At 63.1% G+C, this 57,671-nt stretch carries 42 protein-coding genes and 1 pseudogene (2 of these 43 running past the window's edge); 20 read left to right on the top strand and 23 right to left on the bottom strand.

Going from position 1 to position 57,671, the window contains the following annotated elements; genetic code table 11:
* The 3 genes in view from BACI348_RS06260 to BACI348_RS06250 are tightly spaced (at most 48 nt apart) and all read left to right on the top strand, a layout consistent with a single transcriptional unit that may run on beyond the window.
* Nucleotides 1-554, top strand: partial view of an iron-sulfur cluster assembly protein gene (locus BACI348_RS06260; protein ID WP_201298387.1) — the 3' portion only. 268 nt of this gene lie to the left of the window's left edge; 554 of the gene's 822 nt are visible here — the last part of the coding sequence; its start codon lies off the left edge, out of view; it ends in the stop codon at nt 552-554.
* Complete coding sequence (locus BACI348_RS06255; protein ID WP_201298386.1) at nt 551-1,585, top strand: NAD(P)-dependent alcohol dehydrogenase; 1,035 nt, start codon at nt 551-553, stop codon at nt 1,583-1,585. Before BACI348_RS06260 ends, BACI348_RS06255 begins: the two co-directional genes overlap by 4 nt.
* A gap of 48 nt (nt 1,586-1,633) precedes the next feature.
* Nucleotides 1,634-1,954: a putative quinol monooxygenase gene (locus BACI348_RS06250; RefSeq protein ID WP_159824432.1), complete on the top strand. Its 321-nt coding sequence runs from the start codon at nt 1,634-1,636 to the stop codon at nt 1,952-1,954.
* Nucleotides 1,955-2,048: 94 nt separating this feature from the next.
* On the opposite strand, the gene BACI348_RS06245 is transcribed toward BACI348_RS06250, so the two are convergent.
* The 4 genes from BACI348_RS06245 to BACI348_RS06230 all read right to left on the bottom strand — a co-directional run bounded on the left by BACI348_RS06245 (nt 2,049) and on the right by BACI348_RS06230 (nt 6,654).
* Entirely contained in the window at nt 2,049-3,014 is a 966-nt protein-coding gene (locus tag BACI348_RS06245; RefSeq protein ID WP_159824431.1) for a helix-turn-helix transcriptional regulator, read from the bottom strand.
* Nucleotides 3,015-3,140: 126 nt separating this feature from the next.
* Entirely contained in the window at nt 3,141-3,887 is a 747-nt protein-coding gene (locus tag BACI348_RS06240) for an SDR family NAD(P)-dependent oxidoreductase (RefSeq protein ID WP_159824430.1), read from the bottom strand.
* 49 nt (nt 3,888-3,936) lie between these two features.
* Nucleotides 3,937-5,586, bottom strand: coding sequence for an FAD-dependent oxidoreductase (locus BACI348_RS06235; protein ID WP_159824429.1), 1,650 nt, complete (start codon nt 5,584-5,586; stop codon nt 3,937-3,939).
* 252 nt (nt 5,587-5,838) lie between these two features.
* Nucleotides 5,839-6,654 (bottom strand): IclR family transcriptional regulator domain-containing protein, encoded by an 816-nt coding sequence (locus BACI348_RS06230; protein ID WP_159824428.1) that lies wholly within the window; start codon nt 6,652-6,654, stop codon nt 5,839-5,841.
* Between the two features lie 140 nt (nt 6,655-6,794).
* Between BACI348_RS06230 and BACI348_RS06225 the strand changes: the two genes are divergently transcribed.
* The 6 genes from BACI348_RS06225 (at nt 6,795) to BACI348_RS06200 (ending at nt 12,226) form a co-directional block, all read left to right on the top strand.
* Nucleotides 6,795-8,012 carry a CaiB/BaiF CoA transferase family protein gene (locus BACI348_RS06225; protein WP_201298385.1) on the top strand — a complete coding sequence of 406 codons (1,218 nt, stop codon included), beginning with the start codon at nt 6,795-6,797 and terminating at the stop codon, nt 8,010-8,012.
* The gene (locus BACI348_RS06220; protein ID WP_159824427.1) at nt 8,009-8,827 is read left to right on the top strand and encodes a citryl-CoA lyase; all 819 of its coding nucleotides are present in this window, start codon (nt 8,009-8,011) and stop codon (nt 8,825-8,827) included. Before BACI348_RS06225 ends, BACI348_RS06220 begins: the two co-directional genes overlap by 4 nt.
* Nucleotides 8,828-8,852: 25 nt before the next feature.
* Complete coding sequence (locus tag BACI348_RS06215; RefSeq protein ID WP_159824426.1) at nt 8,853-9,797, top strand: DODA-type extradiol aromatic ring-opening family dioxygenase; 945 nt, start codon at nt 8,853-8,855, stop codon at nt 9,795-9,797.
* The gene (locus BACI348_RS06210) at nt 9,794-10,159 is read left to right on the top strand and encodes a hypothetical protein (protein ID WP_159824425.1); all 366 of its coding nucleotides are present in this window, start codon (nt 9,794-9,796) and stop codon (nt 10,157-10,159) included. The genes BACI348_RS06215 and BACI348_RS06210 overlap by 4 nt, the downstream gene beginning before the upstream one ends.
* A gap of 30 nt (nt 10,160-10,189) precedes the next feature.
* Nucleotides 10,190-10,711 (top strand): DoxX family protein, encoded by a 522-nt coding sequence (locus tag BACI348_RS06205; protein ID WP_159824424.1) that lies wholly within the window; start codon nt 10,190-10,192, stop codon nt 10,709-10,711.
* Nucleotides 10,712-10,774: 63 nt separating this feature from the next.
* Complete coding sequence (locus BACI348_RS06200; protein WP_159824423.1) at nt 10,775-12,226, top strand: amidohydrolase family protein; 1,452 nt, start codon at nt 10,775-10,777, stop codon at nt 12,224-12,226.
* A 172-nt stretch (nt 12,227-12,398) separates the two neighbouring features.
* Here BACI348_RS06200 and BACI348_RS06195 read toward each other — a convergent pair whose 3' ends face one another.
* The 4 genes from BACI348_RS06195 to BACI348_RS06180 form a co-directional block, all read right to left on the bottom strand.
* On the bottom strand, nt 12,399-12,899 hold the full coding sequence (locus BACI348_RS06195) for an SRPBCC family protein (RefSeq protein WP_159824422.1): 501 nt from the start codon (nt 12,897-12,899) through the stop codon (nt 12,399-12,401).
* Between the two features lie 21 nt (nt 12,900-12,920).
* A complete protein-coding gene (locus BACI348_RS06190) occupies nt 12,921-13,658 on the bottom strand; it encodes a mycothiol-dependent nitroreductase Rv2466c family protein (RefSeq protein WP_159824421.1) in 738 nt (245 codons plus the stop codon).
* A 140-nt stretch (nt 13,659-13,798) separates the two neighbouring features.
* Nucleotides 13,799-14,854, bottom strand: a complete 1,056-nt coding sequence (locus BACI348_RS06185; RefSeq protein WP_159824420.1) for a 2,3-butanediol dehydrogenase — start codon at nt 14,852-14,854, stop codon at nt 13,799-13,801.
* Nucleotides 14,855-14,866: 12 nt separating this feature from the next.
* Entirely contained in the window at nt 14,867-16,666 is a 1,800-nt protein-coding gene (locus BACI348_RS06180) for an NAD(P)/FAD-dependent oxidoreductase (protein WP_159824419.1), read from the bottom strand.
* Between the two features lie 171 nt (nt 16,667-16,837).
* On the opposite strand from BACI348_RS06180, the gene BACI348_RS06175 reads away from it, so the two are divergent.
* The gene (locus tag BACI348_RS06175) at nt 16,838-18,121 is read left to right on the top strand and encodes a GAF domain-containing protein (RefSeq protein ID WP_159829846.1); all 1,284 of its coding nucleotides are present in this window, start codon (nt 16,838-16,840) and stop codon (nt 18,119-18,121) included.
* Nucleotide 18,122: 1 nt separating this feature from the next.
* On the opposite strand, the gene BACI348_RS06170 is transcribed toward BACI348_RS06175, so the two are convergent.
* Complete coding sequence (locus BACI348_RS06170) at nt 18,123-18,710, bottom strand: hypothetical protein (RefSeq protein WP_159824418.1); 588 nt, start codon at nt 18,708-18,710, stop codon at nt 18,123-18,125.
* Nucleotides 18,711-18,746: 36 nt separating this feature from the next.
* The gene (locus tag BACI348_RS06165; RefSeq protein ID WP_159824417.1) at nt 18,747-18,923 is read right to left on the bottom strand and encodes a hypothetical protein; all 177 of its coding nucleotides are present in this window, start codon (nt 18,921-18,923) and stop codon (nt 18,747-18,749) included.
* Here BACI348_RS06165 and BACI348_RS06160 point away from each other — a divergent pair.
* The 6 genes from BACI348_RS06160 (at nt 18,922) to BACI348_RS06135 (ending at nt 23,335) form a co-directional block, all read left to right on the top strand.
* Nucleotides 18,922-19,725, top strand: coding sequence for an alpha/beta fold hydrolase (locus tag BACI348_RS06160; RefSeq protein WP_159824416.1), 804 nt, complete (start codon nt 18,922-18,924; stop codon nt 19,723-19,725). The genes BACI348_RS06165 and BACI348_RS06160 overlap by 2 nt on opposite strands.
* A gap of 152 nt (nt 19,726-19,877) precedes the next feature.
* Nucleotides 19,878-20,603 carry a hemerythrin domain-containing protein gene (locus tag BACI348_RS06155; protein ID WP_159824415.1) on the top strand — a complete coding sequence of 242 codons (726 nt, stop codon included), beginning with the start codon at nt 19,878-19,880 and terminating at the stop codon, nt 20,601-20,603.
* Between the two features lie 33 nt (nt 20,604-20,636).
* Nucleotides 20,637-21,377, top strand: coding sequence for a DUF4386 domain-containing protein (locus BACI348_RS06150; protein WP_159824414.1), 741 nt, complete (start codon nt 20,637-20,639; stop codon nt 21,375-21,377).
* A gap of 37 nt (nt 21,378-21,414) precedes the next feature.
* A complete protein-coding gene (locus tag BACI348_RS06145; protein ID WP_159824413.1) occupies nt 21,415-22,182 on the top strand; it encodes a VldE C-terminal domain-containing protein in 768 nt (255 codons plus the stop codon).
* Nucleotides 22,183-22,310: 128 nt separating this feature from the next.
* On the top strand, nt 22,311-23,093 hold the full coding sequence (locus tag BACI348_RS06140) for a GntR family transcriptional regulator (RefSeq protein WP_159824412.1): 783 nt from the start codon (nt 22,311-22,313) through the stop codon (nt 23,091-23,093).
* Between the two features lie 59 nt (nt 23,094-23,152).
* Nucleotides 23,153-23,335, top strand: coding sequence for a hypothetical protein (locus BACI348_RS06135; protein ID WP_159824411.1), 183 nt, complete (start codon nt 23,153-23,155; stop codon nt 23,333-23,335).
* 32 nt (nt 23,336-23,367) lie between these two features.
* Here BACI348_RS06135 and BACI348_RS06130 read toward each other — a convergent pair whose 3' ends face one another.
* Nucleotides 23,368-24,363 carry a nucleoside hydrolase gene (locus tag BACI348_RS06130; protein ID WP_159824410.1) on the bottom strand — a complete coding sequence of 332 codons (996 nt, stop codon included), beginning with the start codon at nt 24,361-24,363 and terminating at the stop codon, nt 23,368-23,370.
* A gap of 29 nt (nt 24,364-24,392) precedes the next feature.
* Nucleotides 24,393-25,837 (bottom strand): annotated as a pseudogene (locus BACI348_RS06125) (MFS transporter).
* A 148-nt stretch (nt 25,838-25,985) separates the two neighbouring features.
* Between BACI348_RS06125 and BACI348_RS06120 the strand changes: the two are divergent.
* Together BACI348_RS06120 and BACI348_RS06115 are read left to right on the top strand one after the other, a co-directional pair.
* Nucleotides 25,986-26,855 carry a ribokinase gene (locus BACI348_RS06120; RefSeq protein ID WP_159824409.1) on the top strand — a complete coding sequence of 290 codons (870 nt, stop codon included), beginning with the start codon at nt 25,986-25,988 and terminating at the stop codon, nt 26,853-26,855.
* Nucleotides 26,852-27,409, top strand: a complete 558-nt coding sequence (locus tag BACI348_RS06115) for a GNAT family N-acetyltransferase (protein WP_236557472.1) — start codon at nt 26,852-26,854, stop codon at nt 27,407-27,409. Before BACI348_RS06120 ends, BACI348_RS06115 begins: the two co-directional genes overlap by 4 nt.
* 128 nt (nt 27,410-27,537) lie before the next feature.
* Here BACI348_RS06115 and BACI348_RS06110 read toward each other — a convergent pair whose 3' ends face one another.
* From BACI348_RS06110 to BACI348_RS06095, 4 genes are all read right to left on the bottom strand, one after another.
* The gene (locus tag BACI348_RS06110; RefSeq protein WP_159824408.1) at nt 27,538-28,170 is read right to left on the bottom strand and encodes a hypothetical protein; all 633 of its coding nucleotides are present in this window, start codon (nt 28,168-28,170) and stop codon (nt 27,538-27,540) included.
* 191 nt (nt 28,171-28,361) lie between these two features.
* Complete coding sequence (locus tag BACI348_RS06105; RefSeq protein ID WP_201298384.1) at nt 28,362-30,215, bottom strand: hypothetical protein; 1,854 nt, start codon at nt 30,213-30,215, stop codon at nt 28,362-28,364.
* Nucleotides 30,216-30,353: 138 nt separating this feature from the next.
* The gene (locus tag BACI348_RS06100; protein WP_159824407.1) at nt 30,354-35,810 is read right to left on the bottom strand and encodes a PDDEXK-like endonuclease domain-containing protein; all 5,457 of its coding nucleotides are present in this window, start codon (nt 35,808-35,810) and stop codon (nt 30,354-30,356) included.
* A 185-nt stretch (nt 35,811-35,995) separates the two neighbouring features.
* On the bottom strand, nt 35,996-38,386 hold the full coding sequence (locus BACI348_RS06095) for a HelD family protein (protein ID WP_159824406.1): 2,391 nt from the start codon (nt 38,384-38,386) through the stop codon (nt 35,996-35,998).
* A 261-nt stretch (nt 38,387-38,647) separates the two neighbouring features.
* Between BACI348_RS06095 and BACI348_RS06090 the strand changes: the two genes are divergently transcribed.
* Entirely contained in the window at nt 38,648-41,395 is a 2,748-nt protein-coding gene (locus BACI348_RS06090) for an ATP-dependent helicase (protein WP_159824405.1), read from the top strand.
* On the opposite strand, the gene BACI348_RS06085 is transcribed toward BACI348_RS06090, so the two are convergent.
* The 7 genes from BACI348_RS06085 to BACI348_RS06055 all read right to left on the bottom strand — a co-directional run bounded on the left by BACI348_RS06085 (nt 41,388) and on the right by BACI348_RS06055 (nt 56,953).
* On the bottom strand, nt 41,388-42,689 hold the full coding sequence (locus tag BACI348_RS06085) for an AAA family ATPase (RefSeq protein WP_159824404.1): 1,302 nt from the start codon (nt 42,687-42,689) through the stop codon (nt 41,388-41,390). The genes BACI348_RS06090 and BACI348_RS06085 overlap by 8 nt on opposite strands.
* A 5-nt stretch (nt 42,690-42,694) precedes the next feature.
* A complete protein-coding gene (locus BACI348_RS06080; protein ID WP_159824403.1) occupies nt 42,695-44,047 on the bottom strand; it encodes a hypothetical protein in 1,353 nt (450 codons plus the stop codon).
* A gap of 206 nt (nt 44,048-44,253) precedes the next feature.
* Nucleotides 44,254-45,414, bottom strand: coding sequence for a hypothetical protein (locus BACI348_RS06075; RefSeq protein ID WP_159824402.1), 1,161 nt, complete (start codon nt 45,412-45,414; stop codon nt 44,254-44,256).
* 124 nt (nt 45,415-45,538) lie between these two features.
* On the bottom strand, nt 45,539-46,759 hold the full coding sequence (locus BACI348_RS06070; protein WP_159824401.1) for an exonuclease domain-containing protein: 1,221 nt from the start codon (nt 46,757-46,759) through the stop codon (nt 45,539-45,541).
* A 379-nt stretch (nt 46,760-47,138) separates the two neighbouring features.
* A complete protein-coding gene (locus BACI348_RS06065; RefSeq protein WP_159824400.1) occupies nt 47,139-48,836 on the bottom strand; it encodes a DUF262 domain-containing protein in 1,698 nt (565 codons plus the stop codon).
* 5 nt (nt 48,837-48,841) lie between these two features.
* Entirely contained in the window at nt 48,842-53,593 is a 4,752-nt protein-coding gene (locus BACI348_RS06060; RefSeq protein ID WP_159824399.1) for a DEAD/DEAH box helicase, read from the bottom strand.
* 240 nt (nt 53,594-53,833) lie between these two features.
* A complete protein-coding gene (locus BACI348_RS06055; RefSeq protein WP_268892380.1) occupies nt 53,834-56,953 on the bottom strand; it encodes a DEAD/DEAH box helicase in 3,120 nt (1,039 codons plus the stop codon).
* 460 nt (nt 56,954-57,413) lie between these two features.
* On the opposite strand from BACI348_RS06055, the gene BACI348_RS06050 reads away from it, so the two are divergent.
* Nucleotides 57,414-57,671, top strand: partial view of a hypothetical protein gene (locus BACI348_RS06050; protein ID WP_159824398.1) — the start only. Its footprint extends 291 nt past the window's final position; the window shows 258 of its 549 coding nt (coding positions 1-258); its start codon is at nt 57,414-57,416; the stop codon falls past the right edge of the window.

The following is a 57,671-nucleotide window of genomic DNA, read 5'->3' as shown; positions in this document are numbered from 1 at the left end:
GGGTGGCGGCGGTAGTGGTTGAGCTCGATGACCACCACGACTCCGCCCTGATCAACGCCGGCCTCGCGGCCGACGCCGGATACCGCGGCACCTTCGGCCAGGAAGCCGAGCACAGCCTGGAGGAGCTGCGGTGGACGTTCCGCCGCAAAGCGCACACCGCCGCGATGGAGCGCTGCCTTACCGAACTGCTGCGCGCCGATGCCACGCTGGCAGAAGAAAGCGTCGGGACAGTGCGGCTGGGTGACCTTCCCGCCGGCCGGAGCAAGGACGCTTTAGTACGACGGCGGACGGCGCTTGGGCTGCCGACGGAACCGGCCGCCGTCGTCCTCGTTGACCACGACGGCATTTCCTACCCACCGGACAACGTGCCGATGGCGTTGCGCCGGGCCCGTTCCACGCGCATTTCCATTGACGGCAATGCCCACTTCTGCCGCGGCCTGCTGCGCACACGCTACGCCGGCTCCGGCGCCGACCAGACAGACCGGCCCGAGGGAGCCGAGGCTGCCGACCATCACCACCTGCTTCCGTTCACAGTCAAGGAGATCCACCCATGAACACCATGCGAGCCATCCAGGTGGTTGGCTACCACGAAGGCCTGAAGATGACCGAGGCACCCATACCGGAAGTGGCCGGGGCCTGGGACGTCGTGGTCCGGATCGGCGGCGCCGGCGTGTGCCGGACAGACCTGCACATCCTCGAGGGCCAGTGGGCCGAAAAGTCCCAGGTGCAGCTGCCCTACACCATCGGGCACGAGAACGCGGGGTGGGTGCACGCCGTCGGAAGCGCGGTCACCAACGTCAAGGAGGGCGACAAGGTGATCCTGCACCCGCTGATCACCTGCGGCCTGTGCCGCGCCTGCCGCTCCGGCGACGACGTGCACTGCGAGAGCAGCAAGTTCCCGGGTATCGACACGCACGGCGGGTACGCCGAGTACCTCCTCACCTCCGCCCGGTCGGTGGTGAAAATCGACGACTCGTTGGAACCTGCGGACGTGGCGGCCCTGGCGGATGCGGGCCTGACGGCCTATCACGCCGCGGCGAAAGCGGCCAAGCGGCTGACGCCGCGGGACAACTGCGTGGTGATCGGCGCCGGCGGGCTGGGCCACATCGGGATCCAGGTGCTGAAGGCCCTCACGCCGAGCCGGATCATCGTGGTGGACCGCAACCCGGCCGCCCTGGAGCTGGCGAAGTCCATCGGTGCCGATGTGGGGGTCCTTGCGGACGGCTCGCAGGTGGAACAGGTGCGCGCCCTCACCGGCGGCAACGGCGCCGAGGTGCTGATCGACTTCGTGGGCGAGGGCGGTGCGACGTCCGAGGGCATTGCGATGCTGCGGGAGGCGGGCGACTACTTCGTGGTGGGCTACGGCGAGGACATCACCGTGCCCACCATCGACATCATCTCCTCCGAGATCAACATCATCGGCAACCTCGTGGGGTCCTACAACGACCTGCAGGACCTCATGTCGCTCGCTGCCCGCGGCGCCGTCACGCTGCACACCCAGAAGTACAAGCTGGACGATTTCCAGCAGGCGATCAGCGACCTGGACGCCGGCAAGGTCCGCGGCCGCGCCATCCTGGTGCCCTGATACCCGTTTCGCCCCAGCCCGCACGAAGCTTTATTTAGAGGAAAACTGATGATTTTTATTACCGCCAAATTCCCGGTGAAGCCGGAGCACGCCGACGCGTGGCCGGAGATTTCCCGGGACTTCACTGAGAACACAAACGCCGAGGAGGGCTGCCTGTTCTTCGAGTGGGCCCGTTCCCTGGCCGACCCCAACACCTACGTCCTGATCGAGGCGTTCCGCGATGACGAGGCCGGGGGCGCGCACGTGCAGTCGGAGCATTTCAAGCGGGCGACGGCCGAGCTGCCGGCGTACCTGGCCCGGACTCCGGACATCGTCAACGTCAAGGTGGACGGGTGGTCAAAGCTCGGCGAGCTCGCGGTCGAGGGGTAGCCCTGCGCCCCGCCGGCAGCGCAGGATGCCGGCGGGGCACCCCTCCCCGGTGAACCTGTGCCAGGGGGGGGCTTGCCGGGCGGGGCGATTCGCGTCAGGACAGCGTTCGGACCGCCCGGCGGACGTGGGAGGGTTTCACTCCGTATTTGCGTTGGTACTCGGCCGCGAACCGGCCTAGGTGGTGGAAGCCCGAGTCCGTGGCGATCTGGGTGATCGACGCAGACCCGTATGTAGGGTCCATCAGCCGGCGATGGGCGAGGCGGAGACGAGCATCCCGAAGGTAGATCATGGGTGAGAGCCCTTTCTGTCGTTGGAAGCCTGCCTGCAAAGACCGGGCGCTCACCCCGGCTTCCGCGGCCAGGCGGGCGAGAGTCCAGTCCGCCTCGGGTGCGGCCTCGATCAATTCGATCGCCCGGGCGACCGTCCTGGGCGCCGAGGCGGGCGCCTCGGCGAAAAGCTGCGACGTCCAAGTGTTGGGCTGGGTGAGGACCAGGGCGGTCAGGAACATGTCCAGCAGCCGCGAGCACAATTGCTCCGGTAAAGCTTCGGCGTGGTGCTTGTCGACGATTCCCGCCATGGTGTGTAGCGCGCCGGCCCAGTCAGGTGAGTAGCTTGACTGATGGGTGAACTCCAGGCGGCGGTCCACGGGCCGGCCGGTGAGCATCCCGACGTGGAGGAGGACCGCGCTTCTCGGTATCCGTAAGGCGAGTTGGCACATGTCGGCCGACCAGCGCATCGTTGGCTGGTCCTCCGGGTTGAAAACCACGCCGTGGCGGGGACCGGTGGCGATCTGTTCCCGGGCGAACTGAACCGCTCCGCGGCCGATCACCGGCAGGTGGACGGCGTAATAGCCCAACACTTCGGTGGTAGCCACCGACGACTCACCGCGGTACTGCATGCAGATCAACGAGGCGTCACCCATAGGCGCGGCACTGAGCCGAGCGTTGCGTCCGTGGTACTGCAGGCGGTGGGGAGAGAACAGCTCTGCCCCAACCTGGGTCAGTTCCTCGACGTCTCCGGACGAGAGAACTGTCTGGCGCTTCAATGGGCTGGACAGCATCAGCCGGAATCACCTCCAAAGTGCTTGAGACCTGGAATATTGTTAGTGGAAGTTAGCAGACCCGTGTCTGCGCGTGAATGTCTGCTGGCCTTTCTCGGATGGAGCCAGCAGACATTCAGGGCGTCCCTAGCTGGCGAGCCAGCCTCCGTCGACCGAGAGAACGGATCCGTTCACGTAGGAGGCCTCCTCCGAGCACAACCAAGTAGCAGCACGCGCCACCTCTTCGGGTTGGCCGTAGCGGTTCGAGGAGGTTCGTCCGATGATCTTTGCCATCACCTCCTCCGGGACACCGGCCGTCATCGGCGTCTCGATCGGTCCCGGGGCGATGGCGTTGATCCGGACACCACTTCCGCCGTGATCGAGGGCGGCGTTCTTCGTCAGCCCGACGACTCCATGCTTGGTGGCGACGTACGCTGTCTGTCCGCCTGAAGCGGCGTAGCTCCACACCGAGGCGGTGTTGACGATCGCCCCTGAACCGGCCTCGAGCATGTGCTGCAGCTGGAATTTGAGGCAGTAGAAGACACCGGAGAGGTTGACGTTGACCACCCGCTGCCAGTCCTCAACCTCGAGCTCGGCCAGAGGCGCCGCCTGAAAGATCCCGGCGTTATTCAGGGCGTAGTCGAGGCGCCCGAACGTCGAGACTGTGTGTTCGACCGCAGCCTTGACCGAATCGGGGTCGGACACGTCTGTCAGGACAAAGTCTGCTTTGCCGCCTGCCGCTTTCAGGGCTTCCACGGTGGCCCGGGCGTCATCAGCCAGCACATCGCAGATGACCACGCTCGCGCCGCGCTGGACAAAGGATTGGGCGGCCGCCGCCCCGATGCCTCGCGCTGCCCCGGTAAGCATGGCGACTTTGCCGTTCATGTCAGTCATTTCGTAAGTACTCCTTGGTGCGAATAGAAGAGTTTGCTGGTGGCCGGCGTCAGGAGACCGCGATGGGGTTGCCGCCGATTGCCACGGGACTCGCGAGGAACCACTGGTTGAGGTACTCGGCGATCAGGGGAGCATCGTTAAGCACGCAGCTCACCCCCACGTACAGGTCGGGCCTGATGAGGATAAGCCGGCTCTCGGTACCAATCTCGTAGCGGTCGGTGATCTCGCCGGTTTCATCGGGGCTACGGTGGTCGAAGTCGAACCCGGTCTCGTCGCCACCGTCGGTGATCAGGTGGCAACGTACCTTCCCGGGATGACGTTGCTCGAGGTGGCTGCGTACCTCCGCGGCCACGGAAGCAGTCTGGCCGGCGTCCTGCCCCGCCCCGGTAACAGCGACAAGGGTGAAGCCCGGGTGCCGGCAGAGATCGTAAAGCCGCTTCGCCGGCTCCACCAGAAGCCTCGCGTCAGGGGCGCGGTCTCCGGCCTTGGGGCCGGACACCGGCGTCAGCCCGTCGGGCACCTTGACGGCCTCGCGGTAGTTGTGGGACAGGCCCGAAACCAGGCGGATGGTGTCGTGCTCCCAACCGGGCTCCTGAGTGAGGTGGTAGCGGTCTTCGGGGTCGATGCCGAAGCCCATGACGATCTCGTGCGTGGCCATGGCACCGGCCGTGACCTGTTCCCCGATTGGGCGTCGCTCCGCTTCATAGGAGTCGAGGATCGATTCCTCGGCGTCGCCGTTCACGACCGCAGCGAGCTTCCACCCAAGGTTGAAGGCGTCCTGCATACAGCCGTTCATGCCCTGGCCCCCGGAAGGAGAGTGGATGTGGGACGCGTCGCCGCAGATGATGAGACGGCCATTCCGGTACTTGCTGGCGATGTGGTTGAGGATAGGCCAGGCAGTGGCCCATTCCGGTTCGCCCAGCTGGATCCCGATCCCCAGCTTGTCGGCGACCTCCTGGAACGACGCCTTCTTATCCTGCATGTGCACATAGTTCCCGGTCGGCTCGCTCATGTAGATGCGCCAGTTCTTGCCCGGGAGTTTGGTGCAGTTCATGAACAGTTCCTTGTTGAAGAAGTAGTTCATCCAGCGGTCGTCGAAGGTGACGTTGCTCAGCGGCACGTCCATCATCGCCATGGCCGCGACCTCCTCGCCCTCGAAGGCGATACGGGCACGGTCACGGACGATGCTGCGCTTGCCGTCGCAGCCCACAACCCAGGCCGCCCGCACCGTCTCGGACCCGCCGTCCGGCAGCACCAGATCGACCCGGACTCCCTCGCCTTCAGGCACGATGTCCACGACTTCGGTTCGGTACTCGGGCACCACCGAATAGACGGCGAGCAGGTGCTCACGCAGGACCTGCTCGAAATCATTCTGGTTGATCTTGTAGTAGAAGGGGTATCGGGTAGGGAGGCTGCGGTAGTCCGTACGCGGCTGATCATCCTCCTCGCGACCGGGGAAGTGGTAGATGTTCCCAGGGCACTCCGAACAGACTTCCTCCAGCCGGTGGGCTGCTCCGATGTGGTCGAACATTTCCATTGACCGTGCGTGGACCGTCATGGCGCGCGTCGTGTGGGACGGGCCCCGCCGCTTCTCCACCAGGCGGATAGATACGCCCCGCCGCAGTAGCTCGTGGGCCAAGATGAGTCCGGTGGGGCCGGCTCCAACGATGACAACGCTGGGATCGCTTGAGTGGGGCATACTCTCTCCTTACTGTGCTGCAGGCCGTCCGGCCTGTGATCCCTGTCATAGTCACGGAGTCTCGATCCCGCCGCTATCCCTTATGCGCTCCCTAGTCAAAAGGCGAAGTTCCAATTCCCGCCCGGCCGCGCACCAAGCCAAGCGTGTCGAGGAAGGGCGTCCGAACCGGGGTGATCACCACGCCTCGGGCCTGCTGAAGTATCTTCTGGGTTTCCGGGGCTAGTGGCTCGAGTACCCGCGCCGTCGCCGTCGTCAGGGCCGGGGAGCGGTATTGAGCGTCTTGACCGGGCGGGACTGCCAGCGGGCCCAGTCCGCGCCGGTCTCCCGGGCGGCGTTCTGGAGCAGAGGCAGGTATTCGTTGACGAGCTTTTCGATGCTGGTCTGCTGGGCATGGACGGTCACGTTCATGGATGCGCGCACCACGCCTTCCCCGTCGGTCACTCCGACCGAGATGGAACGGACCCCGGGGGCCAGCTCCTCGTCGGCCAGGGCCCAGCCCTGTTCCCTCACGGCGGCAAGGATTTCCAGCACGCGGCTGTCGGGCATTCTCCCGATTTCGGGCAGACCGGACCGCGATGGTTCGGCAAGGACCTTCAGCGCAGCCTCAGGCGGCAGCGCGGCCAGCAGCACCTTGCCCTGGGACGTGACCATGGCTGGGAACCGTGTGCCGATATCGACGCGCAGGGCGATGAGCTTCGGTACCGCGACGCGTGCAACGTACACGATGTCCGAACCGTCCAGCTGCGCCATGGAGGAGGACTCCCCCGTCTGCTCGACCAGGCGCTCCATGTGCGGCCGTGCCATATCCCAGAGGCCGAGGGACCCGACGTAGGCCATGCCGAGCTCCAGGACTCTGGGCGTCAGCATGTGCGCTCCGCCACTGGCCCGCACATAACCCAACTCTTCGAGGGTGAGCAGTACCCGGCGCGCGGTCGGGCGCGCCAAACCCGCGGCCTGCGCCACCTGGCTCAGGCTCAGTTGAGGCTGTTCCGGCGAGAAACAGCGCAGCACGTCAAGGCCGCGCGCCAGCGCCTCAATGAAATCGGGTCCCTGCCCGCGCTGCGGCATGGCGCTCCTTCGGTTTGGTTTTTGTGACGCTTGACACTTTCCCCTCCGGGCGCCATTCTATAAACATTCCCGATCCGCGGACAACCGTCCGCCTAGCGGACAGCGGCTCCCGCCCGTCCGACAGCCCGAAAGGACCCATCGTGATCAGCCCACCAGGACCCGCCGCGGACGCCTCGCCCCGCCCGCGTCCGCTCGACGGAATCATCGTCGCCGACTTCTCCCGTATCCTGGCCGGCCCGTACGCGACGATGCTGCTGGCAGACCTCGGCGCGGAGGTGATCAAGGTCGAAAGCCCGGCCGGAGACGACACACGCTCATGGAAGCCCCCTGTCCGGGAAGACGGCGTCTCGACCTACTACGCGGCGATCAACCGGAATAAGAAATCCGTGGTGCTGGACTTCAAAGACGACGACGACCTGGCCTGCGCCCAGGCACTGGCCGCCAGGGCCGACGTCGTCATCGAAAACTTCAAGCCCGGCGGACTGAAGCGGTTCGGGCTCGATTACGAATCGGTGAAGGAGCGGAACGAGTCCGTGGTCTATTGTTCGATCAGCGGCTTCGGCACCGCGGAGGGAGCTTCGCTCCCCGGTTACGACCTGATCGTGCAGGCGATGTCCGGACTGATGAGTCTGACAGGCGATCCGGACGGACCGGCCTACCGGGCGGGCATCAGCGTCTTTGACGTGATGGCCGGGCTGCATTCCGCCATCGGAATCCTCGCCGCGCTGCGGCACCGGGACCACACGGGCGAAGGCCAGAGCATTGAGACCTCGCTCATGGCCTCGGCCATGAGCGGACTGGTCAACCAGACCTCGGCCTACGTGGCGGGAGGGGTCGTACCGGCCCGGATGGGCAACGCCCACCCCAGCCTCTTCCCATATGAGCCTTTGCCCACCGCCGACGATGACTTGATCATTACGGCAGGCAACAACGCGCAGTTCCGCAAGCTCTGCTCCGTTCTGGGCGTACCTGAACTGGCTGATGACCCCCGGTTCGCGGAGAACGCCGACCGCACCGCCTGCCGGGAGGACCTGCGACCTCTGCTGGTCGAGCGCCTCACAACGCGGCCGGCGGCCTACTGGTTCGAAAAACTGAATGAAGTCGGCGTGCCCAATGGACCGATCAACACGATCGGGCAGGGTGTCGAATACGCCCGCAAACTCGGCTTGAACCCGGTGGTGCAGGTTGGAGCGGGTGCCGCAGCCGTTCCCGGGGTACGCAACCCCATCACGTTCTCTGCAACGCCCCCGCGCTACGACCTTGCCCCGCCGGCCCTGGGCGAACACAGCGAGCAGATCCGCTCCTGGCTGGCCACCACCACAAACGCGGGAACTCCGATGACGAAGGAAGAGGCATGACCAGCGCTGAAAACAAGGACAAGCTGCGGTTCCCCACCTCACTGGGAACCTCGACTGCCACTGAAATCAGCCTCCTGGGCCAGGACCTGCCATTGGACCTGATGGGCAAGGTCAGCTTCGGGGAGCTCGCATTCTGGCTGGTTGCCATGCGCCGCCCGGAGCCGGGTGAACTCCGGGTCTTCGAGTCCGTGCTCGTCGCCCTCGCCGACCATGGATTCACACCCACGGCCATTGCCGCCAGGCTCACCTATCTCAGCGCACCGGACTCGCTGCAGGGTGCCCTGGCCGCGGGTCTGCTCGGCGGAGGCTCCCGCTTCCTGGGAGTTACGGAGGACTGCGGCCAGTTCCTCGCCAAGACGCTCAAAGCGCACGACGGCGATCTGCCGGACACCGACGCCGGCTGGGACCAGATGGCGCTGGAGGCCATCCGGGCCCAGCGGGCCGCCGGAAAGTTCGTACCCGGCCTGGGCCATCCCAACCATAAGGACGGAGACCCCCGCACCCCGGTACTCCTCGGCATCGCCGAGGAAGAAGGACTGCGCGGCCCGCACCTGCGGCTGTTCGAGGCTATCGGGCGGATGAGTGAAGCCGCCCTGGGGCGCCGGCTGCCGCTCAACGGCGCGGGCGTGTGCGGCGCGGCCCTCGCCGACCTGGGCCTGCCCACCGAGCTCCTGCGCGGATTCGCCCTCCTGGCCCGGGCAGCCGGACTCCTCGGACAAATCGCCGAAGAGCGCCGCAACCCCATCGCCAACGACATCTACATGACCGTGGACCGCAATGCCGTCTACGTCACCCCCGACAACCAGACCGTCTGAGCAACCGGAGCAAGGAGAGACATCCATGGCTGACCTGACGGCCGTGCTGGCCAGTACCCACCACCCCTTTTACCTCAAGGCAACAAGCGACCACTCCCCGGAGCGGATGCCGCAGGCCGACGAATGGCAGCGCAAGGTCGAGGCCTACCGCCAAACGCTTACAGCAGCGGAACCGGACGTGCTGGTTATGGTCGGCGCTGACCACTTCCACCAGTTTTTCCTGGACAACTATCCGACTTTCCTGATCGGCAAGCAGGAAAAATATGATGCGACGTTCTACAACGAGGAACGCGAGTTCGGCATCCCCACGTACCTGCTCGACGGGGACCTGGACCTGTCCAACTTCCTGCACCAGGGGCTGCTGGATGCCGGCTTCGACTTTTCCTTCAGCCACGAACTGAAGATCGACCACTCCATCGTGTGCCCCATCATCACGGTCCGGCCGGACGCGGACCTGCCCATTGTGCCGATCTACACCAACATCTTCGCCCCGCCGCTGCCGTCCCCGAAAAGGTTCTGGGACCTGGGCCGGGCCATCCGCAAGATCATCGACGCATATCCGTCGGACAAGAAGATCGCGGCGATCGGCACGGGGCACCTGTCCCTCGAACTGGGCGGACCCCGCATGTTCGGCGAACACGGGCCCGATCCGGACTTCGACGCCAAGGCCATCGAGTGGCTCTCCACCGGCAACATCGAGGCGATCCTCGAAAATGTCACCCATGAATCCATGGCGGGAGCCGGAAATGCCACGCACGGGTTCATGGACCTGATCCTCATGATGGGAATCGCCGGACCCGAGGAAGCCGACTACGTCGATCAGCTGGACCTCTTCCACACCCGGGAAATGTACATGACCTGGTACCCGCAGAAGAGCGAGAAGCTTGCCGGGGCTGCAGCCACGGCGGCCGCGTCCTCCGGCGCCGCCCTCGGGCCGGTTTACGCCGAGAAGGATGGAGTGCCGGCATGAGCAAGTACTACGTCAACAAATTCCTGTACACGATCGACCGGGACCCGGAATGGGTGGCCAAGTACAAGACCGACCCCGCCGGCACCATCGAAGCATGGGAAAAGGAGGTGGGCACCTGGCTCAACAGCGCCGAAAAAACTTCGTGGCTCTCGTTCACCGCCGAGGAGCGCCGCGCGCTGGAGACGTACGACTACGAATGGCTGTTCGCCTACGGCGCCCATTTCTTCCTCTACCTGACACTTTTCATCGGCCTCTTCGACGAAGACTGGGCCGCTGAAAAAGGGCCCCTGGCCTACCAGCGCGAATGGGCGCGACGGCTCCAACCCTGGACCGGCCAGGACTACCCCTCCGTAGCCCTCTAACCGGGCCAACGACCAGGAAGGACAGGAGCCATGGTGGACACGGCCGTACTCATATTTCGTCTCCTGCTCGGCGCCATATTGTTCGCTCACGCGGCGCAGAAGCTGTTCGGCTGGTTCGGCGGCAACGGACTGCAGAAACAGGCAACGATCTTCGAATCCCTCGGGCTTAAACCGGGAGTGCCGATGGTGGTGATGGCCGGCACCATGGAACTGCTGGCCGCAACGCTGCTCGTGCTGGGTCTGGGGACCCCGCTGGCCGCGCTCATCGGCAGCGGGACCATGCTCGTCGCCGGACTCACCATGCACATGAACTCGGGGCGGTTCTGGAACTCGGCCGGAGGAGGCGAATACCCCTACGTCCTCGCCGCCGCCATGGCCGTGGTGGGCATCGGCGGCGCAGGCCGATACGCCCTCGACAGGTTCCTCGCCACCGAATGGCCCCCGCTGACGGCCTGGCTGGAGCCTTCCTGGATTCACGCCTTGGCCATCCCCGTACTGGCGCTGGTCTCGGCCCTGCCCTTCGCGCTGCTGCTGCGCCGCGGACGGCACTAACAAACCCACCCTTCCTGCCGGCGTACACCGCTCCGGCAGGACTACGACACGAAGGAGTGATCGATGAACAACCCCGCCCACGTCCCCGCCCCGGGGCAGCCAATCGTTTTCCGCAACGGCACCGTCCTCACGATGGACGCCGCCAGGAAGGTTCTCACGGACACAGATGTGCTCGTCACCGGCGAGGACATCGCCGCGATCGGCCCCTCATTGGAGGTGCCCGCCGGAACCTTCGAGATCGACGCCGCCGGAGGCATCATCATGCCCGGCATGGTCGACACCCACCGGCACATGTGGCAGACCGCCATGCGCGGCTACGGTGCGGACTGGACCCTGACCCAATACTTTGTCTGGTACTACCTTGAACACGGCCGCTCCTTCCGGCCCGAGGACATCGCCACGGGCAACCTCCTCTCAGCCTGGGATGCGCTGGACGCAGGGGTGACCACGAGCGTGGACTGGTCTCACGGCCTTAGCACGCTGGACCACGCGGAGGCCGCCCTGGACGCCCTCGAAGGCACGGGCGGGCGCTTCGTGTTCGCCCCCGGGAACATCTTCGCCGGACCGTGGGACTGGTCCACCACGGCCGACTTCAGGGCGTTCGTTGCGCGGCGCAACCGGCGGTCCGACATGCTGAAGTTCCAACTGGCTTTCGATGTCACCGGCGATCCTGCCTTCCCGGAGAAGGCGGCCTTCGAAGCGGCCCGGGAACTCGACCTCTCCGTCACCACGCATGCCGGCGTCTGGGGCGCCACCAATGACGACAGCATCCGGCTCATGTACGACCACGGCTTCATGACACCCGGAACCGTCTACGTGCACGCCGCCACCCTGAGCCAGGACTCATACCAGCGCATCGCCGCAACCGGCGGGTCCGTCTCGCTCTCGACCGAAAGCGAGCAAAGCTGCGGACAGGGTTATCCGCCCTCCTGGGCGCTGCGCCAGCACAACATCCCGGTCTCGCTGTCGGTTGACACCAGCGTGTGGTTCAGCAGCGACCTCTTCACCGCCATGCGCACCACGCTGGGCGCTGACCGCTCTTACGAACACATGCGTGCCCACGAGGCCGGCGACACCGTCACGCACTCTGCGCTGCGGGCCGAACACGTCGTGGACTGGGCAACCCGGGGCGGCGCCGCCGCCCTCGGACTTGACCACGCGGTCGGCAGCATCGAAACCGGCAAGAAAGCCGACATTGTCCTGCTGAAGAACGACTTCTCGCCGACGGCGTTCCCCCTCATCAACCCGTACGGCCACGTGGCCCTGCAGGCTGGCCGCGGTGACGTGCAGACAGTCCTGGTGAACGGGCGGACGGTCAAACACAACCACCGCCTCGTCGGGGTGGACCTGGATGCACTCCGCAACAAAGTCAGCGCCACCGTGGAGCATCTGCAGTCCACGCTCGGCAAGGACACCTGGGCCCAGGGCATGAATCCGGACATCCCCGAAACGAAGATCCTCGACAACCCCTACATGTACACCGAGTACAGCAGCGCCGCCACGCACGGCCACTAGCTTCAGGCCACGGCCGGTAACGCGAAGGTGGCGGCAGTTCCAGGGAACTGCCGCCACCAGTAGGACATAGGCTTCGGGACGCGTGAAAGTCAGCCCGTGGAAGCTCCACCGCGTATCACCGGGCCGCCAACACCCATCACCCGGGTGTCACCAACCTCATGGTGCAGTACACCTAGGACCCGGCTTCCTGATGTGCAGGGATGGACTCCGCGATCCGCTTGATTGCCGCGAGCGTTTCCGGAATGCCGTCCAGCGCCTGCCCGGCGCGGTCGGCGATCTGGGCGTCAGCGTCATCACCGAACTTTTCCTTGAACATGGCGATTCCCTCCGGCAGGAATTCCCAGGACTCGGTCAGGATGGTTCCGTCCCCCGCCGGGGTGAGGGTGAAGCCCCAGCGGACGAACTTGCCGCCCACCAGCCAGGCGAACTCACGGCCGGGCTCGGCGGCAACCACCTGCGACCGGGTCTCCCAGGTCCGGTGGGGCAGTTCGTTGCGCCCCGTGAACCAGGCGCCGGGCTGGCCGGCGCTGTCCTCGTCGTCCCACCAGCACGAGGTGCAGACCGGGCTCCACTCGCCGGTGCGGGTGACGTCGGAGACCAGGTCGTAGAGCGTCCCGGCTGATGCCTGGACCGTGACCGACTCCTGGTATTGGCGATTGTTGTCCTGATTCATGCGTCCCATCCTTCCAGTCAGTTACTTCTTCTGCCGCCGGCTGCCGCCGTGCCAGTCCTCCTGCTGGCCCACTGCACCGGCGGTCACCCCGAGGGCTGGAAGCTGCGGCCGCTCGCGCAGGCTGCGCTTGAGCTCCGCGAACCCGGGGAACCGCGCCAGGCCCACTACGTGGTCCCACAGCTCTGCGGCCGACTCTTCGTCCGGCAGACGGCTGATCACAGGCCCGAAGAAGGCCACACCGGCGGGAGGTTCAAAGTGGATGATGGGCGTGCCCACATCCTTGCCCGCCAGCGCCAGCGCCTCATCCGTTTCCTGCCGGATCTCCCGGTCCCAGGACTCGTCGTCGAGGGCTTCTGCGAGCGCCAGCGGCAGGCCCGCCTGGGCAAGGATCGGCTCCACGAACTCACGCGTCCCCCGCCGCTCACGCACGTCGCCCTCACTGGTCTGGCCGGCTGTGTCCGGGGCAGCTTCGAAGATGTGGGTCCCGAACGTCTCGTACAGCCGGCCGACCGCCTCGCGGCCATGCTCCGCCCGGGCCCGGGCCGCCACCCGCAGCAGCCGGAGCCCGGCGGTGTGTCCGGCCTCGTACTCAGGCGGAAAATGCGCGTCGTAGTCCACCGCCGCGTTGACCTGGCGCAGCGAAATGAACCGCCAGTCCACGGTGTACGCGCGCTGAGTCTGGACCTGCCGCAGCCATTTGCTCGTCATCCAGGCGAAGGGGCAGACGGGGTCGAAATAGAAGTTGATGTCGGCATTCACGCGTCCACCCTTGCACCTGCACGTGACCTGCGTCTAATCAACAGGCCCGGACAGGCGGACGCCCGTGTCCGCGCAGAAAGGGAGGACGACGGCGGCACTCGCCTCCCGCCGTCGTCCTTCCTGGCGTGCCGCCCCCGGACCTACGGGTGCACCAGCACCTTCACCGCGGTGTCCTTGTGGTTGATGAGGGTGTCGAAGCCCTGCTCCACCAGGTCCTCCAGCGCTATCCGGCCGGTGATGAACGGCTTGAGGTCCACCTTGCCCTCCTGCACCATCTTGATCACGGCGGGGTGGTCGCGGACGTAGGCGATGGTGCCGCGCAGGTCGATCTCCTTGAGGACCAGCTTCTGCATGTCCACGGTGGCGGGCGCGCCCCAGATGGACACGTTGACCACCACCGCGCCGGGACGGACGGCGTCGAGCATGGTGTCCAGCACCGCGTTCACGCCGGCGCATTCGAACGCGACGTCCGCCCCGGTGCCGCCGGTCAGTTCGCGCACCCGCGCCGGGACGTCCTCCTTGCTCGGATCCAGCACATGGTCCGCCACCCCGCTGGACGTGGCTTTCTCCTTGCGCGCCTGGGTGAGTTCGCTGATGATCGTGGTCACGCCCATGCCCTTCAGCACGGCGGCGGTGAGCAGCCCGATGGGCCCGGAACCGCCCACCAGCGCGGTATCGCCCGCCTTCACGCCGCTGCGCGCCACGGCATGGTGGGCAACGGACAACGGCTCGATCAGGGCCGCCTCGTCCAGCGGGATGTCCCCGACGGGATGCACCCAGCGGGCGTCCACCACGATCTTCTCGCTCAGCCCGCCCCCGCCGCCGGACAGCCCGATGAAGCCCATTTGCCGGCACAGGTGGTAGCTGCCGGCCTGGCACATGTCGCAGTCGCCGTCCACAAAGTAGGGTTCGACGACGACGTTGTCCCCCTTCGCCAGGCCCGTCACCCCTTCGCCGATTTCCGAGACAGTTCCGGAGAATTCGTGCCCCAGGGTTACCGGGGATTCCTCGTGCGAGAGCGGGTGCGGATGGCCTGGCGCCGGGACGAAGATGGGACCCTCCAGGTACTCGTGCAGGTCCGTGCCGCAGATGCCGCACCACGCGACGTCGATCTTCACCGCCCCGGCGCGGAGTCCCGGCTCCGGGACATCCTCGATCCGGATGTCCTTGCGGGCGTGGAAGCGGGCTGCCTTCATGGTGGGTTCTCCTTAGCGGGTGTGGTGGCTGGGCTGCAGTTCGTACACCGGCGTCTCCAGCCCTTCCATCCGGGCTTTGAGCTGCAGGGCCAGGTAGGAGGAGTAGTGCCGGCTCTGGTGCAGGTTGCCGCCGTGGATCCAGAGGTTGGTGACGTTGGTTGGTTTCCACATATTGCGCAGCTCTCCCTCCCACGGTCCAGGGTCTTTCGGCGTGTCTGAGCCGTATCCCCAGCACTTGCCCACCCGGTCCGCGATTTCCGGCGAGACCAGGTCCGCCAGCCAGCCGTTCATGGACCCGTACCCGGTGGCGTAGACAATCAGGTCGGCCTCCAGCTCGGTGCCGTCGTCCATCACCACGGCATTGCCGGTGATCTTCGAAACCTGCCCGGACTTCAGCTGCACCCGGCCGTCGATGATCAGCTGGGAGGCGCCGACGTCGATGTAATAGCCGGAGCCGCGCCGCAGGTACTTCAGGAACAGGCCGGACCCGTCCACGCCGAAGTCCAGCTCGAACCCGGCGGCCTCCAGCTGCGAGTAGAAGCCGGCGTCCCGCTTCGCCATCTCCTGGTACACGGGCACCTGGGCCTCCGGCAGGATCCGGTACGGCAGGGAAGCGAACAGCAAGTCCGCCTTCTCCGTGGTGACGCCGTTGGCGAGCGCCTTCTCCGAGTACAGGTCCCCCAGGGCCAGGTCCATCAGCGATTCGCTGCGGGCGATGTGGGTGGAGGAACGCTGGACCATGGTGACCTCGGCGCCGTGCTCCCACAGGTCGGCGCAGATGTCATGCGCGGAGTTGTTGGAGCCGATCACCACCGCCTTCTTCCCGGTCCAGTCCCCGCCGCCGGGGTGCTGGGAGGAGTGCCGCTGCTCCCCCAGGAAGCTCTCGGCGCCGTCAAAGGCGGGGATGTTCGGGTAGCCGGAGACGCCCAGGGCGAAGACCAGCTGCTTGGGCCGCAACGTCACCGGTTCCCCGTTGCGGAGGACGCTGACCGCCCATTCCTGCGTGCCGTCGTCGTACTCCGCGCCCACGCACTCGGTGCCGGACCAGTAGTTCAGCTCCATGATGCGGGTGTAGTGCTCCAGCCAGTCGCCGATCTTGTCCTTGGCGGCGAAGACGGGCCAGTCCTCCGGGAACTTCAGGTAGGGCAGGTGGTCGTACCAGACGGGGTCGTGCAGGTGCAGGGACTTGTAACGGTTCCGCCAGGAGTCGCCCGGGTTCTGGTTCTTCTCAATCACAATGGTGGGCACGCCGAGCCGCCGCAGCCGCGCGGCAAGGCCGATGCCGCCCTGCCCGCCGCCAATGATCACGCAGTAGGGCTGCTCCTCGTAGCCCAGCCGCGCCTCCTGCTCCTCCTTGAGTTCCTTCCAGGAGCGGCGGCCGCGGACGATTTCGTGCGCCACGCCCTGCTCGCGGCGCGGGCCCTTCTTCTCCTCGAAGCCCTTCAACTCCTGCATGGTGGTCAGCAGCGTCCAGCATTTGCCGTTCCGCAGCCGGAGCTGGCCGTAGCCGCGGGCAGCGCCGGTCTCGAACGTGATCCAGGCTTCCACGGTCCCGTCCGGGCCGGCGTTGCCGGTGGCGTCCTCGGCGAGCGCCCAGTTGGCCGGCTGGACGTGGTCCAGCGTGGCCTCCAGCATCCGGCGGATGTCCGCCTTGCCTTCCAGGGTTTTCAGGTTCCAGGTGAACGCCACGAAGTCGCGCCAGTAGCTCTCATCCTCGAACAGGTCCAGCGCGGCGTCCACGTCGCGCCGCTGCAGCGCCTGGTCCACGCTGGCCAGCCAGGCCTGGGCGGCGGCGGTGGGTGTTTCGGTCATCTCCACTCCTTTGTGTGCGGTCCCTCAGGTGGTCCGGGCGGCCCCCTCCCGCCGGTGTCCCTGCGGTATGCTGGGGCGGTCGTGAGCTGCATCACTATTGGAACGCGGCGGGGGTAACAAGTGCGTTACACGGGCACTGCCGGTAAGGACGCCGGGGGTGAGGAGGAGACGGTGGACTACGGCCTGAGGTTTTCAGACCCGGCGAAGTACGCGCGTGCCCTGCGCCGCGCCCACGAGCTGGTGATGTCCGGTGTGCCGCGCCCGGAGATCCCCACACCGCTGGCGGAATCGTGGCGCCGGTCCATGGCGCTGGGGATCAGCCCGGACCAGCACAGCCCGCGGCACCTGCACGATCCGTCCGAGGTGGTCCAGCTGCGGCGGGCGCACCGGCTGCAGCGGGTGATGCCGGCGCTGCAGGACCTGCTGGCCGATGATTCCAGTTCCGGCCGGCACCTGCTGGTGCTCACCGATGCCGGCGGCGAGATCCTGTGGCGGGTGGGCAGCCGGGAGGTGCTGCGGCGGGCGGACCGGCTGGAGTTTTCCGAAGGGGCGGACTGGTCCGAGGCCGGGATCGGCACCAACGCCATCAGCGAGGCGTTGGTCACCGGCGGGCCGGTGCAGCTGTTCTCCGCCGAACACCTGGTCCGAACCCACCACGACTGGGCCTGCACGGCCGCGCCCATCACGGACCCTTTGACGGGTGCGTTGCTGGGTGTGCTCGACGTTTCCGGCCCGCTGGATACCATCAGCGCAGACACGCTGCGGATGGTGCGGTGCGCCGTCCGGGTGGCGGAGTCGCTGCTGGGAACGCCCGACGGCGGCGCCTCCCCGGGTGCTTCGGCTTCCGTGCGTGCGTCCCGGCAGCCTGTCCCGCCTCGTGTTGCGGTGCAGCGGCTGGAGCTCCTGGGCGACCGGCCTGCCGCGGTGTTTGCCGACGGGAGACGGGTGCCGCTGACGTTGCGCCGGGCGGAGATCCTGGCGCTGCTGGATTCACGGTCGCAAGGGTGGAGCGCGGAAGAGCTGGCGTATGAGCTGCATGGCGACGCGGGCACACCGCAGGCCATCCGGACCGAAATGTTCCGGGTCCGGTCCATGCTTGGTGATGCTGTGGAGTCCAACCCGTACCGGCTTGCTGCCGGCGTGGCCGGGTGTTCTGACTCGGGCCGGGTGCTGCGGCTGCTGCGCGAGGGACGGGTGGCAGAGGCGCTGGACGCCTACGCCGCTCCCCTGCTGAGCCGCTCCGGAGTCCTGGCCGTGCAATTGCTGCGGGACCAGCTGGACCTGGCGGTTGGCTCGGCGGTGCGGTCCAGCGGCAATGCCGGGTTGCTGATGCGGTGGCTGTCCACGGACATGGGGTCCGCGGACACGGAGGCTGTGGAAGCGCTGGGACAGCTGGTGGGACGGGATGATCCCCGCTATGTAGCGTTCCGCGCTTCCGCTGCGCTGTGCAGTTGAGCTACGGAACGCCGGCGGCCTGCTCCGCTGTCAGCAACGCCTGGGAGAACCTGTCGACGGCGAGCTTGTACTCAGCGGGGTCGCCTGCGGTGCGTGCCTGGTCGGCAACGCGCATGGCCTTGATCATGGCCGACGTTGCCGGGAGCGAAGCATCACACATCGCCGGGTAATCCAGCTGTTTCTGCGGGTCCACCTCGTAGCTGAGCCAGCGGCGTTTCAGCAGGTCATAACGGGCAGCGGTTGCCGCGAATTCCGGCGCGTCCGGCAGGGAAAGGTGGGCCTGCCCGGCGCCTGCGCCCACCATCGGGTGCCCGCCCACCGCACTGGAGCCACCCCGGACGGCGGCACTGTTCCGCGGGACCGGGTACAGGTACTTTCCACCGAAAAACCCGCCGGCCACTGCGGCCAGTAACAGCCAGCCGGGGGAATCAACGGCAACAAAGGCCACGGCTGCGCCCGCTGTGGAGGCCGCCTGACCACCGGTGACCACCATTTTGGTGCGGCCGATCCTGTACAGCTTGCGCGGACGGTCCAGCTGTTTTTCGTGGAATGCCTTAAGCCTGGCAGCCCATTCGCCGGCGTTGCTCAACAGTCGTACTCCTCGGTGGGGATGACGGGAACGCCATCAAACGCGGACACCGGAGACGTGCTGTTGCTCGGCCTGGCCGCGGTCAACCTGGACACCGGTGTAGGACTGACCGGTACGGCCTACCCCTACCCCAACGATACCGTTGCCGCAGGCCAGGTCCGTAAAGCACGGCACCCCTTGCACACTTCCGGTGGCGGCGTAGGGTTCTGCCATGGAACCGATGCGGGCCATCCTGCTTCCCGGCGCCGTGCTCCCGGCGCACCTGGCCTATGAAGCCCTGATAGAAGCCCTCGGGCCGGATGTGCAGCCCGTCGCCAAGGAACTTGAGCTGTACAAGGACGGCGGCCCGCCCGCCGGCTGGAGCCTGGGCACGGAGGTGGACGGCGTCGTTCGTGTAGCCGATGCCCGGGGCTGGCAGACGTTCCACCTGGTTGGCTATTCCCACGGGGGCACGGTTGCGCTGGCGTTCGCTGCCCACCATCCGGAACGGCTGCAGAGCCTGGCCCTGCTGGAGCCGGCCTGGGCAGGGAACTGGGACTGGAGCCACTCCTACAGCGAGTACCGGAAACAGTACGAGCAGTTGGAGGAGCTTCCGCCGGAGGAGTTCATTCCCGCCTTCATGAGGCTGACGGTGAGGCCCGACGTCGCCCTTCCGCCACCGGAGCCGGGTCCCCCGCCGCCGTGGATGGCTCAGCGGCCGGCCGGGATCAGGGCGTTCCTGCAGGCGTTTAGAACGTACGATCTGGACAGGTCGAGGCTGGCCGCCTTCAGCAAGCCGGTGTTCTACGCGCTCGGCGGCCTGAGCAACCCGGACGACTACGGCGAGATGGCGGCCCGGCTGGCGAGGGTATTCTTCCCCGACTTCCATTTGGAGGTCTTCCCCAGGCGCCACCACTTTGACCCGCCACACCTGTCCGAGCCGCAGCGGCTGGCCGAGGGACTCCACCGGCACTGGGCGGCCGCGGAAGAACAATCGAAGAACAAGCACGCGGCCACCGAATCCCGGACCGGCTGACTCCGGCGGACTTCCGGGGAGCTACCGGACGGCGTTGCTGGTGTTCAGCCGGGCCGGTGGCAGCGGCCATTGTTTGGGCCCTTGGGCAGGCGGTACGATGCTGCCCGGGGAGAGGTCCTGGTCTGGAATGACGAGCGATAGGGGACCTTCCGATGACCGATTTCTTCACCATGCGGCCCGGCGAAACCGCTGCTCCCCTGCCACCGGGGCCTGTCCTGTGTACCGGGACGCCGCGCATGCGCCGCATTCACCGCTTCTTCCTCTGGGCCTACGGTGAGGCACCCGGACTGGTGCGCTCCGTCACCGCCGGGGACACTGCCCGCGCCGCGTACGTGGGGGAAGTCCTCGGCAACTTCGACAAGGTGCTCCACATCCACCACGAGGGCGAGGACCTGCTTCTATACCCGCAGTTGGAGCAACGTGCCCCGGCCTGTGCGCTGCACGTGGCGCAGATGCTGGAGCAGCACCGGCAGGTGACACAGCGGCTCGAGGCTATCGAGCCGGTCCGCCTGCGGTGGATGGCGGCGGCGGACGAAGAGTCGGGCGCTGACCTCGCCGCCCGCTACGAGGACTTGGCGGCGGTCCTCAACGTCCATTTGCGGCGCGAGGTCACCGAGGTGATGCCCGCCGCGGACAGGGTGATCACCGAGAAGGAAATGGACGCGGCAGGGCAGCACGGCATCGACCAGCTGGATAAGAAGTTCCTGGTGGGCTACCTCGGGATGGTGCTGGCCGCGAATCCGCCCGCGGACCGGAAGGAACTGTTCAAGGAGATCCCCGCGCCGGTCCGCCTCGCCTACCGCCTCTTCGGGCGCAGACTGTACCGGAAGCAGTACGCCACGCTCTTCCCCGGACGCCCCATCCCCGAGACGCTGTAGTCCGGGCCGGCTGGATCCGCGGCGGCGGGCATCATGGCAACCAATACCAGTGACAACACCACGCCGCGGGTGACCGGCGTGCTGTTCGTGGTGAGCGCGCTGGCGTTCGCCGCGGCCGCCACCGTCCTGTCGGCAACGTTCGACTGGCCGGACATCCTGCGGGAACCGGCCAGTGTTGTGCTGCCCGCCTTCGACGCCGGCGGAGCGGGGCTGGTGTGGACCTGGTTCGCCACCGCGTGGACCTATGGTCTCCTGGCCATACCGGTCCTCCTGCTGCCCGCCTCGCTGGGCCTCCGCGACCATCCGGCCGTGCGGGTGGCCACCTGGGTTGGCGCCGCCTCCGTTTTGCTGTCGCTGATCGGGTTCCTGCGCTGGGTGTTCGTCGTCCCGCCCCTGGCCGCCTCCTACGTGGCAGGCGATCCCGCCGCGCGTGCCGCGGTGGAAGCGGCTTGGATCGCCCAGCACCAGTTCGGCGGGGCGCTGCTGGGCGAGCATCTGGGCCAACTGCTGGTGATCGGCTGGTCGGTCATCCTCAGCGTGGTCATTCTGCGCACCGGGATCCTTCCGCGCTGGCTCGGTGCTGCGGGACTGCTCGTCAGCTTTCTGTACCTGCTGAACCAGGGCGACATCATGGCCACCGCCGTTCCCGGCTTCCCGGTGTGGGACCTTGCGGGCCTGATTGGCAGTACGGGGTGGGGACTGTGGGTGGCGGCGCTGGGCGTCTGCATCCTGGTCCGCTCGGGCCGCGGCACGGCGCCGGGTTTGAAACAATAAGCAAGGCAGCATCCAGCAACCGAAGGGGCACCCCACGATGACCGGCAACCCGAGGCCAGGCAGCCGGCACCGCACCCGTCGGTTGCTCCTGGGCCTTGTCGTCCTCGGAGCCCTTGCGTCCGTGCTGGCGCTCCTCGGGCCCGGTCTACTGAGTGGGTTGCGCACTGCGGACGGCTCGCTGGTGCTGCGCCCGGAGTGCGTGGTCCAAACTGCGGACGGGGAGGTGGGACTCGACCGTGATGCGGCAAAGCGGGCCACCACGGCGGTGGCGCTGCTCGCCCGTGGAATGGCCGGTCCGGACACCGCCGGAATTGACCCGGCGGTGTTGCAGCGGTTGGCCGACGGGCCTCCCGGAGACGCCGGTCCTGTCCTGGCCTGCCGGGGTTCGGCAGCCAGTGACCTGCAGGAACAGCAGGCAGGCCCGAGCGGCCTGACGCCCCGCGCCGAGCAGCTGCGCGCGGCGATGGCCGGGGTGTTCGGCGGGCAGAGCCTGGGCGGGTTCGCCCCGGGTGGCGTGGACCAGGGGCACGGAGCCGACTCGACGCACTACGACGGCCGGGCGATCGACATCTTCTTCCGTCCCATCACCGAGGAGAACCGGCGGCAGGGCTGGATCCTCGCGCACTGGCTCGTCGCTCACGCGGAGGACCTGGACGTCCAGTACGTCATCTTCGACGACCGGTTCTGGAGCGCCCACAGCTCACGGGGGCAATGGGGGAACTACGACGCACCCGCACCCGCCAACGAGATCCTTCGTCACCTGGATCATGTCCACGTGGACGTACTGCGCGGAAGTCCTGGCTAAGGGACCTGGCGACCGCGGTTCCCGGCGCCCGAGGCAGGGTGGAGCCGCGTCCGCTTGTCCAACAAACGCGTCGGACGTTGCACTAGGCTGGAAATCCCCGGACCCGACACCACAAAGCGAGGCATAACGTGCACCAGGACGCCGCCCGGTTCCTGTCCCAGCCGGTGGCCGCCCAGCCCGGCGCGCCCCTCCGCGTCGCGGTGTACTCGCGGGTCGCCGAAGCAATCCGCAACGGCCTCCTCACCCCCGGCTCCATGATCCCCACCGAAACCGAACTCGGCACGGACATGAAGGTCAGCCGCACCGTGGTCCGGGAGGCCCTCATGCTGCTCGAGGAGGACGGCCTCATCAGGGCGCGGCGCGGCGTCGGACGCTTCGTCTCGGACACCCTCCCCCGCATCGGCATCGAACGCATCCAGCCGTTCGAGGAAGTCCTCGGCAGCCCGGGCCAGCCGGCGGAGGTCAAACGCACCCAGGTGGTCCGGCAGGCGGCGTCCGAATTCGTCGCCCCCGGCATCGGCGTTGAGCCCGGCACCGACTGCTGGCTCTGGGAATCGGTCCTGATCCGCGCCGGCGAGGCGATCGCCCACCTGCAGGAGAACGTCACTGCCCAGCCGGTCAGCTTCGGCAAGGGCCCCGCCGCGCCGCTTGAGATAGAGGACGACGGCGGCAGCACCCTGCTGGCCGCGCTCAACAAGCAGCTGGGCAGGTTGGCCGGGCCGGGCGAGTGCCAGATCAGCCTCAGCCAGGTGGGCCCCAGCCGCGCGAAGCTGCTGGACCTGCGCCCGTCCGACCCGGTTTTGGTCCTGACCCAGTACGTGTGGAACGGCAACCGGCCGTTCTACCTGGCCAAGTGCCTGGTGTCCGCCAAGGCAGGGCACCTTTCGGTGATGCAGCAGTTCCAGTCCTGACACGGGCAGCAGGGCTGATGCGTCCCGTTCGTCCTTACCGGTCACGCATACACTGAGCCATGGCTACTTACACACCCGTGGAACTGGCTCGCGAGTTGGGCTACACCGATGAGCAGCGCCCCGGACTGGTCGTTCGTGAATATCTCCGGAAAAAATACCCTGATCATCCGAAGTACCAGCGGTGGCTGCTGGACGAAGCCCAGGCAGCCGACGTCCGCACCAACGTTCCACGAAAGCGCTGAACGCCGAGCCGGAAGGCGAACCGGAGGGAAGGCTACGCGATGACCGCGTCGCATATCGCTGGCAGGGGAGCATTTTCGAAGTCTCCCAGCAGCGTCTCCACCAGGTGCGGCGCGAAGTCCTCCTCCAGCGTCAGGACCACCCGGCACCGCGCGCCGGACACCGGAGGGTACCCCGCGTACAGCCCGCGCATGTCGCACACGGTCTGCCCGCGGCCGGGCCCGTCGGAGGTGTCGACGGCGGCGCGCACCACCGGTGCCAAAGCAGGCTTAACGGCACCAACAGCGAGCGCCGCCGCAAGAGGATCGTGCATCGCGGAGCAGGGCCGGCCGTAGATGCCCTCGTAGAACCGGAAGTAGTAGCCCAGCATCTCCCCCAGCGCTTGCGGCACCGGCGCCGCCGAAGAAAGCAACACCTGCCGGTGGTGCTCCTCCAGCACCGACGCCATGGTCACGTCCAGCGGCACCAGGGTCACGTCCCAGTCGGCGGCCAGCACCAGGGCGGCGGCCTCGGGGTCGTGCCAGATGTTCGCCTCGGCCACGGGCGTGATGTTCCCCGGCGCCAGCGCGGCCCCGCCCATCACGGTCACCGACTCCACCAAAGACGGCAGCGCAGGCTCCAGCCGCAACGCCTCGGCGATATTCGTCAGCGGCCCGATCGCCACCACCCGCAAAGTACCGGGGTAAGCACGGGCTAGCCGCACCAGCATCTGCGCCGCGGACTCCGCAGCAACAGAAGCGGCAGAAGGCGTCAACACAACCTCCCCAATGCCGTTCTCCCCATGCACCCACGGCGATCCGCCGCCAAAGGAACCAGCGAGCGGATCGTGCGCACCAACGGCCACCGGCACTGAAGCGGCTCCGGCCAGCGAAAGCAGGTTAAGAGTGTTCCGGGCGCCGACGGCGGCACTGACGTTCCCGCTCACGGTCCCGATGCCCACCACGGAAGCAAGAGGCGAGGAGAGCAGGTAGGCCAGGGCGAGGGCGTCGTCGATGCCGGTGTCGCAGTCCAGGTAAACGGGGGCAGTCACAATAGAGTCCTTCGCAACAGATAGAGGGGTTAGACCGTCTCGCGCTTGGGGGCGGCGACGAAGAGGCTGACGATGAACGCGGCGGCGGTGATGCCCACCGAGATCCAGAGGGCGGTGGCGTACCCGGCGGCCGTGGCCTGGGCGGCGAACGGCGCCACCAGGACGACGCCGAGGCTCGCCCCGATCCCGAACGACGCACCGTTGATGCCGGGCAGGGCCGCCGGGGCCTCCTTCGGAGACAAAAGCACCGAGAGCCCGTTGATGGCGGTCAGGAAGAAGCCGTTGTAAAAGATACCCAGGCAGGCAACGGCAACAAACACCGCCACGGGGCTGGAGGAAAACAGAGCGGCCACCACGGCACACACCAGGCTCAACGACGTCCCCAGCCGCAACGTCCGCACCCACCCGCGCCGGTCCGCCAGCCACCCGGCCAAAGGTGCGGCGAAGACGCCGATCAGCGCGGCGGGGGTAAGGAACAGCAAAGCCGAGATGGAGGCACTCAGCCCGAAGCCGCCGTCGGAATCCTGGCTCAAAAGCACCACGGTGAAGTTGATGACCGCGAAGATGCCGGCCAGGGTGAGGACGGTGGTGGCGATGACCGGCCACACCTGGCGGGAGCGCAGGTGGTGCACGGCGATGAGCGGGTGGCTGCGGCGCTTCTCGATGACCCAGAATCCCGCAAAGGACAACACGGTGCCGGCCAGCAGGGCCAGGGCGGTGGGCGAGGTCCAGCCGGCGGCCGAACCGTCGGAGACGAAGTACGTCAGGAACACCAGGAACAGCGAGAGGGAGCCGGCACCCCACCAGTCCATGGCGCCGCGCACCCCAACGGGGCGCCCGGCGGGCACCAGGCGGAAGATGCAGAAAGCGGCGATGGCGGTGAGGACGAGCACGACGACGAAGATGGACCGGAAGCCGAGGGTCTCGGCCATGAGCCCGCCCGCGTAGCCGTCCACGCCGCCCACTCCCCCGTTGATGGCGGCGATGATACCCACGGAAGTGCCGAAAACTTTGGCCTGCAGGTTCTCGCTGAGCACGATGTAGGCGAGCGCGAACACGGCGCTGGAGACGCCCTGCAGGAACCGGCCGGTGACGAGCAGCGGCAGGGTGGGCGCGGCGATGCAGAGGAGGGTGCCGGCGCCCATGATGCCCAGGACCAGCAGCAGCGCGGCGCGCCGGCCGATGAGTCGCTCCACCGGCCGATCACGGGCCCGGCGATGGCGCCGGCCAGGAAGAACATGGACTGGACGGGGGCGGCGCTGTCCGCGCTTTCGCCGAAGCTCGCGGCGATCTGCGGCAGCGCGGGGGTGACCATGCTGGCGTTCAGCTGGAAGGACAGCACGCCCAGCAGCAGGGTGGAGATCAGCAGGGCGGCGCGGCGGCCGGAGAGTTTGGTGGCGTCGTTGTCGGGAAGTACGGCGGCGGCGCCTCCTTGGGCGGGCGGCGCGGCTGCCGCGGGGGTCGGGGTGTTCACATCAAACTCCTTTGTTCGAGCAGAAGGGATCGCCTTTCGTAGCGATTCGAGTTGTTATACAACCATGTATGACTCACAAGTACAACCATACGCTACACTTTTTCGAAAGCCCGGCCGCTTCCGGCCCTCCCCCTGAGAGAGTTGTCCCATGAACACAACACGCCCTGCCGTTACCGTGGTCGGCAGCATCAACCTGGACCTCATCGCCACCGCCGAACGGCTTCCGACCGCAGGCGAAACCATCGGCGGCGCCGTCCTGTCCGAGCAGCCCGGCGGCAAGGGCGCCAACCAGGCCGCGGCCGCAGCCCGGCTTTGCGGCAGTGCCCGGATGGTCGGTGCCGTCGGTGAGGACGCGTCCGGGCAGCGGATGCTGGATGCCCTGGCTGCCGCCGGCGTGGATACTTCGGATGTTTCCGTACTGCCCGAGCCGACCGGGACGGCCCTGATCGTGGTGGACCGCGACGGTGAGAACCAGATCGTGGTGTGTCCGGGCGCCAACTCGCACCTGTCGCTGGACGGTGTGGAATTCGGACCCGAGGAGACGGTGCTGTGCCAGCTTGAGGTGGGCCTGGACGTGGTGCTGGAGGCCGCGCGGAAGGCACAGGGTTTCTTTGTGCTGAACGCGGCGCCGGCCATGGACCTGCCGGCGGAGCTTCTGGAGCGCTGCGACCTGGTGATCGTCAACGAGAGCGAGTACGCCCTGATTCCGGCCCTCGCCGAGGCGAAGCTGGTGGCGGTGACGTACGGCAAGGACGGCTCGGCGATGTTCGAGCACGGCCGGAAGGTGGCTCAGGCGCCGTCCGTTGCTGTTTCCGTGGCAAACACCGTGGGCGCGGGTGACGCATTCTGCGCCGCCCTTGTCCTGGCGCTGCGGAGCGGACTGGACTACAGCCGTGCCCTGGCTGTGGCCAATGCCGTCGGTGCCGACGCCGTGGGCGATCCGACCTCGCAGCCGGATTTGGCACAGTTGCGCCATTACGTCGAGCGTGTTGCTGCCGCTTCGGGCGCGTCCTCGTGACTGTCACTCTGCCGCTGGCTGTCACCTTCCGCCTAGCGGTGCCCGTCGACTTCCCGGAGGTCCGGCGCATCACCCGCGACGCCTATCTCCGGGCCGGGCACTTTTCTGCCGACCATCCGTACATGAGTGTGCTGGAGGACGTGGAGCACCGTGCCGAGCACGCGCAGGTGTGGGTGGCAGAGGCCGCCGGAAAGGTGGTGGCGGCGGTGACGCTAACGTTCGCCGGCCAGCCGTACAGCGAGATCGCGCAGGACGGGGAACTCGAGTTCCGGATGCTGGCCGTGGATCCGGCGCACCAGGGCGGCGGCGTGGGCCGGGCGGTGGTGCGCGAGATCGTGGAGCACGCCCGACGGCTGCCCGGAGTCGAGGGGATCAGCATCACCAGCGCCACCTTCATGGAGCGCGCCCATGGCCTCTACCAGTCGCTGGGCTTCCGCCGCGCGCCCGAGCGCGACTGGCACGTGCCCGGCGAGGACGTGCTGCTATGGGTGTTCACGCGTAGCTTTAGCCGGGGGTTGAGCCGGGTCTCCAAGACGATGGGGGCTTCCATCTAATTCTCCAACGCTGAAAGGTTTGCCAGCCACAGGGTCGGATTGGAGGCTGAACCTCCGCCATCACATGCGTCGTCCTTCCTGCTGTCTGCAATTCCATCCATGGGGCAAGGACGGAGCGCTGCGGGCGTCTACCCCGCGAACTCGAATTCGACGTTGATTTCGGAATCAACGCTTTCGATGAGTCGGGAGTAGAAAAGCCTCGCCTGCTCCTTTAGCGCTGCTTCGTTTTGGGAGATGTACTTCTGCTTGTTCTCGTCGCTGAGGATGCTGTTAATCATGCGGGTTTGGACAGCTGGCGCTGCCAGCCAGCTAAGCGCATTGCTCATCTCGAGGGGGTCCTCAAACGTCGGCTCGTCGAAGCCGATGCCAATAAATTGAGGGATGGTTACCCGAAAAGAATCCGGGCCAGTAGGCTCGATCAACACCTGTGATCCATCAATGCCCAATTTTGCATTGAACTTGTACTGAATCAGGGTCGTTTTCTCACTCGCGGGTACGGCAACACCGAAAATCTCCCCATTGCTTTCGTGCTTCGAGATACCCTCGATGTGGAGGCTGAGCAGTGCGACCTCTTGCAAGCGAGTAACAGACTGAACCACCTGTGAATCACGTTCGTGCGAGCTGCTGCTGAAAAGCGACCTGAGTGCCATTTGGTTAATCGCACCGGATGCGAGTGCGGCGCCCGATCCAGCAACAACCAATGCGGTGATCAACAGAACAGGCCAAAGCCGGAACCGCGCTTTGAACAACTTTGAAAGCATGAGTCTCCATTTTCATTTGACGTCGGAACGCCCTCGGGTGGTCACAGTACGGAACGGCCTGCCGTATCAGGGCCAAGTCGCCTCATCCCATATGCAGGATTCAAAGCTCGCGGATCCTGAGGCGGTACTACCCTTAGACCTGGGCTATGAGCCGGGAACCGCACCGTTCCACCCCCCCGTGAACAGTACATCTAGTTAAGTGGTGAGGGCTGGCGCGCAGCAGTGTCTCGGCTCTCCGCCAGGTCCTCTGCATCTTCGGCTAGATCTTCAACCAGCTTCGGCTCAAGGCCACTCTCGGATAGGTACTTCAGGGCCCTTCCAATGGTCTCAAGCTTCTTCTTCAGCTCTTTCAGTGCCTGAGAGGAGTCATCGGAGAACTCGTCCAGCCGCTCATATTCGCGGCGGACTGTTATCTCATTCGAAGTTAGGATGCTCCACAACGTGTAGTCCGGTTCAAGCTTTTGCCGCTGGCGCAGTATCGCGGCCGCCAAGCGGCGCTGAATCACTGCTTCCACGGTTTCGGCTGAAGTGCCGGGGCTGGCAAGGCTAAAAGCGATGCCACCACCACCCGCACCCACCAGCGTTCCTGCAGTTAGAAGTCCACCAATCATTCCGCCGGGACCGAATCCGGCCAAGGCACTCGTGATGACTGCGGCACCGACTACCCCAGGTGCCGCAGCCAGGGCCAGACCGCCGGTAGCAACGACTAGTGCAACTGCACCCGCGCCGAGTGCTCCCCATTTCTTCCAATCAATTACAAGCGCCCCACTGAGCACATCTTGGGCCTCCCTGGCAGCCTCAAAAACGTGAGTACCGTACTGGCTGCTCAACCCCATCTCCGACGTAAGCTCTTGCATTGCGCCGAGCCATTTCCCGCGGTCTACATTGATATCAAAGGGCCTGATCACATTTTCGGATGCCAGAACTGTCAGCAGCGTTACCGCGTCCTCTTTAGCGATGTGACGGCTTGGCAGGGGTGCAGGAACATTCGCATTCGAGTCAGATGCGTCGAAGGCCAGCCTTGCAATTTCAGAGGGCAGCGGCCTTGCCGCTTCCCTATTCCTTTGCCGAATTTCATCGACGACTGCGGCCTGCACTTGCCGCAACGCTCCAGCAAAGCGGATACCTTGTTCGCCGTCGAGCCGTTCCTTGAGCAGATGGGCATAGCGCAGTGCCACCAAGGCAGTCAGTTCAGACGCATCCAGTGGAATATCGAGACCTCGCTCCGCAAGGACGATTTCCTTGGACTTGGATCCGAAGAGCCCAAACCCCACGGCTTCGGCGACCGCGTCGTGTGAAAGGTACGATTCGGCGTCGTGTACGTGGTTGTTGAATCCAGTTGCAATACGGAAGTCCAGCATCCAGTTGTACACGGACGACAGGCCCCTGTGGGCAGCCACGGGGTCCAGCACATTCCAGAAATTTGCCCACCAAGCCAAGTTCGTAGGTGGTTCCTGCATATTTTCACGCAGCTTGTCGACATTGAATCTGCCGCTCGCCAGTGGGCTGCCGATGGTGACCATGCCGACCACCTCGAGCTCTTTTGGTAACCGCTGAATCAGGTCTGCAGCAATTACCGACCCTAGGCTATGACCAACAATTACTATCCGGCCGGCTGCGGGCACTTTGCTCAGTATGAGCCGCAGAACCTGTGCTCTGACGTCAGCGTCACCGAGGTACTTTCGGACTTGCGCGAAACCGGGAAGGTTCGCCGCCCCGTTAACCACTAGTTCGGCGCCACCCCAGCCGCGTCCGTGGTCATGTCTTCCTAACCGAAACTCCAGTGCAGCCGTGCGTCGCTCAAAATCCCTGCGATTCTGGCGGACCTTTTCCCTCGCAGGCTGCTTGACGTTGATCTTCGGAAGAGGGAAGGATTCATCACTGTCCCTGAGGGCGTGAGCATACCTGGGTGTAAGAATGCGTTCAGGGTTTATGCCCGGATACCCCAGACGCGATAACGCCGCCTCAAGGCCAGTCAGCCAGGCACGGTCTCTGTTTCCGTCTCCGACGCCGTGCAGAAAGAGCAGTGTGGGTTCTTGGGACATGGGAACTCCGATCGAAAATTCTTACTAGGCATGGTGAAGGCGTCCAACAGGGAACAGCAGGTAGGAGCGTGTGACAACACTAGTCGGATTGCCGGACCGATCTGCCCACCGGTATCGTTCACGCTTCAGGCACTCGGATTACTGCGTGGTCTCGTAGGACCCGTCTGGCCTTCGAACGCAGTAACCCTTCTTAGCAGCTCGTAGCAAGCTTCGCTGAAGAGCGGTATGGATGTCCGGGCCCCGTCTTGCCCACCCGAAAACATTGCGTACTGCGACGAGGAGCTCTTCTTCCGTAATTACGATAGCGTCGGCCACCACAAGCCGGACTGCTTCGTCAAACTCTTCTGGTGGGATCGCCCCAGCCTTCCTCAAGTCAGCCACACCCGTTGGGCGCCGCACGTTAACTGCGTCCGCCCCGGCGACCCTGATGAAGCCTTCCTTGTCCAGATTAATTTTCGTTCCGCTAACTCGAGCCAACGACAGCGCACGTTCAACATTCGCTCGAACACGAGATCCGATTCCGCCCGTTCCCCAGTGCTCTCGCAATCGGGCGTGAAATGTCTCGATATGCATCGGGGCTTCGACGCTTACCACGTGACTGGCGTACAAAATGAGGTCTGATACGGCGTCTGAGTCTCCTGGTTGATACCGGTACCGGCGGGGCGGTTGCGCCGCGATTTTGTATGGGACAGTCCAGGCGGGTGGGGCCGCAAGATCAATTTCTTCAAATTCCATCGGCTCCGGCTGTTCGGCTGGGCCGGAAATCGCTGGGATAAGACTTCCACCTCGAATTGCAGCATCCAGCGCCACTTTGAGTGCAGCTTCTTGGGTGGCACGGTCTCGATACCAACTCAGACCCCAGATGCGGTGAATTTCCCAACCCAGGCCGCGCAAAACCGACTCCCGGAGCCGGTCACGGTCGCGCGCGCTTTTGGCAGAGTGATAGGCGGCTCCGTCACACTCGATGCCCAGCATAAATGTTCCGGCTTTGTCGGGGTGGCGCACGCCGATGTCGATTCTGTAGCCGGCCGCACCAACCTGCGAGACGGCGTCGTAGCCCCAGGAACGGATAACCCGCAAGACCTCTTCCTCGAACGGGCTGTCAGCTTCGCCTTCATTTCCGGAGATGTCCGAGGCCAGGGCTGCCCGCCCTCGGGCAGCGAAGTCAAGGTAGTTCTTTAGGTGACGGTTGCCTTCGGAGGCACCGTCGGTCATGTCTCCGGCGTAGAAGGAACTGACAACTTCCACCCGCCGTCGAGCCCGGGTGATTGCAACGTTAAGTCGACGTTCACCGCCCTTGCGGGTTAGGGGGCCGAAGTTCATTGTCAGCTTGCCCAACTCGTCCGGGCCGTATCCAACACTGAATATAATGGTGTCGCGTTCGTCACCCTGCACCGATTCGATGTTCTTGACAAAGAATCCGTGCAGTCGGTCGTGGTCTTCCATGAGGCCCGCAAGTAGCGGTTCATGCTCCGCACGGCGTTCAATGGCCTCAGAGACTGCCTCGGCCTGCTGACTCGAAAAAGTCACCACACCAAGGGAGAAGTCCGAGTTAAGGCGCCTGTGCTCGAGCACGCGGTCAACGACGCGCTCCGCCTCGATCGGATTTCGGCTGCCTGCACCACGTTGGTAAACACCAGCAACATACTCGTGGTGAACGCCAAGGTCATTGGCTTCATGCGTGGCACCGGGAAAGGTGTTGAGCTTCCCCTCGTAAATCCGGTAGTTCGAATAGGTGATGAGGTCTTCGTGCAGGCTCCTGTAGTGCCATGAGAGAGGCAGCGAAACCATGGCACCGGATGCCTTACAGAGATCTAGAACGCTGTCGAAGGTGTCCGGCTCGTCCTCATCGTCTGTCTCTACATCCGCTGAAGAAAAGAACGACGTCGGCGGAAGCTGCTTCTGGTCCCCCGCAACGATCAGCTGCTTGCCTCGGTATATGCAGTTGACCGAATCAGCAGGCATCACTTGCGACGCTTCGTCGAAGATCACGACGTCGAACTCCAGCGTGGGCGGGAGGTACTGGGAGACGGACAGAGGGCTCATCATGAAACAGGGTTTGAGCGCCTGAACGATGGAGCCGGTTTCCTCGAGCAACCGCCTGATCGGCTTGTGACGCGATTTCTTGTTTGCCTCGTGGGCGATCACTGCGGCCGGCCCCGCGCTGGAGCGTGGCCGCCTGGCGACGCAGGCTTCCACGATCGCGCTATGGGCGTTGCTTATCAACCGCGTGTCCAGGTCCTTGAACTGTTCGAGCAATGCCTCCCTGCCAGAGGCTCGGTGTTCGGAGAGCCTGCCGTCTTCTGCAATTACATGCTCAGCCCACGGCTCAAGCGCCGCTCGTTCCACGGCGGGAATGACGTGAGATGAGGGCGCGTGTGAGTCTCGCAGAGAAGCCAATGTCGCTGCGAGGCCGTTAGCGCTCAGCAAAGCATAAAGCTTCTTGTACTCGTACCAAATGTCGACGTCGGCGGCCGGGTCGGCGCCCATGTCGACAAGGAGGACTTCGGCATCTTCGAGATCTCGGTTCAGCTCCGCTCTCAGTTCAACGGAGCGTTGGGGGTCGAAGAAGGCGACAAGGCTGTCCCGGGCTTCGAGCCATTTCCTCTGATTTTCCGCCAAGTCGACGTCGGAGGCTTCGAAGTCCTCGACGAAACGAATGGCGTCTTCGTCGATCGGACCTCCGACGACTTTCCGCACGGCTGATGCCCACTCATGATCAGCAAGCAGCCCCGCCCAGTCTGTACCGCGCGTCCGGTAGCGCGGGCCCAGCGCCTCTGCGTGGCCGGCAGCGGCCTGCGCCGTGGCATCCTCCAATCGGGCAAGGTCGCTGATTTGGCTCAGCGCGGTGCCTGCGGCACCGGGTGTCGCGATCTCGCCGACAAGTTCCATGAGTCGGAGCCGGAGCGGCCTTGCAGCCGAGAAATTCTCCGCCGCATCAGCGAGCCTACCGTGAAGGGTACCTAAGGGGATGTCGCCAATCGTTTCGAGGAATTTTTCACTGAAAAGTGCCAGTGTTTCGTGGCCAAAGCGCTCAACCATGGCCGCGACCTCGCGGGCGAGCGGAATCAGCGCCGCATCAGGGGTGCTTGATCGACTAAGCTGACGGGCCAGCGCGTTTGAGCTAACATCGTCGCCGGCCAGTTTGATGGCGGATCGGGCGACTTTGAGGGCCTGGGCGATTCTGGTGAAGTCCGTTGCTACGCCTTGGTAGTAGCTGCCCAGACGGGGCCCGTATTCCGGTTCACGTGCCGAGAGGTTCTCCTGGGCCGTCTGCCAGGCCAAGGCATCGCCGAGCAGGGCTATGACTTCTTTATTTGCGACGCCTGCAACGGTGACTTCGCGCAGAGTCTTCTTATCCAGCCGTGCTTGCTTGCTCCACAGCTTGAGCCCCCGATGCTGGGTGTCGAAGCGGACTTTCAATCCGTTAATGTCGAGCGCCAGTATCTCGGGACGGAAGGTGGATTCCATCGCAGCCTGGCGCTCACGCACAATCGCGGAGAGCTCGGCCAAGACCCGTGCGCTCTCATCCAACGCACCCTGGACGCTGGGATTGATCCACTGGGGCTCGGGGAGGCTCCCACCTTGGCTCAGCTCCGCCAGCGAGGAAAGAGCGCGGCACTTGTTCAGCGTCAAGGCGTCGAGTTCCACGTCAAAGAGACGCCCCAGGGCTCGGGCCTTTTCCATTATGGAACCGATTTGGTCAGCCGCCGCTGCGGCGCCTTGCTCAACGCCGTCTATCTCAGCGAACGTGAGCTCGTCGAGCGAGCGGGTGAAGAACTTCGGATCGCGCTTGACGAATTCATCGAGTGGAACTTGAAGATCTTGATCGGTCCTGGTCCATCGGTCACCGCAGACTTGGCGCACCCGGTCTTCTCTTGCACTAAAGAGGTGCTCCTCGGCTTCCAGCTTCTCCATCCTCGCCAGCAGAGGCGCCAAGTTGGCGGCCGACAACCAGGCAGGCGGCACTTTGCGGCGGTCCCGGAGTAAGGAAGTGAGAAGTGTCCTGGACTGGACGCCAGCAGAGTCCAGTCCAACTGTCCAGAACGGCATCTGGGCATCAAAGAGGTGGACGGTTCGGAGCAGGCGTTCCGTGGCTTGGGAGAGCGAGCTTACCGCGCTGTCAAGGTCTTTGATTTGGGCCTGCGTTAGCCCTTCGCCGGCGAGTCCCCGCCATGCGAAGGATTCCCCGTCTTCAGCTGGACGCCAGACTTTGGACAGGGACGTTGCCGCCATGTGGAGTTCAGCGAGATCTTCTGCCGAAAGAGACCCGAGCACTTTGGGGTCGCCGGTCGGATAAGCGTCGAAGTCCGTAAGTTGGGCGAGCCTGCCCAGGACGTCGTGGAGGCTCCGTCCGAGGGGCCTGCGGATCTCGTTCATGGCATTGGAGTGGTCGGTTAGGCGCTTCCGGCTCTTGGCAAGCTGAGAGCGGTCTGTGTCCGTGAACGAGCTCTTCGCGACTGGCCTGCGAGTAAGTTCTGCGTGGAGGGTTTGGACTACTTGCTTTCGCGTGGCCTTGTGGCTGTGCAGTTCCAGAAGGAAGGGATCTAGTTGCCGGTTCGTCAAGCGGTCGCGCACGACGTCCAGAGCGGCAGCTTTCTCGCTGACGAAGAGAACTGTTTTCCCAGTCGCTATAAGCTCAGCAATGATGTTGGCGATGGTCTGGCTTTTGCCGGTCCCGGGCGGCCCGTCCATGATGAAGCTTCGACCCTCGCGTGCGGCCAAGACACATTTCCGCTGGCTACCGTCGGCGTCGAGGATGCTGTGCAACTTCTCCGGCGCCAGGTGGGAATCTAGGTCTTCATCTGTTACGGGGTCAAAGGAGAAATCGGACGAATGTGGGGCTTCCGGTCCGAGAGCCATCAACTGGATCATGCCATTGGCGACAATCTTCGCCTCGTTCTGCTCAAGGTCGCGGTACATAGCTTCCTTGTGAAAGCTGAAGATGGACATCACGACTCGGTCATCGACAGTCCATCCCGGTTCGTGCGAGACTGCTCGGCGAACGCCGGAAAGGACTTTTGAAACAGTAAGGTCGTCAACGTCAAGCTCCGGCAATTCGACGGCAAAGTCCCGGCTGATCTTGAGCCCGAGCGCTGTATTCAGCGCAGGCTCGTCTTCGGTTCTGCGCAGTACGTACTGCTGGCCTTCCTTCACGAGCCGGACGGGCACCAGAAGCAACGGGCTTGATATTTTCTTGGCGTCGGCGGGATCAATCCAGTTGAGCATGCCGTAGCCGAGATACAGGGTCCAAACGCCTCGATCGGCGTATTCCTGTTCGGAGCGTTGGTGAAGGCGTTTGGACGTACTGAGGACTTGGGCGGGTGTCTTGGCCGCAATCCTAAGAGTTCGAGGTCCGCGTGTTGGCAGGCCCATTCCTGCGGCGGAATCGTCTGCGGCTCGTTCAACGGGCACCCCGCTTTCAAGGATCACGTCGCCGTCGTTGACAATGGCTTCGACGTCCAAGCAACCAGGTTCAACTATTTCGAACGTTCCGCTCTTGGGATGCTGAAAGTAGACCAGCCTCTGGCGCCTGTCGATTGACAACAAGTCATCGCGCCACCGCTGCATCTGCAACGCGAGTTTCTTGTCCAAGACGCCTTTGCCTGTCGACACGACTCCCCTTGTCTTCCGAACCGGTCGGATTGTTTACTACGCCACTTACCTGTCGAACCGGCAGGCTTCAATCATCCACTGCAGAATATCTGGGTCGCAGCTCCATTTGGCCCGTGGGTTCACGTGGGCCGTGAATGGTTAGCGACTCGATACAAATGCCTGCGTCAGGCTCGATCATCCAGTTTCATGCGTGCCAATTCTTCCAAGACGGCAGGAACCAGCTTGGCCGGCACGTTGTCCGTCAGTTGCGCCGAGAAGAACTTCGCCCAGTGAACTGCCATTGCCTGCTGCATCCCGTCGAGGCTCGCCATTTCGTTGCGCACTTGGGCCTGCTCTCCGGACGCTTCGGGGAGCGTCGCGGCCGCCCCTGCTACGAGAGCAGGGTCAGCCGGAGCCGTGCGCGGCGATTCGGCAGCTGCGGCCTCCGCGTGTGGGCCGCTGGAAGTCGTCGAGACCACGGGCACGTCGATGTCCGGCGCGCGTTCGTCGTTCATCGCTTCAAAAGTCTCGTCCTCGCTTCCGCCAAGAAGCTTTGGCAGAGATCCGGAGGGATAGATGACGTCCAGATGAGTCGTGGTGCGAGTCAACGCGATATAGAGCATGCGTTCGCCGTGCGGCATGTCCAGAATGGAGGCGGGGTCCACCACAATGACGGCATCAAATTCAAGTCCCTTGGCGTCTTCCGGCGTAACCAGGTTTATGGCTGTCGAGAGTTCACCCTCTGTCGACTCGCTCCACTGAAGGTCATCGGTTCGGAACGCTTCACGAAGCCCGGACCACAGCTGGACGGGAGCAACCACCCCCACGAAACGGCCCCGCCCGCTGTGCATAAAAACTGTGCGGGCCACTTCCTCCGCCAGCTCTCCGGCCGGAACAGCCGCGAATCGTGGCGCGTACTCCACGTCCCTTAGGATTCTAGGCGGCGTGACGGATGGCGCAGCGGACTGCAAAATCGGCAGTGCCACGTCAAACACTTGCTTCGGGACGCGGTAGCCATGTTCAAGTTCTGCGATCTGCGAAGTCACCTGAGCAGGGGTTCCCTCTCCCAGAATGGCGGCGATGTCGTCCCATGAGTCCCGCGAGTAGGGGCCTGTTGACTGAGCGATATCGCCTACCACCGTCATTGAGCCGTTCTTAGATCGACGGCGAATGGCTCGAAGCTGCATCTTCGACAAATCTTGGGCCTCGTCCACCACGATGTGCCCGTAAGTGCGCGGCGCTTCCCTCATCGCAGCCTGCGCCTCGTCCAGCAGCGCCAAGTCGGCCGTTGTCCATGGTTCATCAGAGACCTTCTCGGCCTGCTGACGGTAGAGCAGCTCCATCTCGTCCGGTGCCAAGTGCCCCTCGGCGGCTCGCTTCATCCGTTCCCTGGAACCAAGGAGTTCCCTGAGGAATTGCTGGGGCGTGATCTGTGGCCAGATCTTCTCAACTTCCGCATCCAGTGCTCTAAGATCCAGAAACTGTTCAGGCGAGACCTGGCGGATGTTGCCTAGTTGCGGGGCGCAGAGTTCAACCAGCCGCTGCCGGAATCGACGTCGACCGCTTGCAAATGAGTCGAATTGGAGCGTCTTCAGGACTTCGGCGATGCTGCTCGCGGGCACGGACACCGTGAGCACTGTGTTCCGTCGCTGAATTCGGATGTCTTCAGATGGCACACGGATGCGCTGCTTGAGCGCTCTTTCGAGGACCTGGCTCATTCGGGCCGAACCCTTGACGGCTGCCACGGCGCGGCTGTCTGTGCCGGTCAGTTGAACTTCGTTGGACAGCAGGTTCTGGAGTGCCTGCTGGACCACGTCGTCGTCGCCCAGGTCCGGCAAGACCCGCCGGATGTACCTTGTAAACGTCGGGTTTGGGCCCACCACTAGGACGTCCTCCGGGGGCAGTTCGTCTTGGTAGTTGAACAGCAGCCACGACACCCGGTGAAGCGCGACGGCGGTCTTGCCGGTTCCGGGCCCGCCCTGAATGATCAGAAGTTGATCCTTATCTGCTCTCACTAACCTGTCCTGCGCGGCCTGGATTGTCTTGACTATGTCCGTCATCTCAGAACCGCGCTTGCGGGTCAGGGACTGGAGCAGCGCATCCCCTGCGTAGCTGTGATCGTCAAGTTCGCTAACGGCCTCGGCCAACACCTTGTAGACGATGTCTTCGAAGCTCGATATCTTGTTGGCTGGCGCGTGGAAAACGCGCTTCCGCCGAAGCCCGAGAGGATCGTGCACCGATGCTTGGTTGGCCACCGCAGCTGCGGGCGCCTGCCAATTGACAACCAAGAGGTTCTTTTCTTCGTCGAAGATCGCAACCTTACCGATGTAGAGCTTGTCGCCGTCCTCGTAGTCAATCCTTGTCAGCGCTACGGGGTCCTCAGGAGACGCGATCTTCCGCTTTTCCATGGCGTTCTTGTAGGCGCGGCGTTCGACGGCGGTTCCGGCCGATGCGCCTGCCATGGACCACGCGTTGTTCTGTCCGTCTCGGTACAGTTTTGCCCGGTCGAAGAAGGTCTGCTCGAGTTGAAGTTCAGTTGCCTTCGAGAGGTTGCCGACGCCGGTGTCCACGCTCACTATTTCCCCCAGTTTTGTGGCCCTCGGGCCGCGCTATGTAACGCTATGTAGTTGGTAACAATGTATCGGCGATCACAGACATTTATGCAACCGGCGCCACCAAACCCTCGCATAGGCGACCGCTGTTGGAGCACCTTAAACACCAACTCCTTGCTCGCAGAGTTCCTGCCAAGGCGTGCATGAGCCGAGAGAATAACCGACACTGCAATCCGTGAAGTTGCCCTCCGAATTTGGGGCCGCTCCTGTACTACATTGAGTCTCATGATTGATGCGGTGGACACCATTCCCACCCTCGCGGGCGAAGCAGCCGAGGCGGTCGCCCACCGCGGTGGGCACGTTCAGATTATTGCTGCGGCCGGCTCCGGGAAGACTGAAGTCGTCTCCCAAAGGGTTGCTTCGCTGCTTGCCGAAGGCGTAGATCCTGCGTCGATCGTGGCCTTCACCTTTACTGAGAAGGCCGCGACCGAACTCAAGGAACGAATCCGGGAGCGAGTGACGGCCAAAGTCGGCGAGTCCGCTACAAACCAACTCGGCAAGCTCTTCGTCGGCACGATGCACGCCTATTGCTTCCGGTTGCTGCAGTCTTATGTGCCGACCTACGAGACCTATACACCGCTAGACGCAAATCAATTGGTAAACCTGCTCTATAGGGAAGCTACCCGGCTCGGGTTGAAGCGCTTCGACAACTCAGGCAGGCTCTTCCGCGGGGTTGAGGCGTTCCAGAAGAGCGTCGACATAGTCGAAAACGAACTCCTCGACGTCGACCAGCTGGCTGGGGGCGATTTCAAAGACACGCTGGTCAAGTACTACGACATGCTCGACAGTTACCGGTTCATGTCGTTCGGCACGCAGATCGTTAGAGCAATCGACGCACTCAGGGATGCCAGCGTGCATGCCAAGATTACCGCAGACCTCCGGCATCTAATCGTGGATGAGTACCAAGACGTCAACCCCGCGCAGGAAGAGCTCATTAAGTTACTGACCAGGCCGGACGGCAACGCCGACTTGGTGGTGGTTGGAGATGACGACCAGGCGATCTATCAGTGGCGTGGGTCCAATGTAAAAAACATCGTGACCTTTGCCGAGCGGTACGACGGCGTCACACAGTTCCATCTCCTCGTGAACCGCAGATCACGCCCCGGCATCGTCGATCTCGCAAACGCATTCGCCAAGTCGATCCCAGGACGGCTACCCAAGGAAATGGGAACCCATCGGACCGCCAATGGACCGGCCGTCTCGGTCACCGTCGGACTCGACGATGAGGTCGCTGAGGCCACTGCGGTCGCCCAGGACATCCGACAGCTCCATGCGGAGGGAGTTCCATACCGGGACATCGCGATTCTGGTCCGGGGCAAGGTGGCCTATGCGAAGCTACTGGATGCTTTGGAGACATCAGGCATACCGGTACAGCCAGGGGGCCGGACCGGCCTGTTTGAGCAACCGGAGGCCGCGGTCCTAGGTGCGACCTACGCCTGGATGTCTGACGTTGAGTGGGCGCCGGGACGCTACGTCACGCGCGCACGCGTCACCATCGACGGCCTCATGGACACCTACGCTCAAGTTTTCGGCCTCGGCGGCCTGATTCTCGGAACGGTTCGAGAGCACCTAACCAAGTGGAAGGCACAGACTCGCGAGAAGGACTTCAACGTAAGCCTCGTGGGGGACTTCTACGAACTGGCCGGGCTGCTCCGTCTCTCCGAGTGGGATTTATCCGACGAGAGACAGCGGAACCGACTGGGTACCATTGCGCGGTTTACCAACGTGCTCGCTGACTACGAGACGGTCACTAGGAGGTCTCGGCGAGACGCGGGCGCTCCAGGCGAGCAGGTTGGGGGCGCGATTGGTGACGAGTGGTTCTACCGCAACTTCGCGCTCCTGTTGGTGAACTATGCGACCGGAAACTACGACGACTTCGACGGCGAAGATGATCTCCGAGCTGACGGCGTGGCCCTGGGTACAATCCACGGTTCCAAGGGCCTGGAGTGGCCCGTTGTTTTCCTTCCGTCTCTGACCAAAGCGCGGTTCCCTACAACCAAGGTCGGTACACCACAGAATTGGCTCGTTGACCGCGGACTCTTCGACGCCCCCCGGTACGAGGGATCGGATGCCGACGAACGCCGTTTGTTCTACGTAGCCGTGACGCGGGCCCGCGACTGGGTATCACTGTCATCGCACCAGCGAGTTACTACAAAAAGGACTCACCCCTCCCCCTACTTAACTGAATGCAGTGAACTGGTTGAGAACGCAGGACTCCCCACCAGCGCGCTTGCGAGTGCATTCGACCTTCCTGACCTTGCGATCACCTACAGCGATCTCGCAGCCTACGCAGCTTGCCCCCAAAGTTACCTCCTGAGAAGGGAACTTGGTTTCATGCCGCCGGTCAAGGCCGAGCTTGGATATGGCAACGCCGTGCACCACGTCATGCGGGTGCTCGCGGAGCACACCCAGGCTGTCGGCCAGCTGCCATCGCCACGAGTGATAAACGACCAATTGACATCAGATTTCTTCTTGCCGTTTGCCAACAAGGCAGCACATAAGGAAATGCGCGAAAACGCGCGGCGTCTGGTCTTCAAGTACGTCACCGACCATAAAGAAGACTTGCTGCGCACTTGGGCAACCGAACGTCCATTCGAGCTTTGCCTCCCCGGCGTCGTCGTCAGCGGACGCGCCGACGTCATCTACGACGCGCACGACGGTGTCCCGAACAACCTTGCAATCATCGACTACAAAACCTCAACAGGCGGCAGCATCGAACCGCTCCAGCTCCAGGTCTACGCTGGCGCCGGAAGGCGAGAGGGGCTGACAGTCGGGGCTGCCTTCATCCACGACATGGGCAGCACAACCCGACACTCAGTTAGCGTCGATGACGCGGCAGTCGCGGCCGCCGAAGCCAGAGTACTGATCGCAGCGGAAAGCCTGAAGCAGCGAGAATTCATGCCGCTTCCCGACACCAAGAAGTGCCGCAGCTGCGACCTCCACAAAGTCTGCGGCGCGGCAAAGCTCAACTGAACGGACGGACCCGGCCCTGATCAACGAGGGCTTGCCAGAATCGGAAATGAGCATCGTGCCCTCGACCCACCACGTCCGGCCGCCCTGGAGCCTGCTCAGCGCTGGGGACGTAATTCGAGAGCGTTTCGCCCACGTGATCGCGGGTAAGGACCACCAGCGCCGCCTCGTGTCTGGACGCCATGACACAGAGCCTGCCGGTCTCCAGATCGAAGGAAGACGGGTCGGTAACTCCCGAAAGGGGATGGATGGTAATCATCACAGGGCGCTCCAGACCTTGCCAACGTTCAGGGGTGTCGACCCGTATGCGAGAGCCCCATCTGGACAGGGCGGACGTGAGCGCGGCGTTCATGACGCGATGACTACTTGAAACCCCGATGTCGCCCGGGGTGAGGGTCCGCGGGGTGCCGTGGCCGTCACGGACCATCGCGCGGGTGTCCAAGAGATCTGCGACCACGTGGCCTGCCATCTGTGCCAACTCCTGATCGACCTCCATCGGTGGGCCCTGGGGCGCGGTGGGCAGGGTCAGAGCTAGCGGTCGCCCGTCGCTGAGCTTCCCCAGCTTATGGCCCTCAGGCAAGTCAATCCCCCGAGTTGCGGCCGGAACATACGCCGCGAAGTCGAAATCGTAGAAGGGCTTGACGAAGGCCACTGACTCATGGGGAAGCCGGCGGCATGCCGGTAGAGAACCCACGAATCGAACACCTTCTAGGGTGGGTTCCGCCAGTACGATCGTAGGCGCAGCCTCATGGGGCGCACGGGGGGAGGTCTCCCATCGGCGCACATCAATGGTTACTACCGGCGGAATCTGGCCAGGGTCGCCGATCATGAGGAAGTTTCTGCTCAGCAGGGCGCACTGCATAAGGTCAGCCCAGCTCATCTGCCATGCCTCGTCAACGGCGAGAAGATCGAAGGGAACTGCGATATCGGTCAAGGACCACTTTGCTGTCGTAGCTACGACCAAACCAGGTTCAGGGGGCAGCGCATCCTTGTCGCTGGTCCAGAGCACCGAACCGGGAAACCCATCTGGTGCATTATTTCCCTTGCTGGCAAACCGGACCGCAGGAACGTTGGGGTAGGCCAGAGCGACGCGTCGGCAGATATCATCCGCCTGGCTGTTGGTCTGTGCTGCCACGGCGATTCTCGACCCTTCGGCAACCAGCGCAGCGAGCACCTCTATCAGCATGTAGGTCTTCCCTGACCCCGGCGGAGCCTTGACCACCGCAAGTTTGCCGCCAGTCACGAGGTAATCGATAAGCGCCTCGCGAAGCTGGGCGTACTCGTCGTCAATGTTCATAGTGTTCATAGGGCATGGCCATCCTCAAGCTGCCGGACATCGTCGACCAACCGGTCTGCGTCGCCATCATCTCCAGCGATTTCCATCTGTGTTGGGGCTTTGCCGTGAGTTAGCCAGGCGCCCGGCCCATCCTTCGCCTTCCAGACGCGGGTGCTCCGGCGTTTGGTCAAGTCGGATGCATTACTGACCACAAAGGCGACATCCTCACCCACCCAAGCAACATCCGCCGGCTTCGCCCCCAACCCGCACGCCAAAGCCATTGTCTTTCGACCGGTCCACTCGATGGTCACTTCTAATACGTCATCGATCACGTTGACTGACGTAATCGTGACCTCATGACCGCGCGAACCATAGGGCGCCAGGCGGCCGTTTTCGCGCAGTCGATGGGGCTGCGCAGGATCCAAGTGAAGAACCCAGGTTGGGGTTCTTGTCCTTCCGGAACCTAGGTCAACCACGCGGGCGACGCTTGCTCGGAGTGCCTTTCCACTGTCCAGTGCTTCCCTAAACAACTCTGCGTCGTTATGGATCAGATGGCCGGTGTAAGCTTCGTCCGCCGCCGCATGAATTAGGTAGCGCGAGGCGGCAGACGAGCCGTGGAAGTCAGTCTCCGGGTGAGCAATGTAGGCTGGCCCCTGACTCGGGTCATTGTGGCGCAGTTCAATCCGCTGGTGTTGAAACCAGAACTCTTCATGAGCCTCCCTCACGAGAGCAGTGACCCCCGCGTTGACAGCTCTGTCGTTGTTGGCCAAGACCTGATACGCCCGTTCCGTGAGGTCCCAGCGACGTCGCAGTTCAAGCTCCAAGATCACACTAATGCCGTCCACAGCTCCAGGATCGGTACCTGCGCTCCTCGAGATTTGCCACTTCTCGACCAAATCACTCAGCTGATTTCTCTCGAGAGCGGGGTCCATTGTGGGCGAGACGGTAAGACTTTCAGCTTCGGAAGCGGCCTTCATCCTCTGGTCCCGATCACCGTCGGTGTTCAGCCAGGCCAGCTGATATCCAAGGTGGGCGGTTCGGACATCCTGGGCGGGATATACGTAGGCCTCGCTCAGCGCCGCACTGGCATTGATAACGTGCTGGCAGCCTTTCCGTGAGGTGTCGCGGAACATCCAAGCCGAGAGTCGGCCGAGGGCACGCAGAATGTCCCGGTTGGCTCCACCGAATTTCGTCTGGGAGTAGGCGTAACTGAGATGATGGAGCATGGCGACGTGTTGACCGTTCGGCATCCACACTTGCCGAAGGTCGTCTGGCTTCGCCTTGTCGTCCACGGGGTTATAGGTCCAGTTGTGAACTCGCATGTGCTCCAGCAGATCCTCAGCAAACTCTGCAGAGAGCGTCGCGACGTCATCGCGCACACGTCCGTCTGGAACTGTTGAGACCTTCGGTTCAGACCCGATATGACCCCAAGCGATGCCCCAAGGTCGAGACTCACCTGCCATCCGCACGAAAGCCACGACCATTGCCTGTTCCGGAGGCACGACGGCGTGGTGAAGCGTGTCATACCGCGGTAATGGGCGGCCAGCTTCCCAGGCCCTCAGTTTCCTGCTGATCTGGCGGGCCGTCATGACAACCCCAGCTGACGCTGAAGATCGTACTCACGGTCATCGACAGGCACTGCTCCATTAAGCAATTCGAGGGCACGTGCCACCGGAGTTTCACCAAGCAGCCGTTTGGCTTCCATGCCGAGGACTATGGCGTCGTCAGCGTCCAGAGCATGTTTATGGCACCTCGGGGCAAGGTCGCAAAAAGACAAGCATGCCTCCGAGTAATTCGTGTCTGCGTCGAGCACTCGCTGTATCAATGTGGGATTGTCAGCCGCGAAGTCATCGGTGCGGACAAGTGAATGTGCCACCTCCTCAAGCCGCTGGAATCCGCGCTCCGCGCGAATCGCTTGGTAGGTGAGATCTTCTCCGGCCCTAACGGAAGGAGAGTTAGATCCCGGCCAAGTGAACACGAGAAAGCCATCGGTCGCGATATCAATATCACCGGCAAGACCTAATTCCAGAACTGCCAACTCAAGAGCATGTCGATACACACCGGCCTGCGCCCGAGCCGTCGCGATTTGATGCGGCTCTGTGTGCCCGCCACGATCTGGGAAGACCTTGATCTCACCAACAGTGACGCGCGGACGCATCGCATCGCCCAGGGTCACCGTCACGGCATCAATGATTAACAGTGCTTCCGGGAGGATAACCCCCTTTGGGATCCTAATCATCGGAGCGGCAACCAAGGATTCCGCGGTGCCAGGGTCGCATGCAATCCTCTGCAACCATTCCTGGGTAAGGCGCAGTGCCTCGTCCACGGTCGACACGTTCTGGCCGCCGTTCATTTTGAGGCGGAGGTCGAGGAACCCGGAAGAACTCGGCAGCAGGCACCCCTTCGTCTCAAGCGCCTGGCGAAGTCGCGCGGCCTGTTCGACGAACAGGCCGGCCTCGAACCGGTTTCCTCGAGCGATGGCAAACGGCGATTGGCCAAAGCTCGGCGACAGTCCGATCTCCCGCGCGGCCGCGTCGAGTCTGACGTTGTGAACCGCGGATAGCGTGTTGGCGTCGCAGGAAGGGTTCTTCGCCCACTGCTCGAACCGAGCCCTTGTGTTGCGTCTCGCCTCTTGGCGTACTTCGTCGACCTCTGCCACCGCGATCTCTCCTGTCGTTGCCGAGGATAGACGGTCTATAAACCACTCCCCCAATTCAACGGCCAGCCTATCGAAGACGACCGACATTTCCGGTTCATCCAGCCGCAGCTCGGGATAATAGAGAGCCTAAAATTGCCTCAGGCGGTCCTGGTGCCTCAAAGACTCCGATCCAAATCCTCGGCTACGTTTCCGTGTCATCAAGGAAAGCGGGTTACGTATTCAGTAGCTTGGACAAATAATTCTCTCCCACAACCGGAATTCCGTAGCCGCGCGCCTTCTTGGCTTTGCCCGAAAGACTGTCGGGGTCAGCCGCTACCAACAATTTCACTGCTTTGGTGATCGCCGGATGCGGGACAAACCCAGCAGCCCGGAGGTCAGCCTCAATGCCGCTACGATCCCGCGACATCTCGCCCGTGAGTACCACTTTGTCGCCGGCAGCGAGCACCAGCGATTGGACTGCGGCACCGGTTTCCGCATCTTGTCCGGCGACAGGAGCCACGAGCCCGCGAGTTATAGATTCCTGGCTGATGTCGAGCAGGTCACCGACAATCCGAAGGTCCGCTTCCTCCTCTGCAGTAACCACTCCGTCATCCCAGGCTGCGGCGAGCATGGAAATCATGTACTTGATGTGGAGTTGTTCAGCAGTAATTCTGCTGATCCCTAGGGAAACGGCAAGGTTCACCAGCCCATCTGCCTCGGACGCCGAGATCTGACGGTCCATGAGGGCGCGATCGAGCATTGCCAGGTAGGCGTTGTGTTCGTCCGGGCCCGCGACTTCGGGCAGGCGGCTCACTAGCCTTTCCAGGAAGTGAGGCTGCGGCTCAGCCGCCAAACGGCGGAGGGCAGGTTGGCGGCGCTTCGGCTCCACAGCCGGCCAGGATGCAAAGTACGCCCGGTCCAGGGCGCTGAACCACTTGGGGTTGTCGGAATCCATGCGGAGGTAGTTGCTCAGTACGCGAGCGGCGGCTTCCGCGTCGTCACCGGCGCTGTGCGCGTTCTCCAGATTCAGTCCGAAGCTGTCGCAGCAATCTTTCAAGGAACGGCCGGCCCCCGGGAGGTAGCGCCGGGCCAGTTTCATCGTGCACAGGCAGTCATGGACCTCGAACGGCAGCTCGAGGCCGGCGCGGCCCAGTTCGTGCGAGACGAATCGAAAGTCGAAGTGAACGTTGTGCGCGACCAACACGCGTCCGGCAAGCAGGTCCATCACATCGTGTGCGATGTCCCCGAACACCGGCGCATGGAGGATGTCCGCCGCCCGGATGCCGTGGAGGTGCTGCGGCCCCAAATCCCGCTGCGGGTTGACGAGAGTTTCCCAGCGGCTGCCGACGGTGCCGTCCGGCTCCACGTGTACGACGGCGATCTCAGCAATGCGGTGGCTCCCCGGAAAGAGGCCGGTCGTTTCGACGTCAACGACGGCAAATCCTGCGTTCATCTGTCCCCCAAACTTCCATTTGCGCGTTCAAGTGTGCTTCCCCAGACATGGCGGCCTTCCGATGTAGACGGCGTCTATCTGCGCCGGCCCTTACCCGGTAGCCCCCCACTTATGGTTTTGACACTGGCAGGTCCGTCAGACACAACGACCCCATAGACCGATGGCTTCGCTTCATATAGCAGCGGTGCGACCTCGATCTTTTCCCCCTCGCGGGGCGACTCAATCTGCATTGCCGAGTTGCGGCATGCTTCTAGGCCTCCGGGTGACTGATGCGAATAGATGCGTCCGGTCAGTAGATTTGTGCGCGTAGTAGCACCGCACTCCTGACACACAACCGCCGCTGAGTTCGGGTTTCTCACGGTCAACAACCACTCTGCCGTCAGGAAAGGGACCACAGGGTCGATAGGTTGTCTACCAACTTCTGCTGGCGATCTTTCAGTACCGCGGGAGTCCACGCCGGTGTCCCGTTGACCTGGATCGTCAGTGTGAAGGGGGCAGAGCCGTTTGGACCAGAGAAGTAGCGGGACTTCTTGTGTTCGAAATCGCGATTGGACGCCTCAGCGTTCTTCCGTCGGTTTAGCAGAACAAGATTGCCCAGCCGGTGCGTCCACTCAAGTCGTTCTTCATCCGTGAAGGTGTTTCTCCATTCCGAAGCCTGCTTCGGATTTTGCGGCAGTACGTGTTCGACCGTGATGATCGGGTGGTCGTAAGTGACTCCGGAGTTTCCGGTCAACGTCTCGTCCAGACGGAGAAGAACGTATTTGACTACTCTCTTCGCTTCGTAGATTGGGCCGGAAAGCGCAACCAAAGCTTCGTGCCGTTCGAGTGGTTCGAGCTCCAGACTAGGCGAGTTCAAGCCAAGACCAGCATCCAACTCCTTAAGCAAATTTGCGTAGCGTTGTGCACGAGGAGTTTGGTATTCCCGCCGGATCAACATCGTGGCGGCGAGTCGCTCAAGCTTCCCCAGAAACGCGTCCAACCATTCTTCGTTGTTTCCGTGGTGACGGAGAGCCCAGAGGACCGGAGGGACCCAGTCTTGGTTGTCGAGCTGACCGAACCTAAGCAGCCATTTATTGATGCGGTCGGCGGATCCAGACGACTGATAGCTTCGGTCAGCTACCGTGCCATACGCCTCTGCATACGGCAGCAGGACCCCATCGATGAAGGATGCGGCTGTCCGTTCGCGGAGGTACGGTTCAAGGACCTGTTCCCGGAACTCCTTCAATATTTCCTGACGGCCGCGGACCTTGGTCACGATCATCCTGATGTGTTGGAAGAGATCGGAGAAGCCATCGCGGCCGAGCTCAACTTCTGCCACTTCCCACTTATCGGCATATCCACCACGAACGCTCTCCGGGACGCGCCCGATTAGCTCAGCTTTGAAGATGTCCGCGGCGGAGAGATCTAGACCTCGGGCGTTCATAACGCTAAATATGCGGTGCGCGCTGTCCAGATCCTCGGTGGAGACCATAACGAGGAATGTCCTCAGCGTCAGCATCATGATGAGGGACATTCGCTGTTCCTCACTCAGCTTCACGAGCTGGTCGTGCAGCAGCTTTGCGTTATCGCGGATTGCTTTCTGGGCGTCCGTCTTGAGCTGGACGTCCGGGACGCTCAAGAGCTGTTGGAGCTTGCCTTGCTCTTGAATGTACGAAGCGAAGAAGTCACGATCCCGAGCCCTCAGGTGAAGTCTCGGGTTGCTCGCAATGCCTGACGTGATCTTGCCGGGCTCGACAATATACTCATGCATCTCTGCCCGTACCTGCGAGTTCTCGCTTAACTCACGGAGGACCGAAAGCAGAATGGACAGGGTCGTCAGCCTTTGCTGGCCATCAATAACGTCGGCCTTGGGATTTCCCTCTTCTTTAACCAGCACGAGCGACCCAAGGAAGTAAGGCTCGTCAGGGTTACGCTTCTGGGCTTCCATTATGTCGGATAGCAACTGACTCGTCTGCTCGCCGCCCCAGGCGTAGGGCCGCTGGTAGTCCGGGATAGAGAATTCAAACTGCGGGCTGAAGATTTGGCTCAGAGGCTGTTCCGCAGCATGAATCTTGCTTTTAACTGTCTTTTCAACCATGGCTGCTACTCAGCGATCTCTAGGGCGGGCAAGTTTGCGATGATCTTATTGGTTTCTACCGACACTGTGACGATGCGCTTGATGAGATCCAGGATGTAGCGGGGATTGCCGACCTCGCGGCAGTAGTCGTTAGGGTCGTTGGTGATCTGGGAGTCCTTGTGGGTGGTGACCTGATAGCGGTCAATGACCCACTCCAGCGCCGACTTTCCATTGACCTGGTAGTCGAAGGCCTCGTCCGGGATGCCGGCGAGGGTGATCCGCTGGTTGTAGACGATCCTTGAGCGGTCCTTGCGGGCCCCGAAGGAGAGCTTACGCACCCGGTAGAAGTCGTAGAGGTCGCCCGCCGGTTCGCCTTGAACAATCTCCTTGACCGCGTACGGCTCGACGGTTTCGTAGTTGAGGTGCAGGTCGGCGAGCTGGCGGCCAGCTCCGCTGAAGCCCCAAAAATTCTTGACCTTGGGGATGCGTGGCAGCATCTTTACCAAGTCGGCTTTAAACCTCGCCTTGTACGTCGGGCTGTGCAGCAGTCCGTAGACGTAGTAGAAGATGTCTTCCTTGCTAATCTGGGAATCCTCATAGAAGCTGCGGTAGGCCGACAGCGTCGAGTCAGTGATGTTGTCCTTACGACGGTAACCGTCGACACCAATTTCCTCGGCGTTAGCGAACAGGTCCTCTTGCGCGTTCTCCACGGACGGCTCGTATGTGTAAAGGCTGAAGCATTGGACAATCTGGGACGTAAGGTCTGGAAGTCTGTCCATGATTAAGGCTTGCCCGTTAGTCCTGCCTGGGCCGGGCAACGTGATCGCAATATTTGGTACACCATCAGCAGGAAACACCTTGGGCAGTTGATATGTCCTGTGGTTCAACGTGGAGTCATAGTAGACGTACTGCTTGGTGAAGGGCCGATAGTTGGCAATGCGAACCTTGTCCGAGTCAAAATCCAACGACCGGCCTCGCTTGAAGACCGCTTCAAGACTCGATGACCAACTGATCCTTGTGGGATCAAGATCTTGGTTTCCAGCGGCAACACACGCGTTATAGTTTGAAACCATTCGAGACACATTCTCTCGCACGGATCTTGCCGAATAGCTGTAAACCCAACTGTCACGGTTGGTCTGGAGCCCTCCCGAATAGACTTCGAAGACGCTCGGATTTCCCGATCCTGCCTTAGGTGTCTTAAGCCCGATGGTTTGGAAGGAGTCGTAGCGAACGTCCCGGAGGTTAATCCAGTCGCCATGCCCGTCAGGCGTTACGGATTCCCAGTCGGTGCCTTCGAGGGACTGCTCCGTTTCCAAGATGTCGAGTTTCTGTTCTCTAGTGAGATAGTCACCGATGTCCCGGTACTGAATGTCGGCCAGCCCATCGCTTTCAGAATTCTTGATCAGGATAGCGATTGATATTGGAGTTCGAGCTCCACCACCGAAGACGTTGCCCGACTCCTTTCGGCGTTGCTCCCCTGATGTTCTGGCATTGCCTCTCAGGTTGTATACGAAGATCCGACTGAACTCACTGGCGAATGTCTTCCTTATGCCGTCTGCAGTGTTGCCATCGATAAAGCTGCCATTGGAAACGAACGCAATGACACCGTCGTCCTTGATCCGATTGGAAGCCCAACGGATCCCGCGGATGTAGGAATCGTAGAGACTGTTCTTATTCGTGCCTGTGGACAGCTTCGCATACGTGTCTGCTATCGAGGCATCGAGGACCGGATACTTCTGGTTCTGGTTGTTGTCGTTGGCCGTACTCTGTCCCGCGGAGTATGGCGGGTTCATGACAATGACCTTGATTTCCGCGTCCTTTTGTCGCCGCACTCTGTCCGAGTTCTCGGGGAAGAACTCGCTAGACTCAATCTGCCCGTCCGCCTCGTTGAGCTGGAATGTGTCCGTCAGGGCAATTCCGTCGAACGGGACATAACCGTGGTCAAGCCCAAGGCGTGAGGATTCTTCCGCGAAGACGGTCTCGATGTTGATGGCGGCGATGTAGTAGCTGAGCAGCACGATTTCGTTGGCGAAGAGCTCCTGCGTGTACTTGCGGTGCAAGTCCTTCGGTTTAATTAGCCCGGACTGCAACAGTCGCGTGACGAATGTTCCGGTACCTACGAAGGGTTCGAGAACGGAAACGCCCTCGTCGGAAAGGGACTTGCCGAACCCCAGCCGCAGGGCAGCGTCGGCGGATCGAAGGATGTAGTCCACCACTGGTACCGGCGTGAAGACGATGCCGAGCCGGTCTGCCACGCGAGGGAACGCGTTCCGGAAGAAGTTGTCGTACAACTCCAGAATGATCTTCTGCTTCGCGGCAGCGTTGTCGATGGACTTCACCCGAGCACGCACGGAATCGTAGAACTTCTCCAGACCGGCGCGTTCCTTCTCGAACGCCGAGTGATCGTCAAGCTGGTTGAGGATGTTCTGCATCGCCAGGGACACCGGGTTGTGTTCGGTGAAGTTGGAGTCCGTAAACATGGCATCGAAGACAGGCTTGGTGACCAGGTGTTGGGCGAGCATTTCGACGGCCTGAGCCTGGTCTATGTCCGGGTTCAGGCTTTCCTGAAGACCCTGGATGAAGTCATCGAAGGCTTTGCGGTGCCCGGTGTCGGCCTGTTCGAGCAGGTTGTTGATCAGGACGATGTGCTTGTTGGCGATGTCCGCGATGTCCTTGGACCAGTCCTCCCAGTACATCCGGTTGCCGCACTTGTCCACGATCTTTGCGTAGACAGCGTCCTTCCAGTCGTCTACCGGGAACTGCAGGGTGGGCTGTTCGTAGTCCTTGTCCTCGGGCTGAACGTGTTCCGGGTCGCCGATGCCCGGACCCTTCTTCTTTTTCGGCGTCAAGTCCACCGTCTCGATCACGATCGATTCGGGGGCATTGTGGTTGAGCTCGATCTGGTTGATCGCGGCATCCATGCGCTCGTCATGGGCGCGCAGGGCCTGGAGGACTTGCCAGACGACCTTGTAGCGGGTGTTGTCCTTCAGGGCCTCGGAGGTGGACATTCCCTCTGGGATCGCGATCGGCAGCACAATGTAGCCGAACTGCTTGCCCTTGGCAATGCGCATGACACGGCCCACGGCCTGGATCACGTCCACCATGGAGTTCCGCGGGTTCAGGAACAGCACCGCGTCCAGGGAAGGCACGTCCACGCCTTCGGTGAGGCACCGAGCGTTGGTCAGGATCCGGCAGGTGGGCTTGCCGCCGTCGTGGCTAATCTCTTCTTTCAGCCAGTCCAGGCGTTCGGCGCGGGCGACGGCGTTGAAGCCGCCGTCGATGTGCTTCACCTGGACCTTGAGGTCATCGGTGGGATCGTCGTTCTCCAGGTTTGTCAGGTGCACCCGGACGAGCTCTTCGAATTCGGATTCGACCAGCTTGGAGGACTTGATGTCGCGGTTGAACGCGACCGCGCGCTTCATCGGGGCGCGGTCGTTGCCGAAAGATGTCTCATGCGTTCCTGAGCGGCGCTTGGCCAGACCGTTCCAGCAGCCGATCAGCTTGGCGACGTCGTCGATGTTCAGTTCCATGTTGGAGTCGGCGAGCTGGTCTTGGAAGGAGGACACCACCTGGGTTTCCTCCACGCCCAGGACCAGGACTTTGTAGTCGGCCAGGAGTTTGTTCGTGACGGCTTCGCCGAAGCCGATCCGGTAGAACACCGGGCCGTACATGGTCTCGTCATCCATGGAGCACAGGATGGCGTCCTTCTCCATGGCCGCGTTCTTCGTGTCGTCGTTGAAGAGGCGCGGGGTGGCCGTCATGTACAGCCGCTTGCCGCCGGCGATGACGTCGTTGCGGTGGACCTTGACGAAGTGCGACTCCTCGGTGCCGGCCAGGGTGGCTCCGGTGGTGCGGTGCGCTTCGTCGCAGATGATGAGGTCGAAGTCCGGCAGACCGGCCTGCTGGGCCTGGGCGACGGCGTCGATGGACTGGTAGGTCGAGAAGACGACCGTCATCCCCTCGTCCAGTTCCTTCTTCCCCATGGCCTCGACGAGGGTTTTGCCGTCAGTAGTGGCCGGGATCTGGAGGTCATGAATCGCTACGTCGGTCAGGTCCGAGTTCTTCTGCCGCCCGACCTTCACGTCCGAGCAGACCGCGTAGGCGTGCATGGGCTGCTCGGTCTCGTCCGACCACTCCTTGAGAGACTGGGACATCAGAGCCAGGGACGGGACCAGGAAAAGGATCCGGGCGTGTCCCTCCATCTCAGCGAAACGCTCGGCTACCTTGAGCGCCGTGAAGGTCTTGCCGGTGCCGCAGGCCATGATCAGCTTGCCCCGGTTGTTGTCGATGAATCCCTTCATCGTGGCAGTGACTGCTTCGTGCTGGTGCGGGCGCAGCTGCTTCTTCTCGTGCAGCTTCGGAGCCTTGGACGGATCCGTCAGCTCATACGTGGACCAGTCAATGTTGGAGTGGCGGAAATCCGAGAGTCCGATGCGCTGAACCGGAATGTGCTGGCTGTCCAGCATCTCCTCGGCGTTCTGGGTCCACTTCGACGTCGTCGACACAATCAGCCTGTGAGTGAACGGCTCTTTGCCCGAGGCCGAGATGAACGAGTCAATGTCGCTCTTCTGCATGGTGTGGGTCTCGGCGTAGAACTTGCACTGGATCGCCGTGAACCCGCCGTCCGCGCGCTCGGCCACCAGGTCAATGCCCGTATCCGGCTTGCCGTTCCGGCCCGGCCAGTCACGCCACAACCAGACGTTCGTGTACTGGGGCGCCTGGACCCCATCGTGTTCCAAATACTGCTCGATCAACTGCTCAAAATAACTACCTTTCATCCGCTCCGAATCAGCAAGACCACGGTAGGAATCAAGAAGCTGATCAAAAGTAGTCGACACAAAGGCCCCCAGTGGCAGTCAGGCAATAGAGAACCGGCACGGGGCCGGCACCCTTGATCTTAGGACATGGGTTAGAGTGGCGACGCCATTCGGTCCTCGCGTCGCGAAAGCCGCCGGCCCCGGTGCGTTCAGGACGTCAGCAGTGGCGGCATTGGCAGCGCGGTCAGGAGGCTTCATTCGTCATTGAGCCACCGCAGCAGCCAACGCATACACGTCCGCCGGCATAGGCCGGTGCAGCTTCCACGTGATCGCGATCGGCTTCTCCCCTGCATGCTGTACATAGTCCACCTGCCCGAGACACGTATACGGAACGGTCAGCCCGGTCTCGTCCTCTGAAGTATCTCGAGTGAAGATGAGAATCTTCGAGCCGTGCGAAGTCCGGTCAAGGTAGCGCCGCCCTGTCGGGCTGCTTGGTGACGTCGCATTCTGCGACTCCCAGTGGAACAGCTCCGGGCTGATCGCATAGTCCTTGTACATGGTCGTGGCCGAGTGCTTCTTGTCGTCCTTGTTGAGCGTGACAAAGAAGGCGTCGGTTGACGTGGCCGGGCACCAGGCCACGCCCTCGCGGTGCTGCACGTTCTTGCCGAGCTCCAGCGACCCGTACTGCAACGCTGCCAGAACCTCTTCGCGGCGGTAGGTGGCATGCGAGAGCAGCGGGATGTGCTGCAGCCCTGCGCCAAGGCTCTTCGCTGCATGTTTCGATGCCGCCACTCCCAGCTTCACCACCTGGCGGATCTCGCGGCACACAAACTGGTAGCCGCGCAGGTAGTCGAGTCCGGCGTCGTACGTCTGAAACCCGCCGCCGTCGTCCCAGAGCGTGTAGAACAGCATGCGGGCGAACGTCTGCTCCCGCATGCCAAGCTCCGCATAGCGGGGCGCGTCTGGAGCGACCAGCTTGGAATAGGCGTCGGTACGTTCCGGATCGTCGACGTGGATCAGCGCGGCCATCCGGCCGAGGAGCTTCTTCTCATCGGCGTCGGAGAGCTCCTCGATCTTCCCCCGAAGCACAGTCTCCAGGGGCGAGTAGCCTTCGATCAGCCCTGCCTGCCGGAGGTAGCCGGTCCATGAGTCCCTGGTGGACCGGTAGATTGTCTTCATGTCATTCCCCGACCGCTCCAGATAGGCCTCCAGCTCAATCTCGGCGTACGAGGCGATGTCCCGGACCAGCTGTGCCCGATTGAACCGCAGCTGTGCCTTGATGTTGTCCAGGACCACCTTCTGCGCCACCCGGTCCAGCACGATCTGCGAGCCGGAGGGCAGGTACGGGAACTCGTCCTCGACAGCCTTCTCCAGCTCCTTGCGCCCGTAGCCGGTCAGCGCCCGGTAGCGCAGGTCAAAGCGGAACTCGCGGCGCTGCTGGCCGATGAAGTCCAGGACCGTCAGCACCGCTTTGCCCTCGGCACGGCGCAGCCCGCGGCCCAGCTGCTGGATGAAGACCGTGGCACTCTGCGTAGGCCGGAGCAGCAGGATAGTGTCCACCTGCGGCAGGTCCAGGCCTTCATTGAAAAGGTCGACGGCGAAGATGCAGTTGATCTCCCGCTTCCCCAGGCGCCTGAGGGCTTCCTCGCGGTCAGCATTATCAGTAGTGCCGTCGACGGCAACGGACGCAATGCCGGCCCGGTTGAACACCTCCGCCATGTAGTGAGCGTGCTGCACGGAGACGCAGAAGCCGATGGCCCGCATCTGGTCGGTGCTGGTGACTTTGTCCCTGAGTTCGCGGATCACCTTGGCGGCGCGGGCGTCGTTTCCTGTGTAGAGGGCGCTCAGCTGGGTGGTGTCGTAGCTGCCGCGCTTCCATTCCAATTGGCTCAGGTCGACGTCGTCCGAGACGCCGAAGTAGTGGAACGGCACCAGCAGGTCAGCATCCAAGGCGTCCCAAAGCCTTAGCTCGCTGGCCGCGCGGCCATCGAAGAACTGCTTGGCGACGTCCACGCCGTCGCCGCGTTCTGGGGTCGCCGTGAGTCCGAGGAGCTGCTGCGGTTTTAGATGGTCCAGTAGGCGGCGGTACGTGGGTGCCATGGCGTGGTGGAACTCATCGATGACGACGACGTCGAAGAAGGCAGGCTCCAGCTGCTCGATTCCGAGGGAAGACAGCGATTGGACGGACGCGAAGATGTGTTTCCACTCTTGCGGCTTGTGGTCCCCTACATAGAGTTCACCGAAGGCACCGTCCTGCATGACATCACGGTAGGTGCGCATCGCTTGCTTCAGGATTTCCTGCCGGTGGGCTACGAAAAGCAGCTTTAGGTCTCTGCCGGCAGCCTCGCTTAGCCGTTTATAGTCCAGAGCCGCGATGACTGTTTTGCCGGTGCCCGTGGCGGCGACCAGAAGATTGCGGTTGTAGCCCTTGAGCCGCTCCGCTTCCAGGTCCTCCAGCATCTCCTCCTGATGTAAGAACGGCTGAACCTCGAGCCCAGTGGCGGCGTCCGGGGCCGAGGTACGACGTCCGCCGTTGCGCTCCAGTGCAGCGTCCAGCTTTTCGCCGTCGCGTTCCGGAGCGTAGCTTTGGAAAGCTCGCTGCTCCCAGTAGCTGTCGAAGGTGACCTCGAACTTCTGCAGGAGGGCGGGGGTTGCGACGGAACTAAGCCGGACGTTCCATTCCAGCCCGTCCAGGAGGGCAGCTTGGCTCAGGTTGGAGCTGCCAACGTAGGCGGTGTCGAAGCCGGTGTTACGGCGGAATAGCCAGGCCTTGGCATGCAGCCTTGTGGCCTGGGTTTCGTAGCTGATCTTCACCTCGGCCCCGTACCTCTTGACGAGTTCGTCAATGGCGCGGCGTTCGGTGGCGCCCATATATGTGGTGGTGATGACCCGGAGCCTGGCACCTCGTTCTCTGAGTTGCTCTAAGGCAGGCTCCAGGAGCCGCAAACCAGTCCAGCGGACAAAGGCGCAGAGAAGGTCGACTGTGTCGGCGGACCCGATTTCGGCCCGGAGTTCTGCGGCCAGGTTGGGTTCGTCCTTGCTGTTGGTGAGAAGCGCGGAGTCGCTGAGCTTTATCGTGGGCCTGCGGAGCTGCCGGCGCGTGATTGCATCGGGGCGATGGAGTGACTGAAGTTGGGCCGGGCCGTCCACTATTCGGTCCGTGGTGCTCAGTTCTTGGAGAAGCCGGTTAGCTAGGCCCACCCTGAGGGCTGGCTTAGCTACTGCCAAGGCTTGCCGGACGGCATCGGAAACGTGCCGGGTCAGGATGTCTGGGGCATCTTCATCTTCAACCTGCAAGAAGATGGGCTGATGGTCCAAATCGCTATTTAGACGATGCGCGAGCGAATCTGTACTGAGCAATTCATACAAGCCGGGAGGCAACTGTCCCTGTTCGCCGTCAAAGTTGATCACTTCGCTAGGGTACGGCCTCCTGCACTCTTGCCAAAGAAGACCGAAAGGAAATCCCCGATCGTAATTGTTGGATTACTACCGATTGCGGTTATTGTCGCACTAGGGCGTCATCGGTGTAGAACCAATAACGTCTCGTGGAGGAACAAGTGCCCAGTTTAAAGACACAGGGGTAAGGGGAACGATGAAGGCTACTTCGGGACGAGTACTGCTCATAGTGCTCGCATGCATCGTAGTTGGCCTGATCTTGATGTGGTGGTCGACGGTACTGCCTGTTCCCTGGGGCGCCCTCGTGTCCACATTTGGAGCTGTTGTAATAACGGTGGGCCTTGTCAATGGTGTTTCTGATCTTTTTCTCCGGCAAACAGTAGCCCGAGACTTGATGTCATACATGGCTTCAGATCGGCGACTAGTGGAATCTGGGCTCGATGGAATGCAAGCACTCAACAATGTGGACTGGTCAAGCTTTGTTCCGTTTGCGAGAACGATCCAGTGCTACACGAATGATCCTTCATCGTTTCGAACTCTGATCTGGCACCATATACTGGATCGCTCTGCTGAGAGACCAAAGGAAGTAGAGCTTCATTTTCTAGATCCTTCGAGTTCCACCCTTGAAACCGTGGCAAACCAACTAGGTCAAGAATCGAACACCTACAGAAGCATCCTCGAAGAAGTCATTCAAGATGTCGAG

The sequence above is a fragment of the Arthrobacter sp. 9AX genome (genome assembly GCF_902506095.1).
Lineage (GTDB): Bacteria > Actinomycetota > Actinomycetes > Actinomycetales > Micrococcaceae > Arthrobacter.
This window is presented reverse-complemented; position numbering and strand designations above follow the sequence as displayed.

Excerpts from the sequence above, each read along its gene's own strand:
- BACI348_RS06255 (WP_201298386.1), top strand. The coding sequence starts at position 551 with ATGAACACCATGCGAGCCATCCAGGTGGTTGGCTACCACGAAGGCCTG.
- BACI348_RS06250 (WP_159824432.1), top strand. The coding sequence starts at position 1,634 with ATGATTTTTATTACCGCCAAATTCCCGGTGAAGCCGGAGCACGCCGAC.
- BACI348_RS06245 (WP_159824431.1), bottom strand. The coding sequence starts at position 3,014 with ATGCTGTCCAGCCCATTGAAGCGCCAGACAGTTCTCTCGTCCGGAGAC.
- BACI348_RS06240 (WP_159824430.1), bottom strand. The coding sequence starts at position 3,887 with ATGACTGACATGAACGGCAAAGTCGCCATGCTTACCGGGGCAGCGCGA.
- BACI348_RS06235 (WP_159824429.1), bottom strand. The coding sequence starts at position 5,586 with ATGCCCCACTCAAGCGATCCCAGCGTTGTCATCGTTGGAGCCGGCCCC.
- BACI348_RS06230 (WP_159824428.1), bottom strand. The coding sequence starts at position 6,654 with ATGCCGCAGCGCGGGCAGGGACCCGATTTCATTGAGGCGCTGGCGCGC.
- BACI348_RS06220 (WP_159824427.1), top strand. The coding sequence starts at position 8,009 with ATGACCAGCGCTGAAAACAAGGACAAGCTGCGGTTCCCCACCTCACTG.
- BACI348_RS06215 (WP_159824426.1), top strand. The coding sequence starts at position 8,853 with ATGGCTGACCTGACGGCCGTGCTGGCCAGTACCCACCACCCCTTTTAC.
- BACI348_RS06210 (WP_159824425.1), top strand. The coding sequence starts at position 9,794 with ATGAGCAAGTACTACGTCAACAAATTCCTGTACACGATCGACCGGGAC.
- BACI348_RS06205 (WP_159824424.1), top strand. The coding sequence starts at position 10,190 with ATGGTGGACACGGCCGTACTCATATTTCGTCTCCTGCTCGGCGCCATA.
- BACI348_RS06200 (WP_159824423.1), top strand. The coding sequence starts at position 10,775 with ATGAACAACCCCGCCCACGTCCCCGCCCCGGGGCAGCCAATCGTTTTC.
- BACI348_RS06195 (WP_159824422.1), bottom strand. The coding sequence starts at position 12,899 with ATGAATCAGGACAACAATCGCCAATACCAGGAGTCGGTCACGGTCCAG.
- BACI348_RS06185 (WP_159824420.1), bottom strand. The coding sequence starts at position 14,854 with ATGAAGGCAGCCCGCTTCCACGCCCGCAAGGACATCCGGATCGAGGAT.
- BACI348_RS06180 (WP_159824419.1), bottom strand. The coding sequence starts at position 16,666 with ATGACCGAAACACCCACCGCCGCCGCCCAGGCCTGGCTGGCCAGCGTG.
- BACI348_RS06160 (WP_159824416.1), top strand. The coding sequence starts at position 18,922 with ATGGAACCGATGCGGGCCATCCTGCTTCCCGGCGCCGTGCTCCCGGCG.
- BACI348_RS06165 (WP_159824417.1), bottom strand. The coding sequence starts at position 18,923 with ATGGCAGAACCCTACGCCGCCACCGGAAGTGTGCAAGGGGTGCCGTGC.
- BACI348_RS06155 (WP_159824415.1), top strand. The coding sequence starts at position 19,878 with ATGACCGATTTCTTCACCATGCGGCCCGGCGAAACCGCTGCTCCCCTG.
- BACI348_RS06150 (WP_159824414.1), top strand. The coding sequence starts at position 20,637 with ATGGCAACCAATACCAGTGACAACACCACGCCGCGGGTGACCGGCGTG.
- BACI348_RS06145 (WP_159824413.1), top strand. The coding sequence starts at position 21,415 with ATGACCGGCAACCCGAGGCCAGGCAGCCGGCACCGCACCCGTCGGTTG.
- BACI348_RS06135 (WP_159824411.1), top strand. The coding sequence starts at position 23,153 with ATGGCTACTTACACACCCGTGGAACTGGCTCGCGAGTTGGGCTACACC.
- BACI348_RS06120 (WP_159824409.1), top strand. The coding sequence starts at position 25,986 with ATGAACACAACACGCCCTGCCGTTACCGTGGTCGGCAGCATCAACCTG.
- BACI348_RS06110 (WP_159824408.1), bottom strand. The coding sequence starts at position 28,170 with ATGCTTTCAAAGTTGTTCAAAGCGCGGTTCCGGCTTTGGCCTGTTCTG.
- BACI348_RS06105 (WP_201298384.1), bottom strand. The coding sequence starts at position 30,215 with ATGTCCCAAGAACCCACACTGCTCTTTCTGCACGGCGTCGGAGACGGA.
- BACI348_RS06090 (WP_159824405.1), top strand. The coding sequence starts at position 38,648 with ATGATTGATGCGGTGGACACCATTCCCACCCTCGCGGGCGAAGCAGCC.
- BACI348_RS06085 (WP_159824404.1), bottom strand. The coding sequence starts at position 42,689 with ATGAACATTGACGACGAGTACGCCCAGCTTCGCGAGGCGCTTATCGAT.
- BACI348_RS06075 (WP_159824402.1), bottom strand. The coding sequence starts at position 45,414 with ATGTCGGTCGTCTTCGATAGGCTGGCCGTTGAATTGGGGGAGTGGTTT.
- BACI348_RS06070 (WP_159824401.1), bottom strand. The coding sequence starts at position 46,759 with ATGAACGCAGGATTTGCCGTCGTTGACGTCGAAACGACCGGCCTCTTT.
- BACI348_RS06065 (WP_159824400.1), bottom strand. The coding sequence starts at position 48,836 with ATGGTTGAAAAGACAGTTAAAAGCAAGATTCATGCTGCGGAACAGCCT.
- BACI348_RS06060 (WP_159824399.1), bottom strand. The coding sequence starts at position 53,593 with ATGAAAGGTAGTTATTTTGAGCAGTTGATCGAGCAGTATTTGGAACAC.